51 protein-coding genes, 2 tRNA genes, 1 other RNA gene and 2 pseudogenes (1 of these 56 cut by a window edge) are annotated in these 46,427 nt (G+C 66.9%); 28 read left to right on the top strand and 28 right to left on the bottom strand.

The genetic code is table 11. The features are described from left to right. Positions 1–136: 136 nt before the first annotated feature. The 5 genes and pseudogenes from ssrA to ACFQQC_RS16395 all read right to left on the bottom strand — a co-directional run. Positions 137–498: a transfer-messenger RNA gene (ssrA, locus tag ACFQQC_RS16415) on the bottom strand. Positions 499–507: 9 nt separating this feature from the next. After that, positions 508–744, bottom strand: coding sequence for a hypothetical protein (locus tag ACFQQC_RS16410; protein WP_376863605.1), 237 nt, complete (start codon positions 742–744; stop codon positions 508–510). Between the two features lie 136 nt (positions 745–880). Next, positions 881–1,207 (bottom strand): hypothetical protein, encoded by a 327-nt coding sequence (locus tag ACFQQC_RS16405; RefSeq protein ID WP_376863604.1) that lies wholly within the window; start codon positions 1,205–1,207, stop codon positions 881–883. 52 nt (positions 1,208–1,259) lie between these two features. Beyond that, the gene (locus ACFQQC_RS16400) at positions 1,260–1,583 is read right to left on the bottom strand and encodes a hypothetical protein (protein WP_376863603.1); all 324 of its coding nucleotides are present in this window, start codon (positions 1,581–1,583) and stop codon (positions 1,260–1,262) included. Between the two features lie 77 nt (positions 1,584–1,660). Further along, positions 1,661–1,765 (bottom strand): annotated as a pseudogene (locus ACFQQC_RS16395) (hypothetical protein); the annotation flags it as partial. A 170-nt stretch (positions 1,766–1,935) separates the two neighbouring features. Between ACFQQC_RS16395 and ACFQQC_RS16390 the strand changes: the two are divergent. After that, positions 1,936–2,484, top strand: a complete 549-nt coding sequence (locus tag ACFQQC_RS16390) for a hypothetical protein (protein ID WP_376863602.1) — start codon at positions 1,936–1,938, stop codon at positions 2,482–2,484. Between the two features lie 4 nt (positions 2,485–2,488). Here ACFQQC_RS16390 and miaA read toward each other — a convergent pair whose 3' ends face one another. Then, positions 2,489–3,358 carry a tRNA (adenosine(37)-N6)-dimethylallyltransferase MiaA gene (miaA, locus tag ACFQQC_RS16385; RefSeq protein ID WP_376863601.1) on the bottom strand — a complete coding sequence of 290 codons (870 nt, stop codon included), beginning with the start codon at positions 3,356–3,358 and terminating at the stop codon, positions 2,489–2,491. Positions 3,359–3,432: 74 nt separating this feature from the next. On the opposite strand from miaA, the gene ACFQQC_RS16380 reads away from it, so the two are divergent. The 3 genes from ACFQQC_RS16380 (at position 3,433) to ACFQQC_RS16370 (ending at position 6,049) form a co-directional block, all read left to right on the top strand. Then, positions 3,433–4,503 (top strand): Mrp/NBP35 family ATP-binding protein, encoded by a 1,071-nt coding sequence (locus ACFQQC_RS16380; protein WP_376863600.1) that lies wholly within the window; start codon positions 3,433–3,435, stop codon positions 4,501–4,503. Between the two features lie 5 nt (positions 4,504–4,508). Then, a complete protein-coding gene (locus ACFQQC_RS16375; protein ID WP_376863598.1) occupies positions 4,509–4,874 on the top strand; it encodes a hypothetical protein in 366 nt (121 codons plus the stop codon). Between the two features lie 77 nt (positions 4,875–4,951). Next, positions 4,952–6,049 (top strand): NADH:flavin oxidoreductase, encoded by a 1,098-nt coding sequence (locus tag ACFQQC_RS16370; protein ID WP_376863596.1) that lies wholly within the window; start codon positions 4,952–4,954, stop codon positions 6,047–6,049. A gap of 7 nt (positions 6,050–6,056) precedes the next feature. On the opposite strand, the gene ACFQQC_RS16365 is transcribed toward ACFQQC_RS16370, so the two are convergent. After that, positions 6,057–6,473 (bottom strand): hypothetical protein, encoded by a 417-nt coding sequence (locus ACFQQC_RS16365; RefSeq protein ID WP_376863595.1) that lies wholly within the window; start codon positions 6,471–6,473, stop codon positions 6,057–6,059. A gap of 2 nt (positions 6,474–6,475) precedes the next feature. Beyond that, positions 6,476–7,003 (bottom strand): dihydrofolate reductase, encoded by a 528-nt coding sequence (locus ACFQQC_RS16360; protein ID WP_376863594.1) that lies wholly within the window; start codon positions 7,001–7,003, stop codon positions 6,476–6,478. 52 nt (positions 7,004–7,055) lie between these two features. On the opposite strand from ACFQQC_RS16360, the gene ACFQQC_RS16355 reads away from it, so the two are divergent. Next, positions 7,056–7,628: a hypothetical protein gene (locus ACFQQC_RS16355; RefSeq protein WP_376863593.1), complete on the top strand. Its 573-nt coding sequence runs from the start codon at positions 7,056–7,058 to the stop codon at positions 7,626–7,628. 9 nt (positions 7,629–7,637) lie between these two features. Here the strand turns inward: ACFQQC_RS16355 and ACFQQC_RS16350 are convergent, their stop codons facing one another. The 4 genes from ACFQQC_RS16350 to ACFQQC_RS16335 all read right to left on the bottom strand — a co-directional run bounded on the left by ACFQQC_RS16350 (position 7,638) and on the right by ACFQQC_RS16335 (position 10,058). Beyond that, the gene (locus tag ACFQQC_RS16350) at positions 7,638–8,123 is read right to left on the bottom strand and encodes a hypothetical protein (RefSeq protein WP_376863592.1); all 486 of its coding nucleotides are present in this window, start codon (positions 8,121–8,123) and stop codon (positions 7,638–7,640) included. Beyond that, the gene (locus tag ACFQQC_RS16345; protein ID WP_376863591.1) at positions 8,120–8,431 is read right to left on the bottom strand and encodes a phosphoribosyl-ATP pyrophosphohydrolase; all 312 of its coding nucleotides are present in this window, start codon (positions 8,429–8,431) and stop codon (positions 8,120–8,122) included. Before ACFQQC_RS16345 ends, ACFQQC_RS16350 begins: the two co-directional genes overlap by 4 nt. Next, positions 8,431–9,276, bottom strand: coding sequence for a thymidylate synthase (locus tag ACFQQC_RS16340; protein WP_376863590.1), 846 nt, complete (start codon positions 9,274–9,276; stop codon positions 8,431–8,433). The genes ACFQQC_RS16345 and ACFQQC_RS16340 overlap by 1 nt, the downstream gene beginning before the upstream one ends. Before the next feature lie 239 nt (positions 9,277–9,515). Beyond that, positions 9,516–10,058 carry a DUF924 family protein gene (locus ACFQQC_RS16335; RefSeq protein WP_376863589.1) on the bottom strand — a complete coding sequence of 181 codons (543 nt, stop codon included), beginning with the start codon at positions 10,056–10,058 and terminating at the stop codon, positions 9,516–9,518. Here ACFQQC_RS16335 and ilvC point away from each other — a divergent pair. After that, positions 10,057–11,073, top strand: a complete 1,017-nt coding sequence (ilvC, locus tag ACFQQC_RS16330) for a ketol-acid reductoisomerase (RefSeq protein ID WP_376863588.1) — start codon at positions 10,057–10,059, stop codon at positions 11,071–11,073. The two genes, ACFQQC_RS16335 and ilvC, sit on opposite strands and share 2 nt — an antisense overlap. A gap of 69 nt (positions 11,074–11,142) precedes the next feature. On the opposite strand, the gene ACFQQC_RS16325 is transcribed toward ilvC, so the two are convergent. Continuing rightward, positions 11,143–11,219, bottom strand: a tRNA-Pro gene (locus ACFQQC_RS16325). Positions 11,220–11,437: 218 nt separating this feature from the next. Here ACFQQC_RS16325 and ACFQQC_RS16320 point away from each other — a divergent pair. Next, positions 11,438–11,511, top strand: a tRNA-Gln gene (locus tag ACFQQC_RS16320). Between the two features lie 178 nt (positions 11,512–11,689). Here the strand turns inward: ACFQQC_RS16320 and ACFQQC_RS16315 are convergent. Together ACFQQC_RS16315 and ACFQQC_RS16310 are read right to left on the bottom strand one after the other, a co-directional pair. Further along, positions 11,690–12,448: pseudogene (locus tag ACFQQC_RS16315) on the bottom strand (tyrosine-type recombinase/integrase); the annotation flags it as partial. 223 nt (positions 12,449–12,671) lie between these two features. Then, positions 12,672–12,923: a hypothetical protein gene (locus ACFQQC_RS16310; protein WP_376863587.1), complete on the bottom strand. Its 252-nt coding sequence runs from the start codon at positions 12,921–12,923 to the stop codon at positions 12,672–12,674. A gap of 244 nt (positions 12,924–13,167) precedes the next feature. Here ACFQQC_RS16310 and ACFQQC_RS16305 point away from each other — a divergent pair, with 244 nt between their 5' ends. The 4 genes from ACFQQC_RS16305 (at position 13,168) to ACFQQC_RS16290 (ending at position 17,912) form a co-directional block, all read left to right on the top strand. After that, a complete protein-coding gene (locus ACFQQC_RS16305; RefSeq protein WP_376863586.1) occupies positions 13,168–13,569 on the top strand; it encodes a nuclear transport factor 2 family protein in 402 nt (133 codons plus the stop codon). A gap of 100 nt (positions 13,570–13,669) precedes the next feature. Continuing rightward, positions 13,670–14,572, top strand: coding sequence for an endonuclease/exonuclease/phosphatase family protein (locus tag ACFQQC_RS16300; protein ID WP_376863585.1), 903 nt, complete (start codon positions 13,670–13,672; stop codon positions 14,570–14,572). 564 nt (positions 14,573–15,136) lie between these two features. After that, positions 15,137–17,188, top strand: a complete 2,052-nt coding sequence (locus tag ACFQQC_RS16295) for a ParB/RepB/Spo0J family partition protein (protein WP_376863584.1) — start codon at positions 15,137–15,139, stop codon at positions 17,186–17,188. Positions 17,189–17,435: 247 nt separating this feature from the next. Then, a complete protein-coding gene (locus ACFQQC_RS16290; protein ID WP_376863583.1) occupies positions 17,436–17,912 on the top strand; it encodes a thermonuclease family protein in 477 nt (158 codons plus the stop codon). A 27-nt stretch (positions 17,913–17,939) separates the two neighbouring features. Here ACFQQC_RS16290 and ACFQQC_RS16285 read toward each other — a convergent pair whose 3' ends face one another. From ACFQQC_RS16285 to ACFQQC_RS16275, 3 genes are all read right to left on the bottom strand, one after another. Continuing rightward, positions 17,940–18,851 (bottom strand): HEPN domain-containing protein, encoded by a 912-nt coding sequence (locus ACFQQC_RS16285; RefSeq protein ID WP_376863582.1) that lies wholly within the window; start codon positions 18,849–18,851, stop codon positions 17,940–17,942. A gap of 224 nt (positions 18,852–19,075) precedes the next feature. Then, positions 19,076–19,471, bottom strand: coding sequence for a BLUF domain-containing protein (locus tag ACFQQC_RS16280; protein ID WP_376863581.1), 396 nt, complete (start codon positions 19,469–19,471; stop codon positions 19,076–19,078). A 13-nt stretch (positions 19,472–19,484) separates the two neighbouring features. Further along, the gene (locus ACFQQC_RS16275; protein WP_376863580.1) at positions 19,485–21,455 is read right to left on the bottom strand and encodes a PAS domain S-box protein; all 1,971 of its coding nucleotides are present in this window, start codon (positions 21,453–21,455) and stop codon (positions 19,485–19,487) included. Between the two features lie 238 nt (positions 21,456–21,693). Here ACFQQC_RS16275 and ACFQQC_RS16270 point away from each other — a divergent pair, with 238 nt between their 5' ends. Beyond that, the gene (locus ACFQQC_RS16270; RefSeq protein ID WP_376863579.1) at positions 21,694–22,653 is read left to right on the top strand and encodes a restriction endonuclease; all 960 of its coding nucleotides are present in this window, start codon (positions 21,694–21,696) and stop codon (positions 22,651–22,653) included. Positions 22,654–22,979: 326 nt separating this feature from the next. Here ACFQQC_RS16270 and ACFQQC_RS16265 read toward each other — a convergent pair whose 3' ends face one another. Both ACFQQC_RS16265 and ACFQQC_RS16260 read right to left on the bottom strand, forming a co-directional pair. Then, the gene (locus ACFQQC_RS16265; RefSeq protein WP_376863578.1) at positions 22,980–24,836 is read right to left on the bottom strand and encodes a hypothetical protein; all 1,857 of its coding nucleotides are present in this window, start codon (positions 24,834–24,836) and stop codon (positions 22,980–22,982) included. Positions 24,837–24,876: 40 nt separating this feature from the next. Further along, positions 24,877–25,359: a DUF6998 domain-containing protein gene (locus tag ACFQQC_RS16260; RefSeq protein ID WP_376863577.1), complete on the bottom strand. Its 483-nt coding sequence runs from the start codon at positions 25,357–25,359 to the stop codon at positions 24,877–24,879. A gap of 215 nt (positions 25,360–25,574) precedes the next feature. Here ACFQQC_RS16260 and ACFQQC_RS16255 point away from each other — a divergent pair, with 215 nt between their 5' ends. Both ACFQQC_RS16255 and ACFQQC_RS16250 read left to right on the top strand, forming a co-directional pair. Next, positions 25,575–25,943, top strand: coding sequence for a helix-turn-helix domain-containing protein (locus ACFQQC_RS16255; protein WP_376863576.1), 369 nt, complete (start codon positions 25,575–25,577; stop codon positions 25,941–25,943). Positions 25,944–26,095: 152 nt separating this feature from the next. After that, positions 26,096–26,359, top strand: a complete 264-nt coding sequence (locus ACFQQC_RS16250; RefSeq protein ID WP_376863574.1) for a PAS domain-containing protein — start codon at positions 26,096–26,098, stop codon at positions 26,357–26,359. 49 nt (positions 26,360–26,408) lie between these two features. On the opposite strand, the gene ACFQQC_RS16245 is transcribed toward ACFQQC_RS16250, so the two are convergent. Next, positions 26,409–27,596, bottom strand: coding sequence for an MvaI/BcnI family restriction endonuclease (locus tag ACFQQC_RS16245; RefSeq protein ID WP_376863573.1), 1,188 nt, complete (start codon positions 27,594–27,596; stop codon positions 26,409–26,411). Positions 27,597–27,620: 24 nt separating this feature from the next. Then, complete coding sequence (locus ACFQQC_RS16240; RefSeq protein ID WP_376863572.1) at positions 27,621–28,886, bottom strand: DNA cytosine methyltransferase; 1,266 nt, start codon at positions 28,884–28,886, stop codon at positions 27,621–27,623. Positions 28,887–29,194: 308 nt separating this feature from the next. Between ACFQQC_RS16240 and ACFQQC_RS16235 the strand changes: the two genes are divergently transcribed. From ACFQQC_RS16235 to ACFQQC_RS16205, 7 genes are all read left to right on the top strand, one after another. After that, complete coding sequence (locus ACFQQC_RS16235; protein ID WP_376863571.1) at positions 29,195–29,626, top strand: very short patch repair endonuclease; 432 nt, start codon at positions 29,195–29,197, stop codon at positions 29,624–29,626. A gap of 79 nt (positions 29,627–29,705) precedes the next feature. Then, entirely contained in the window at positions 29,706–30,878 is a 1,173-nt protein-coding gene (locus ACFQQC_RS16230) for a DUF262 domain-containing protein (protein ID WP_376863569.1), read from the top strand. Between the two features lie 61 nt (positions 30,879–30,939). Further along, on the top strand, positions 30,940–31,356 hold the full coding sequence (locus ACFQQC_RS16225; RefSeq protein WP_376863568.1) for a HEPN domain-containing protein: 417 nt from the start codon (positions 30,940–30,942) through the stop codon (positions 31,354–31,356). 48 nt (positions 31,357–31,404) lie between these two features. After that, complete coding sequence (locus ACFQQC_RS16220) at positions 31,405–31,932, top strand: hypothetical protein (RefSeq protein ID WP_376863567.1); 528 nt, start codon at positions 31,405–31,407, stop codon at positions 31,930–31,932. Positions 31,933–32,228: 296 nt separating this feature from the next. After that, a complete protein-coding gene (locus ACFQQC_RS16215; protein ID WP_376863566.1) occupies positions 32,229–32,522 on the top strand; it encodes a DUF736 domain-containing protein in 294 nt (97 codons plus the stop codon). 71 nt (positions 32,523–32,593) lie between these two features. Next, entirely contained in the window at positions 32,594–32,986 is a 393-nt protein-coding gene (locus tag ACFQQC_RS16210) for an ArdC-like ssDNA-binding domain-containing protein (protein WP_376863565.1), read from the top strand. A gap of 39 nt (positions 32,987–33,025) precedes the next feature. Continuing rightward, complete coding sequence (locus ACFQQC_RS16205) at positions 33,026–33,484, top strand: ArdC family protein (protein ID WP_376863767.1); 459 nt, start codon at positions 33,026–33,028, stop codon at positions 33,482–33,484. A gap of 39 nt (positions 33,485–33,523) precedes the next feature. Here the strand turns inward: ACFQQC_RS16205 and ACFQQC_RS16200 are convergent, their stop codons facing one another. Further along, entirely contained in the window at positions 33,524–34,363 is an 840-nt protein-coding gene (locus ACFQQC_RS16200) for a hypothetical protein (protein WP_376863564.1), read from the bottom strand. A gap of 240 nt (positions 34,364–34,603) precedes the next feature. Between ACFQQC_RS16200 and mobC the strand changes: the two genes are divergently transcribed. Then, on the top strand, positions 34,604–35,137 hold the full coding sequence (gene mobC, locus ACFQQC_RS16195; RefSeq protein ID WP_376863563.1) for a plasmid mobilization relaxosome protein MobC: 534 nt from the start codon (positions 34,604–34,606) through the stop codon (positions 35,135–35,137). After that, on the top strand, positions 35,134–36,132 hold the full coding sequence (locus ACFQQC_RS16190; RefSeq protein WP_376863561.1) for a relaxase/mobilization nuclease domain-containing protein: 999 nt from the start codon (positions 35,134–35,136) through the stop codon (positions 36,130–36,132). The genes mobC and ACFQQC_RS16190 overlap by 4 nt, the downstream gene beginning before the upstream one ends. An 86-nt stretch (positions 36,133–36,218) precedes the next feature. Here ACFQQC_RS16190 and ACFQQC_RS16185 read toward each other — a convergent pair whose 3' ends face one another. Together ACFQQC_RS16185 and ACFQQC_RS16180 are read right to left on the bottom strand one after the other, a co-directional pair. Then, positions 36,219–36,773 carry an LPD7 domain-containing protein gene (locus ACFQQC_RS16185; protein WP_376863560.1) on the bottom strand — a complete coding sequence of 185 codons (555 nt, stop codon included), beginning with the start codon at positions 36,771–36,773 and terminating at the stop codon, positions 36,219–36,221. Continuing rightward, on the bottom strand, positions 36,770–37,669 hold the full coding sequence (locus ACFQQC_RS16180; protein ID WP_376863559.1) for a type IV secretory system conjugative DNA transfer family protein: 900 nt from the start codon (positions 37,667–37,669) through the stop codon (positions 36,770–36,772). Before ACFQQC_RS16180 ends, ACFQQC_RS16185 begins: the two co-directional genes overlap by 4 nt. 485 nt (positions 37,670–38,154) lie before the next feature. Between ACFQQC_RS16180 and ACFQQC_RS16175 the strand changes: the two genes are divergently transcribed. Next, positions 38,155–38,394: a helix-turn-helix transcriptional regulator gene (locus ACFQQC_RS16175; RefSeq protein ID WP_376863558.1), complete on the top strand. Its 240-nt coding sequence runs from the start codon at positions 38,155–38,157 to the stop codon at positions 38,392–38,394. Positions 38,395–38,863: 469 nt separating this feature from the next. Then, positions 38,864–40,009, top strand: coding sequence for a Fic family protein (locus ACFQQC_RS16170; protein ID WP_376863557.1), 1,146 nt, complete (start codon positions 38,864–38,866; stop codon positions 40,007–40,009). 68 nt (positions 40,010–40,077) lie between these two features. Here ACFQQC_RS16170 and ACFQQC_RS16165 read toward each other — a convergent pair whose 3' ends face one another. Then, positions 40,078–40,386, bottom strand: coding sequence for a helix-turn-helix domain-containing protein (locus ACFQQC_RS16165; RefSeq protein WP_376863556.1), 309 nt, complete (start codon positions 40,384–40,386; stop codon positions 40,078–40,080). A gap of 175 nt (positions 40,387–40,561) precedes the next feature. Then, positions 40,562–41,998, bottom strand: a complete 1,437-nt coding sequence (locus ACFQQC_RS16160; RefSeq protein WP_376863555.1) for a recombinase family protein — start codon at positions 41,996–41,998, stop codon at positions 40,562–40,564. A 128-nt stretch (positions 41,999–42,126) separates the two neighbouring features. On the opposite strand from ACFQQC_RS16160, the gene ACFQQC_RS16155 reads away from it, so the two are divergent. Continuing rightward, on the top strand, positions 42,127–42,384 hold the full coding sequence (locus ACFQQC_RS16155; RefSeq protein WP_376863554.1) for a recombinase family protein: 258 nt from the start codon (positions 42,127–42,129) through the stop codon (positions 42,382–42,384). Between the two features lie 136 nt (positions 42,385–42,520). On the opposite strand, the gene ACFQQC_RS16150 is transcribed toward ACFQQC_RS16155, so the two are convergent. Beyond that, positions 42,521–43,834, bottom strand: a complete 1,314-nt coding sequence (locus tag ACFQQC_RS16150) for a recombinase family protein (protein ID WP_376863552.1) — start codon at positions 43,832–43,834, stop codon at positions 42,521–42,523. A 524-nt stretch (positions 43,835–44,358) separates the two neighbouring features. Between ACFQQC_RS16150 and ACFQQC_RS16145 the strand changes: the two genes are divergently transcribed. Continuing rightward, positions 44,359–45,735, top strand: a complete 1,377-nt coding sequence (locus tag ACFQQC_RS16145; protein WP_376863551.1) for a recombinase family protein — start codon at positions 44,359–44,361, stop codon at positions 45,733–45,735. A 455-nt stretch (positions 45,736–46,190) separates the two neighbouring features. Beyond that, on the top strand, positions 46,191–46,427 hold the 5' portion of the coding sequence (locus tag ACFQQC_RS16140) for a hypothetical protein (RefSeq protein WP_376863550.1). It continues 42 nt past the right edge of the window; the window shows 237 of its 279 coding nt (coding positions 1–237); it begins with the start codon at positions 46,191–46,193; the stop codon falls past the right edge of the window.

The following is a 46,427-nucleotide window of genomic DNA, read 5'->3' as shown; positions in this document are numbered from 1 at the left end:
CTGTTGCCAGGCGCCCGCCATTCTTTCCAGGAAGAAGGAGGGCGCTTCTCAAATGTTGGGAAAGTGGGAGGCTTCTGTTGCCAGGCGCCCGCCATTCTTTCCAGGAAGAAGGAGGGCGCTTCTCAAATGTCGGGAAAGTGGAGGGCTTCTGTTGCCAGGCGCCCTCCGGGCCCCGCCTGAGGATCTGAACCCCCAGGAGTTAGTTCGGAATTACTGGAACCGCATTACGCGGCGACAGCGTATTCCCCAGCGAAGTTATCGTTCGCAGTTAGAAAATGACCCGATACGGTGGGTCAGGACGAGCGAAAGCAATCCTCTTTACACGTCCGTCGATGCTAGTCGGCCCCGCACTATCCCGCTGATAACCGGGAGAGAATGGTGGAGCCGCCGGGAATCGCACCCGGGTCCGGTCCGCTTATTACAGGCGCGTTTATCGCCATAGTCCGGCCGAAACCGGACAGGTCGAATATAGGACGAAACGGATTGGAATTGAAGGGTGTTCGCGGATCAGCCGCGGCCGACAGGACCCGGACGGCGACGGTCGATCATTGGCCGATTGTGCGCCCGCCACTCTTCCGCCTGTGTCTTCAACGCCGCCCAGTCGGCGCGGGTGAGGCAGACGCGGTTGGTCAGCCGGCTGCCGGACCGGGGCAGGTTTTCGCAAACCACCTGGGCGTCCGCGGCCGACGCCGGCACGGCGGCGGGCTGGTTCAGGGCGAGCACGAGGGCGAGAGAAGCAAGCACGGCGAACCTCCAGCGCGGTTTGGACCGTCACTCTTGATCCATCCGGTCACTTCGTCAACTTCCGGCTGTTTCGACGGCCTTTTGCCCGGACAGGGGGCAAGGCCGTTCGGCGACATCCGCAGGTGAGGGCGGTCCGTCAGTTCCGGGGCGCCGGGCAATAGGCGGTGTTGTCCGTGTCGCACTCGGGCGTACCGCGCGAATCCACGACGTTGTCACGCCAACGGCGCGCGGCCTCGCGGTTGTAGTCGGCGACGCCGACGCGGGTGCAGACATTGCGCGACCGGTTGGACCCGGTTTCGCGTTCGCGCCGGCAGACGACCCGTTGGTCATCAGGGTTCGAGGCGAGCGCCCGTGTGCCCGTGGCGGTTGCGTCCGCGCTCTCGACGCGCGACCCGACCTGCGCGGGGGACCCGGCCTGGTCCTGGCCGGCGATCAACAGCGTGAAAAGCAGGGGTAGCAGCACGAGGGGCTCCGGTCGGTTCGGGGTTCACGCTGTCACCCCGCCGACGGGTTGATCATTGCGTTTGTATAGGGGTTGCGCGGCTGTCCACGACATTGTCGTACCAGCGGCGGGCGGCTTCGCGATTGTGATCATCGATCGCGACGCGAGTGCAGACATTGCGGGAGCGATTGGAGCCGATCTCCCGCTCTCGCCGGCAGACGATCTGCTGGTCCCGGCGGTTGCTGGCGAGTTCCGCCGGAGGCGCATCGGCCTGCGCCGCCTCGGGCGAGGGCTGCGCCTGGGCCGCCGTAGCGGGCGTTTCCACGGTGACCGGCGCCGGCGTCGGCGCCGGGTCCTGGCCGATCACGGCGAGACTGAACAGAAATGCGACCAGCATGATCCCCTCCACGAATTGAAACCGCATATCGACACCAAGTCGGGATGCAATCAAGGGTTCTTGTCGAACGCGGTCGTCTAATCGGGCGATGGATTGCGCGGAGGCTGAACCCTGCCCCATCCCGGCGTCTGGTTGCGGAACCAGGTCAGCTGGCGTTTGGCGTAGTTGCGGGTGGCCTGACGGGGGCGACATCGCCGGGCTTTCTCTCCGACCGCGCCTTTGGGGCCGCCTTCAGGTGGTTGCATGGGGGCTTGCTGGGCCGCTGGCGCGACCAACGCAGGCTGACGGCGACAAGATCCGTGCTATTTGCGGAGGCAAGGCGGTGCTCGGAAGCCGCATCGGGGGAAGTCTAATGATCCGTAGTCTTGTGCTGGCGCTTGTCGCTGCGCTGTCCATCGGCCTGTCCGGCGCGCCGGCCTCGGCCCAATCCGTCACCGACGCCCAGAAAGGGCAGATACAGGCCCGGATCGACGAACTGAGCGCCCTGATCAGTCAAGGCGATCTGGTGGGGGCCATCGATGTCGTGCCGCCGCGGTTGCAGGACGCCATTTCGACCCGCTTCGGCATCCCGCGCGACCAGATTAAGTCGGCGATGCGTCAGGCCATGGGCGCCATGCTGGATCAGGTCCAGATTGACCGTTACGGCATGGACCTAGCCGCCGCCCGGACGCTGACGACGCCGACCGGCGGTCGCACCTATTTGCTGATCCCGACCTTCACCGAGATGACCGTGCAGGGCGCCAAATATCGCTCCGACACCCAGACGCTGGCCATGGCAGACGACGGCCAGTGGTACTTGATCCGGGTCGAGGACGCGCCGCAACAGGCCATACTGCGCGACGTCTATCCCGAGTTCGTCGGTGTCGACTTCCCAGCGGGTGCCACCCGCCAACTGCCGTGAGGGGTCATGCCCGCACCCAGCCCGGCGTCTGGTTGCGGAACCAGGTCAGCTGGCGTTTGGCGTAGTTGCGAGTGGACTGGCGGGTGGCGTCGATGGCCTGATCCAGCGTCGTCTCGCCGGATAGATGGGCGGCGAACTCGCGCACGCCGACGGCCTTCATCGCGGGCAGGTCGGGGGACAGGTCGCGGGCCATGAGGGCGCGGACCTCCTCCAGCGCCCCCTGTTCGACCATCAGGCTGACCCGCAGGTCGCAGTTGGCGTAGAGGCGCTCGCGCTCCGGCTCGACCACCAGACCGGTCCATGATCCGTGGGCGAGCAGGGGCGTGGTGTCGGCGGTCCAGTCGCTGAGGGCGCGGCCGGTGTGCTCGGCCACGGCGCGGGCGCGGAGCAGGCGCTGGCGGTCGCCCTGTTCGATGCGTTGCGCCGCCGCCGGATCAAGCGCCGCGAGGCGGCGGCGGAACAGGTGTTCGCCCTCGTCATCAAAGGCGGCCGTGACCGCATCGCGAACCGTATCCGGCACATCCGGAATATCGGCCAAGCCCTTTGTAAGGGCTGTGAAATACAGGCCTGTGCCGCCGACCAGCAGGGCCGGCCGGCCGGCGTCGGTCAGTTCGGCGAGCTGGGGCATGACCGCGCGGCTCCAGCGGCCCACGGACCAGGCCTCGGCGGCGTCGGCGACGCCGTAGAGCCGGTGCTCGGCCTCCGCCTCGTCCGCTTCCGACGGGCGGGCGCTCAGCACGCGCAGGTCGGCGTAGAGCTGCTGGCTGTCGGCGTTCAGGATCACCGCGCCGGTGGACGCGGCCATCTCCATCGCCAGCCGGGACTTTCCCGAGGCGGTGGGGCCGGCGATCAGGGTGATGAGAGGGTGGGACAAATCGAGGCTCGCGGGGCGGGTCGTCCGGCGATAGAACGCAGGCCCCGCAGCCGCAACCCGCCGGACACCAAGCCTTGCCTGATCGCGCCACCGTCATCGCCGCTCTCGACGCCATCACCGACCCCCGGACGGGGCAGGGACTGGTCGCCGCCGGACTGGCGCAGGGGCTGACGGTCGCGGAAGACCGCGCGGGCTTCGTCATCGAGGTGCCTGCGGGCGAGACGGCGCGCTACGCCCCGATCCGCGACGCCGCCGAGGCCGCGCTGAAATCCCTTCCCGGAATGACCCGCGTCTCCGTCATCCTGACCGCCGAAACCGCGCCTGCCGCACCGCCGCGCCGGACGGCCAGCCTGTCGCCGCAGGCGGTGGACCAGACCCGGCCCAAGGCCCCCGTCGCCACCGACCGCCCGGCCCATGTGCGCAAGGTGCTGGCCGTGGCCTCGGGCAAGGGCGGGGTGGGCAAGTCCACGGTGGCGGTGAACCTTGCGGCGGCGCTGGCCGCGCGCGGCCTGTCGGTCGGGCTTCTGGACGCCGACGTCTATGGCCCGTCGCTGCCGACCATGCTCGGCGTCTCGGGCAAGCCGGACTATGTCGACGGCATGATCCAGCCCCACGTCGTGCAGGGGCTGAAGGCCATGTCGGTGGGCCTGCTGACCAAGGCGGAGGACGCCATGGTCTGGCGCGGGCCGATGGCCTCGCAGGCCCTGACCCAGATGCTGACCCAGACCCGGTGGGGCGCTGAGGATGCGCCGCTGGACGTGCTGGTCGTGGACCTGCCGCCGGGCACCGGCGACGTGCAACTGACCCTGATCCAGAAGACGCCGCTGGACGGGGCGGTGATCGTCTCGACCCCGCAGGAGGTGGCGCTGGCCGATGCCCGGCGCGGGCATGCGCTGTTCGCCAAGGTGGGGGTGCCGACCCTGGGCCTGATCGAGAACATGACCGGCCCCATCTTCGGCAAGGGCGGGGCGGAAGCCGAGGCCGGGCGGCTGGGTGTGGCCTATCTGGGTGACATCCCGCTGGACGCCGCCGTGCGCGAGGGCGGGGACGCCGGTCTGCCGGTGGTGCTGGCGGATCCGCAGGGCGAAGTCGCCGCCCGGTTCGCGGGCTTCGCGGCCGCCGTCGCCGACGCGCTGGGCCTGTAGCGCTCATGTCCGCCTCGGCCCTGATCGCGCTGCTGGCGGCGTTGGAGGTCGTTCAGGCGACAACGCCCGCGCCCGAAGCGGAGCCGCCCATCGATGGGGTGGCGGAGCACAGGGCGTGGCTGGCCGAGCAGGGGCTGCTGGCCAATCGGCCGCGTCTGGTTCCGGGCCAGACCGCCGCCTTTGCGCTGGCGACCGAGCGCCACTGCGGCGTCACGCCCGGCTCGCTGCTGACCGTCGATCCGGCGACCGGGGCGCTGTCCTTCGCCGGCGGCGACGGGGTTCAGGGTCTGGACCGCTTCCTGTGCGTGTTCGCCGTGCTCAACGTCGCGGTCGCGGAGGATCAGGCGCCGGATCGGGACGCCGCCGAATAAAATTGCGCGCACCGGGTTTTCAAACGCAACCCGAACGGCCACCTTTCCGGTTCCAGTCGTTCCCCTGAGAGCCGCCCATGTCCGTCGACGCCCTGTTCCGCCCCTTCACCATCAAGGGGCTGACGCTGCCCAACCGCATCGTCATGGCGCCGATGACCCGGTCCTTCTCGCCGAACGGAATCCCGTCGGAGGGCGTGCCGGGTTACTATCGTCGTCGCGCGGAAGGCGACGTCGGCCTGATCGTCACTGAGGGCACGGTGGTCGAGCGCCCGGCGGCCCGCAATGACGCCGCCGTGCCGGTCTTCCACGGCGAGGCCCTGCCGGAGTGGCGGAAGGTGGTGGACGAGGTCCACGCCGCCGGCGGCCTGATCGCGCCGCAGATCTGGCACGTCGGCTCGGCCCGCGGGCAGGGCGCCGAATGGGAGCCGCTGGGCAAGGTGGACAGCCCCTCTGGCCTGACCGGCCTGGGCCGTCCCAAGTACGAGGCCATGACCGACGAGGACATCGCCGACACCATCGCCGCCTTCGGCCGCTCGGCCCGCGCCGCGAAGGAGATCGGCTTCGACGCCGTCGAGATCCACGGCGCCCACTCCTATCTGATCGACCAGTTCTTCTGGAACGTGCTGAACGTCCGCACCGACCAGTGGGGCGGCGCGACCATCGGCGAGCGCAGCCGCTTCGGCGCCGAGGTGGTCAAGGCCGTGCGTGAGGGGATCGGCGAGGAGATGCCGCTGATCCTGCGCCTGTCCCAGTGGAAGAGCGGCGCCTATGACGCCAAGAACGCCCACGATCCCGAGGAGCTGGAACAGTGGCTGTCGCCGCTGGTCGAGGCGGGGGTGGACGTCTTCCACTGCTCGCAGCGCCGCTTCTGGGAGCCCGAGTTCGAGGGCTCGGACCTCAACTTCGCCGGCTGGACCAAGAAGGTGACCGGTCTGCCGACCATCACCGTCGGCTCGGTCGGGCTGGACGGGGAGTTTATCGCGGCCTTCGGCGGCGCGGGTTCGAAACCGGCCTCGCTGGACGGTCTGATCGAGCGGCTGGAGCGCGAGGAGTTCGATCTGGTCGCCGTCGGTCGCGCCCTGCTGGCCGACCCGCACTGGGTGCAGAAGATCCGTGACGGCCGTCATGATGAGCTGCAGGACTTCGAACGCTCGGCGATGATGTCGCTTAGCTAGACGAGGGTCAGGGCGTGATGATCAGGGGCTCGGGCAGGACTTCCTCGAGACCCCTCAGCACCAGCTGATCGTCCTTCAGCCAAAGCCGCGCGTTCCGCACCATCGGCAGGGCCGTCGCGTCGTAACCCGGAAAGGGGCCAGGTCGGGGCGTCCAGCCGGGGCCGACGCAGGGGACGACCAGACGCAGGGTCTGTCCAGGCTTATGGGCGTCGCCACGCTCGACCGCCGTCACCTCGCCCTCGACGGCGCAGACGCCTTGATCAGCGCCATCCGGGAGGGCGCCGACGGAGATCACCCGGATTACCACTACCTCCGTCGCCTCGGCGCGGGCGCGCTCATAGACGACCGGCGGTAGGTCGGCGAAGGCGGGACCGGCGACGGCGCAGGCCGCTATGGTCAGGATGATGTTTCGGAATTTCAGCATCTTCAGCGCCTTTCCAGTGTGCGGAAGGTGAAGGCGTGATCGTCCTTCTCCCCGGCTGAATGCACTTCTGACGTGATCTCCGTCCACTGGTCGGCGTCGAAGGCGGGGAAGTGCACGTCGCCGTCGGGCGCGGCGTCCACCTCGGTGATGTACAGGCGCTTCGCGCGCGGCAGGACGGCTTCGAACAGGGCTGCGCCGCCGATCACGCAGACTTCGTCCACCCCGTCTTCGGCGGCTTGTTCGCGGGCGATCTCGATCGCCTCATCCAGGCTGGTGCAGACCAGCGCCCCCTTGGCCTCGCCGTCCTCGCCATAGCCCTCGTCGCGGGTGACCACGACGTTCAGCCGGCCGGGCAGGGGGCGTAGCGGCAGGCTCTCCCAGGTCTTGCGGCCCATGATGCAGGGCTTGCCGATGGTGATGGCCTTGAACCGCTGCAGGTCGCTGCGCAGCCGCCAGGGCAGATCGCCGTCGCGGCCGATGACGCCGTTGGCGCCGCGCGCGACAACGAGAACGAGGGAGGGAACGGCCAAGCTGCTTATCCGCTTAGGGGGAAAGGTCACTCTCCATAACGCGAGGTCCCGCATGGGCAAGTACGTCCCCGCCATCGTCACCGGCCTGATCGTCACCGTCGTGGTCGGCTTCCTTCTGGGGCTGGCCGGGTTCAGAGGCTTCGCGGCCTGGTATGTCCCGCTCTTCGTGGGCCTGTTCACCGGCTACATCATGGCCAATCTGCAGGGCACGAAGGCCAGCCCGGCGGCCACTGAGGCCGAGAAGGCGGCGGCGCTGACGTTGCGCCCGTCCCCCGGCAAGGCGCTGATCCTCGTCCATCGGCAGGGATTCGTCGGCAAGGCGGCGGGGATGGAGATCGTGCTGGACGGCCGGGTGCTGGGCCAGCTGAAGTCGCCGCAGTTCACGGCGGTCGAGGTCGATCCGGGCGCCCATACGCTGGAGTTCGGCTTCGTCGGCCTGGCCGCCTCGCAGAACAAGCGGGAGATCATTCCGGTCACGGCGGTGGAGGGTCAGGTCGTCGCCTTCCGCGCCACCATCTCGATGGGCATGGGCAAGAACACCATCAAGATCGACCGCGACGATCAGGTCCACAGCCTGACCGACGACCTGCGCCGGATGAAGATGATCGCGCCGGCGATGGCGTGAGGCGGGAGATCAGCGGCGGACGGTCTGATAGGTGATCGACACCTCGCCGATCGCGCCGTCGGCGGGTTCGAACAGGTCGAACACGCCGAACCCGCCGTCAGCGGTCGAGCGCTCGAACGTTGTCCAGACGGAAGGGCCGCGCTCGTTGGCGAACGGTTCGCGCCAGCGTGTGCGGCGGGCCGGATCAGAGAGCGAGGCGAGCCCGGCCTCGACGGCGCGCGCCATGGCGTCTCCGTCGGGCGTCCAGCCTGAAGCGGTGATCTGGCACACCCCCCGATCAATCCGGTAATCGACGATCGCACCGTTCGCGGCGGTCTGGGATCGCGGAGGCGCCGCGATCTGGCGCTCGGGATTGGCCTCCAGAACCATCTGGATGGTGGCGCAGGCGTTGACCGCTCTTGTGACGGCGTCGGGAAGATCCGCCGGCGGGGTGTAGGAGATCGTCGGGCCCTGGACCGTCTGGATCGCCAATACCGCCAGCAGTTCTGCAATCACGGGGTCTTCTCCAGCCAATGCAGCCATTTCCGCTGCATCGCCTGCTCGATGTCCACCCCCGCGGCCTGACAATAGATGAGCAGCATGCCCAGCACGTCGGCCGCCTCGTCGCCCAGCTTGTCGTGATCGGCCGCGCCGCGCGCCCGGCCGGTGGTGCGCAGATGCTCGGCGACCAGTTCGCCCAGCTCCTCCTGCACCTTCAGCAGCGCCCAGTCGCCGGACGCCGCCTTGTCACGGTCGATGCCGTGCTCGCGCGCGTAGATGTCGGAGATGCGCAGGACGGACGCCTGCAGGCCTTTGAGGTCCATCAGACCGCGACCGGCGCCTTGATGTGCGGCCAGGGCTGGTAGCCGTCCAGCACGAAGTCCTCCAGCCGGTAGGCGAACAGGTCGTCCTTCGGCGTGATGGTCATGGTCGGCAGGGGCAGGGGCTCGCGGGTCAGCTGCAGCTGGGCCTGTTCGATGTGGTTCAGGTACAGGTGGGCGTCACCGAAGGTGTGGACGAACTCGCCGGGCTCCAGCCCGACCACCTGGGCCATCATGATGGTCAGCAGGGCATAGCTGGCGATGTTGAACGGCACGCCCAGGAAGACGTCGGCGCTGCGCTGGTACAGCTGGCAGCTCAGCTTGCCGTCGGCGACGAAGAACTGGAACAGGCAGTGGCAGGGCGGCAGGGCCATGTCGTCCACGTCGGCCGGGTTCCAGGCCGAGACGATGTGGCGGCGCCCGTTGGGGTTGGTCTTCAGGCCGTGGACCAGCTTCTCGATCTGGTCGATGACGCGGCCGTCCGGGGCGGCCCACGAGCGCCACTGCTTGCCGTAGACCGGGCCCAGCTCGCCCTCGGCGTTGGCCCATTCGTCCCAGATGCTGACGCCGTTTTCCTTCAGCCAGCCGATATTGGTCTCGCCGCGCAGGAACCACAGCAGTTCGACGATGATCGAACGCAGATGCAGCTTCTTGGTGGTCAGGACCGGGAAGCCTCTGGACAGGTCGAACCGCATCTGACGGCCGAATACGCCCAGCGTCCCGGTGCCGGTGCGGTCATCCCGACGCGCGCCGTTCTCGAGAATATCGCGCAGCAGGTTGAGGTACTGGTGCTCCGGGTGATCGGCCGGGGCGGCGGGTACATCGATCAGGTCAAAGGCGGCGCTCATGGGGGAGGAAGGTGGACGCTGATTCGCGAATCCCCAACGCGTCCGGTGGACACTTTGACGTGCGGGCTGTGGAAACGATGCGCGCTCCCCATCCCGCTATCGTCATCCCGACGAAAGTCGGGACCTAGCGGCGCCGCGACGGCAGCGAAACACCGGTGCTCCCGACAGCTTCGCGCTCTCGCGCGCCGCTGGGTCCCGGGGTTCGCTACGCGCCCCCGGGATGACGATAGCTCGAAGATTTAGCCCCCGAACCCGCCCCCATCCAGAAACGCCTGCTCCTCCGCCGTCGTCTCGCGCCCGAGGCTGGCGTTGCGGTGCGGGAAGCGGCCGAACCGGACAATGATGTCGCGGTGCAGGTGGCCCCATTTCCGCAAGTCCGCGTCGTCGCCGATCAGGTCGAGGTAGCGGTCCTGGTCCTCCAGCCGCTCCGAATGCTCGAAGGGCAGCAGGATGAAGTTCCGCAGCTCCGTCTCGAACGCCAGATGATGACCACGCGCCACAGCCTGTTCGGCGAAATGGCGGGCCAGCGGGTCGGTGGCGAACTGGTGCGCCGTGCCGCGGAAGCAGTTGCGCGGGAACTGGTCCAGCAGGATCAGCAGGGCCAGCGATCCCTCCGGCGTCTCCGCCCAGTGATCCAGCTCGCGTCGCGCCGCGCTCATGTGACCGTGGGTGAAGCGCTGGCGGAAGACGTCGTCGAAGGCGTCATCCTTGGCGAACCACTTGTCGGGACCGGCCTCTTTCCAGAAGCCGATGACGTCGGAAGGCTGTAGGTCTGTGCTCATGACCCAGACCCTACCCAATCCGCTGCCCGCCTACCACGACGCCGACTGCGACCTTTCGATCATTCGCGGCAAGCGCGTGGCCGTGATCGGTTACGGCAGTCAGGGGCGAACGCATGCGCTGAACCTGCGCGACTCGGGCGTGAGCGACATCGTCATCGGACTGAAGGCGACTTCGGCGACGCGGGCGAAGGCCGAAGCGGACGGCTTCACCGTTCTGACCGCCGGCGAGGCGTCGGCGGGGGCGGACGTGGTCGCCGTCATGGTTTCGGACGAGGCGCACCGCGATCTGTGGCGCGACGAGCTGGAGCCCAACATCCGACCGGGCGCGGCCCTGATCTTCGCCCATGGCCTGTCGGTGCGGTTCGAACTGGTGAAACCACGCGCCGATCTCGATGTGATTCTGGCCTCGCCCAAGGGCATCGGGCCGCGCATCCGCGACCTGTACGAGGCGGGGGAGGGGGTCTTCTGCCTGTTCGGTGTGCAGCAGGACTTCACCGGCGGCGCTCATGCGCTCGGCCTGTCCTATGCGGCGGCGCTGGGCTGCGGTCGCAAGGGTATTCTCGAGACCACGATGAAGGACGAGTGCGAAAGCGACTTGTTCGGCGAGCAGGTGGTCCTGTGCGGCGGCGTGGCCGAACTGGTCGACGGGGCCTTCATGAAGCTGGTCAAGGCTGGCTACCCGCCCGAGGTGGCGTGGTTCGAGTGCTTCTACGAGCTGAAGCTGGTCACCGATTTGATGTTCGAGAAGGGAATCGCCGGGGCGTTCGGGCGAATCTCCAACACGGCCGAGTACGGCGCCTATCTGACCGGGCCGCGCATCATCGGCGACGCCTCGAAGGCGGCGATGGATCAGGTGCTGGACGAGGTTCAGTCGGGCGCCTTCGTGCGCAAGCTGATGACCGACTACGACGCCGGCTCCCCGGAACTGCTGGCCCGGCGCAAGGCCCTGGGCGAACGCACGATTGAGGGTGTCGGCGCCCATCTGGCGGCGGTGGCGGCAAAAGCGGGAGGCTGAAACGAAAAGAGCCTCCCGAGGGAGGCTCTTTCGCTTGTTTCCAGGGTCTCGGGAAACCCTTGGAAAGAATGGTCGGAGTGAGAGGATTCGAACCTCCGACCCCTGCGTCCCGAACGCAGTGCTCTACCAGGCTGAGCCACACTCCGACTTGAGGAGGGGGCTTATAGCGACGGCTTTTTGCCCCCGCAAGCGCAGAAAACGCCTTCCGGTAAATAGTTTGCGACCCACTGATCGCCGACCGCCGCTCGCCCGGAACCCTGTCCCAAACGAAGATGAAAAAGCGCGTGAAAACCCTCTTGCGTCCCGCTTCGCCCCGGCGTATCTGACCGCCTCCTCGCCGCAGGGCGGGGCGCGCCGGACCTGCTGGGGAATGGTGTAATGGTAACACTCCGGTTTTTGGTACCGTCATTCTAGGTTCGAGTCCTAGTTCCCCAGCCACCGCCCTCACTGCATTTGAGCCCTTTTGACCCCGCCCCGGGGTGGTGGGTTTTACAGAGGGTTTTACAGTTGGCGTTCTGTTCCGGGTCTCCTGGAGCCTCGCAATCATGCCCATTCCGATCGCTTCGCCGGTGATGTAGCGGCGCGCGATCTCCTGCACCTTCTTGAGCTCCCAGCCGAGAATGGTGGCCACGTCTTCGAGCGGCAGGCCGGCCAGGACGTAGTTGGTCGCGGCCGTGCCGCGCAGGTCGTGGAAGCGGAGACCTTCAAGCCCGGCGGTCGCGTTGGACCCCCGGAGTTTACGCGCCTCCTCGTCGGCGTCGTCCTGGGCGCGCTGCACCCCGCTGTCGAGACCACGGCCCGGCGGCGTCCACGGCGTACCGTCCGACGTCGCAAGGATGGTCGGGCAGGCGCCGCGATCCAGCGAATCCAGAACCCTTCTCAGGTCCTCTGTCATGGGCAGCACCACAGTCTTGCGACCCCGGCTCTTTCCGGTCTGCCAGACGATGGCGTGTTCCTTCACCGCCGCCCACGGCAACCGGATCAGGTCGCTCTTGCGCAGGCCGGTCACGGCGGCCAGCCGAATGGCGGCGGCGACCTGCGGATCGGCGTGACGCAGGATGGCCTGGAGGTGATGGGGCTCCCAGATGATGTCCGCGCGGTTGACCCTGTAGATGCGCGGGAAGTTGGCGACCGGATTGATCCCGATGTCGCCGCGGTTCACGGCCCAGTTCAGCACGAGGGAGAGGGCGCCGAGCAGTTCGTCGGCGGTCTTGGGCGTGTTGGCGCGCTTGTCCCGCCAGGTGAGAAGGAAGGCGCGGGCCTTGGGAGAGGCGAGGGCGGTCAGCGTCAGGTCGCCCAACTCCTTGCGGACGATGTCCAGGTGCTTGCGCCGGTCCACCCTGGTGCGCGGCGCGAGCGTCCTGTCCTGGTTCATCAGGTCGAGGTAGCGCGTGACCAGGCCGTACAGGGTCGCTTCGTCGGCGACGCTCTTCTCCGTTTTGATGTGCGATCTGTAGGCCTCGACGGCTGCAGAGGCCTTGCGGGCGACCTCGCGGGCGAGCGATTTCGCGCTGGAGGCCTGGGCCGCCAGGATCTGGGGGCCCCCGCGCCAGGCGTACCAGTATTCAAAGACCCGGTTCGCCTTGGCGCGCTTGATCCTATGGACCCCGGGCAACATCCGGGTGATCGGCAATGAAGCGGGCGAGATCGGCATCGGCCTTGTTCACGTTCGGTTCCTGAGAAGAATCCAATCCCGCGAGCCGGTCAAGATGCGCATCAAGCGCCTTGCGGTCGTAGCGATGACGGGAGCCGAGCCGGACGTGACCGAACGGGAGCTTGCGCACGGTCGCCGCCGGAAGCGCCAGGTAGGCGGCCGCTTCCTGTTCCGTCAGAAGCCGTTGGTCGGTCACCCTGCCTCTCCTTTCCTGGTTCGGCGGTTTTCCCCGGACGCCATCGAATCTCACCGCGGCCGGCCATGAAACCCGCAGGCCTTCGGTCGCAGGGCTTCGGGGCGGGTTGTTTTTGTCGGCTCGTTGAGGTTGTTCTGTTCGGGCGGCGTCTCGACTTCAGATTGTCATCGTCGACGACGGGGGCTGCCTCTCCACCGGGCTCCCGGCCGTCGGCGACGCCGCCCACCGTCCATCAGCTCGAGCCATGCCAGCCCAGTCTCCCATTCCCGCATTTCTCCAGGCCTTCAGAACGCGCAGCCATGACCAGCTTGCGCCCTTCCTGCACGAGGAGGTCGTCTACCGCGTCGAGGGGTTCGCGCCGGTCGTGGGGCGCAGGGAAGTGCTCGCCTACTGGCGTCGCATGTTCGAGGTCCACGAAGACGTCCGGATGAGCCTGGACCGTCATGTCCGGGATGCGAACCTTGTCATGGTCTCGCAGCGGCAACTGTACCTGAGCGGGCGCCGTGAACCGCTCGTGCTCGACAGCATGGTGATCTACGAACTCCGGGAGGATCTGGTCCTGGCCTGGACGGACACCGTGCGCGCCGGCGACCTGGCGGAGGAGGACGCGGCCCTGTGGCGCAGGCTTCGGACCGCCCGCTGGTAGGGCTGGAGAGGATCGCACCCGGGCGCCCGGAACTTCGGAGCCCCGGTCACTGTCGCGTCGCCACTTGCCCGGGGCCAGGGCTGGGGTAGGACTGTCAGCCATGATCCGTCCTGTCGCCCTTCTCGCCGCCGCCGCCATCCTGTCGGGGTGCGCCGGCCTGTCCCCAGCGCCGTCCGCACGCGAGCCGCTGCGGATCGCCACGTGGAACATGGAGCATCTGGCCGAACGCGACGGTGAGGGGTGTCGGCCGCGCACCGAGGCCGACTACGCCCTGCTGCGTCGCCACGCCGAGGCGCTCGACGCCGATGTGATCGCCTTCCAGGAGGTCCAGAGCCGGGCGGCTGCAGAACGGGTCTTTGATGCTGCGGCCTGGGAGGTGGTCATGTCCTCGCGACCGCCGAGCGGGCGCAGCGGGGAATGCCGGGGGCGGCCCGGCCTGTTCATCCAGAACCAGGCCGTGGGCTTCGCCGTGCGGAAGGGGGTCGCCTTTACCCGCAACGCCGACCTGTCCGCCCTCGGGCTTGGCAATCCGGACCTGCGCTGGGGCGTCGACATCACCGTCAACGAGGGGCGGCCGCTGCGCCTGCTCGCCGTGCACCTGAAGTCCGGCTGCAACTCGGGGCGGGCGCCGACGGACCCGGATTGCCCGGTGCTGTTCGACCAGGCGCCCGTGCTGGAGGGCTGGACCGAGGCGCGGGCGCGCGAGGGCCAGGCCTTCGTCGTCCTCGGCGACTGGAACCGGCGCCTGGCGAGCCGGGGCGACGCCTTCCTGGCGGAGCTGAATGACGGCGAGCCGCGCGAGGCCGATCTCACCCTCGCATCGGGCGACCAGGGCGCAGCCTGCAAGGCGCGCTATCGCGAGTTCATCGATTTCATCGCGACCGGAGGAGCCGCCACCGCGCGGATCGAGCCGGGCTCATTCGCGGAGTATCGCTACGGCGGCGGCCCCGAGGACGAACATCCGTCGGACCACTGCCCGGTGTCCGTCCGGATCTCACGCTGACCGGCTTCGCGCGAATCGAAGCTGTGCCTTAAGCAGGGGCGCCGCACCCTGACCGACCTTGGGGCGTGGCCCGCGGCCCGGCGCCCGCAAATCCGTCGGGCCGCACCCTGATCCGTTCACGCCTTCGCCCCGGGTCGACCGCGCATCGTGGCTGTGTCAGCGTCAGGCCATGAAACCCGGCGGGCGAGACAGAACAGAGGGGCTGCTGGTCGCAGCCCTGATCGTCCTGACCGTCGTGCAGGCCGTCGTGCTGATCGCGCAGCTTGCGTGAACCCTGCGATCAATCAACGTCGCCCATGACAGGACGCCGCCGACAGGCGAGGGGCTAAGGGCTCCGCCCTCGCGCGGGCCAGGGTGAAGCGGCTTCGCCGCCGGATCGGCCGGTCTCCCCGACCTTCCGCGCCGGCGACGGGGGGCAGTTTTCCCACGAAGGCAGGCTTGTGCAGGTCGGGTGATCCCCCTCCGGCCGATCCGCCCTGGCCCTTGCTACCCCGGTCTCGCCGACGGGCAGGGTTTCAGGCGCGCCTTTCGCGTGCCTGCAACCCTTGCCCAAAGGAGGCAGACATGACTGCTCAATCCACCCAAGCCCCCGTCCCTGCGGCGGCTGACGCCGCCGCGAGCGGAGCGGATCAGGAGCCGGTGCACGGCGCGGAAATCTTCGTTCCGCTCAATCTGTTGAAGGCGTCTCCGAGGAACGCCCGGAAGGTGAAGCATTCGGAGGCGAGCCTTGAGGGGCTGGCGGCGTCCATCAGGGCCAAGGGGGTGTTGCAGCCGCCCGTGGTTGAAATCGAGCGCGGCGAGGACGGAGCCCCGACCGGAGCCTATCTGGTGACCATCGGCGAAGGGCGGCGGCTGGCCCTGCGGATGCTGGCCGGGCGCAAGGCGATCAAGCGCAACCATCCGGTTCGGGTGACGGTCGATACCGAGAACGACGCCCATGAAATCAGCCTTGATGAGAACGTCAACCGCGAGGCCATGCACCCCGCCGACCAGTTCGAGGCCTTCAGGCGGCTGGCGGACGAACGGGGCTATGGTCCCGAGGAAATCGGCGCCCGGTTCGGCGTCACCGCGACCGTCGTCCGTCAGCGGCTGCGGCTCGGCGCGGCGGCGCCGGAGCTGATGGCGGCGTATCGGGACGGCGCGCTGGCGCTCGACCAGCTGATGGCCTTCTGCGTCAGCGCTGATCAGGACCGGCAGCGGCAGGTGTTCGGGCAGCTGGGCGAATACCGCCCCGTCCACGCCATCCGCCGGGCCATGACCGAGGCCAAGGTCCGCGCCGATGACAGCCGCGCCCGCTTCGTCGGTATCGAGGCCTATGAGGCCGCGGGCGGGACGGTGCTGCGCGACCTGTTCACCGAGGATGGCGGCGGCTGGCTGGAAGACCCGGCGCTTCTGGACCGGCTGGTCGCGGAAAAGCTGGCCGGACTGGCCGGGGAGGTCGGCGAGCGCGAAGGCTGGAAATGGGCCGAGGTCGCGTCCGACCATGCGGACGTGTCCGCCCTGGGCCGGGTCTATCCCGTCGCGGTGGTGCGGTCGCATGAGGACGCGGAAAGTATCGCCGCGCTTTCGGAGGAGTATGACGCGCTCGTCTCCGGAACCGATGCGGCGGACGCCCTGTCGCCCGAGGCCGACGCCCGGCTGGAGGACATCGACAGGGCGCTGCAGGCCTTCGGTCCCGACTTTGACTACGCGCCGGACGCCAAGGCGCGGGCCGGGGTCATGGTTCTGCTCGGGCACGACGGCCTGGCCCGCTTCGAGCGCGGGCTGGTCCGGGCCGAGGATGTCGTGGAGACGCGGCGCCCCGATCCGGAGGCCCCGGAGGGCTGGACCGCCAGCGGCGAAGGGGAGGGCGAGACACCCCCGCCCGAGCCGAAGGCCGACGAGGGTCTCGCGCCCCTGTCGGAACGCCTGGTAATCGACCTGACCGCCCACCGCACCATGGGCCTGCGCGACGCCGTCCAGGCCGATGCGAACGTCGCCCTGGCGGTGGTGGTCCATGCGCTGGCCGCCCAGGTCTTCTATCCGGCTTGGGGAACGTGGACGCCGCTGCAGCTGCGTCTGGGCGTGACCGGCCTGGAGAAGCTGGCGCCGGGGGTCAGCGACGGTCCGGCGGGGCGACGCGTGGCCGACCGGCTGGAAGCGTGGGGCGCGCGGCTTCCCGAACAGGCCCGCGACCTGTGGGCCGTCCTGGCGCCCATGCCGCCGTCGGACCTGCTCGACCTGATGGCCTGCTGCACCGGCGTCGGCCTCCATGCCGTGCGCGATCCGCACGACCGCAAGCCTGGCGCCCTGGCGCTCGCGGAGACGCTGGCGACCGTGACCGGCCTGGACATGACCGGAACGTGGTCAGCGACGGCCGCCAGCTATTTCTCGCGGGTGGCCAAGGCGCGGGTGCTGGAAGCGGTGACCGAGGCGACCACGGCCGAGGAAGCCGGGCGGATCGCCGGGTTTAGGAAGGGCGACATGGCCGAGGCGGCGGAGCGGCTGGTCGAGGGCAGGGGCTGGCTGCCGGCGGTGCTGCGCACCGCCCAGGCCATCGATCCCGACGCTGCGGAGCCGGACAGGGACGGCGCCCCGCCGCCTCAGGAAGACGCCTATCCGTTCGCCGCCGAATAGACAGCGAACAGGCCGGAAAACTCGCCGCGCGCCCCTTGGGGCGCGCGGCCTCTTTGTTTCAGGCGAAGACATCGCAGGGGGCGTCATTGGCGACGGGGGCGTCCACAGCCACGGCAAAGACCGGGTGCGTTCGCCCTACGGCCAGGGTGACCATGAGTACGAACTGGCGCAGGCGCTCGCGCCGCCTGCGGCGTCGCTCGCGGAAAGATTGACGGTCGGGAGCGGCCTTGCGTTATGCAGGGCTTCGATGCGCGCCCTTCTTCCCGTCCTCGCCCTGCTCGCCGCCTGCACGCCGCAGGCGCCGACGATCGTGGGGCGCGCCTCGGTGATCGATGGCGACACCCTCGAAATCCACGGCCAGCGCATCCGGCTCTGGGGCGTGGACGCGCCGGAGGGCCGACAGTCGTGCGACGCCGCCGATGGCTCCGCCTACGCCTGTGGCCGCCTGTCGGCCAACCGGCTCGACCAGCATCTCCAGGACCGGGTCGTCTCCTGCTTCGAGGAGGACATCGACCGCTACGGGCGCATGGTCGCGCGGTGCGAGGTCGATGGCGTCGATGTTGGCGGCTGGCTGTTGCGGCAGGGGCTGGCGGCGCGCTACGCCCGCTACGCTGGCAGCGCCTATGTCGCCGAGGAACAGGCGGCGCGGCGCGGCCGGGTCGGGATCTGGGCGGGTCGGTTCACGACGCCCGAGGACTGGCGACGGCAGCGTCGGGGCGATTGACGGCGCGTGAGCCCGAGCGCGGGCCGTTCATAGGTCGACGGCACGCTTGAGTTCGGCGATCCGGGCTTCGCTCGCCTCGGTCACGACCTGCCGCAGCAGCTCGATCCGACCGGTCAGCCAGGCCAGTTCCTCGTCGGTGATCCGGTAGTGCCGTGAATAGCGGGCCTTCACGTAGGCGGCGCGCAGGAGCTCGAAGCAGCGCTTCTCGAACTTGGTCTCGTGCGGCCAGACCTCGCGAAGGCGCGGCTCCAGCGGCTCGGTCATGTTCCGCAGTCGAATGAGGTTGTGGCTCTTGGGGGAATAGAGCGTCAGGACGAGGAGGAGGCCCTGGTAGAGGGTCTCAGCGGTTTGATGCAGGTTGAAGGCTGCGAGCTTGCTCTGCCCTTCGGTTTCTAAAAACCGGGCGGCCATAGCGAAACCGTTCGCCGTTTCTTGCCAGTCTTCGAAGTACCCTGTGGCTTCCTCCAATGCCGTGGAAGGGGGAAGAGGGCGTGGCTCTGAGAAGTCGATACCCAGGGTGTCTTTCAGGACGACGCCGTCGCGGACGATGTCGATGAAGAAACCGCGACCGTGTTCCAGCTTCCAGTTCACGTCGTCGAGGCTGTGGACGATCAGGCTGACCGGGGTACGCATGGCGCCAGCCGACAGTTCGGCCAACAGGCGCTTCTCCACGTCTTCCCAGAACTCGAAGTCGGTGAGGTCCTCGTGGTCCACGACCACGATGATGTCGAAGTCCGAGAAATAGCGGCCGACGGGGTCGTGCACCCAGTCGCCGCGGGCGTAGCTGCCGAATAGGATGATCTTGAGGATGCGCCCGTTCTTCAGGCGGTCGGCGCGGCGAGTCTCCGTCGCCTGGGCGAATCCCGCCTCGATGATCTCGACGGCGGCGTCGAGTTCCCGCTGCTTGGCGGGCGGCAGGTTGCGGAGCGGGCGCTTCATGAGCTGAGTCTCCGGGATGCTGGGCTGGCGCGCAAGAGTCCAAAGGCCACAGTGCCGTAAAACCTAAGCGGGCGCGGTCAGGGCGAAGACCAAGCTGATCGAACCGTCGAAGGCGACGGACCGCTCTTGACTCTTAGGCGACATTCGGACCGTCGGCTTTCGGCACTGCAGAACCCCCTTGTGTCCAGATCAGGCGTAACGACGGTGGGTGCCGGGAGCGAGATTCACCTTGTCATCCCTTCGTGCGCGAGCGTGGACATCAATGCGATCAGGCCCAGTCCATCCTCGTTATCAAGGAGCGTCTCCACCTCGGGGGTGATTTTGGCGAGATCGACGCGGGCCATGGACCAACTCGGCAGCAGTCGTCGTTCAGAAAAGCCCCGAAGCAAGATTCGCAACCCCGTATGTCGTGGGTCCGCCAATAGGACGCCGACGAGCTCATCAATCGCGGACGCGGGCCCTTCAAGTAGTTGAATGTAGCTCTGCCCGCAGTAACCCAGCGACCCTGTGATATTCGAACGGGCGTTGTTCGGGACCGAGGACTGGAAAATCCTGTCCAGCGCGATCTCCGGCAGGATGCCTACGGCGTGGCTGCGGTACACGAGGCGGTCGATCATCATGAAGCCTTGCCTGTCATCCGAGGCGCTGGTGATCCGTTTCGGCCCGGAGAGCGCTTCGTGATCCGTTCAACGCCAGATCTTCAAGGAAACCGGCTAGCAGCGCCAGTGTGAACGGCTTGGACAGACGCGGCAGCGTGCCCACTGCGACGCCGGGCGAAGGGTGGAGGTCGGCATAGCCCGTCGCCAAAGCGACCGTCACCGTCGACCTAAGCTGTTTCACCCGTTCCGCCAGTTCACTGCCCGAGAGCCCCGGCATGACCTCATCGGTCAGCACGAGGTCGATCTCCGGGTGCCTCTCGAAAATCACCAGCGCCTCTTCGCCGGAGTTGGCCACAAGGACATGATGTCCAAGCTCGTCCAGCATCGCGACCGTGTTGGTCAAAACCAGCGGATCGTCGTCGACCGCCAGCACGACCAGCCTCTTTCCTGCGTGGGCGGCGGCGGGGGGCTCCGCCAACGTTGCTACGGATCCCTCGTCGCTGGAGACGGGTAACCACAGATCGATACGGGTCCCATGACCCACCTCGGTTTCGATTTCGATCCAGCCCCCGGACTGGCCTGCGAGTCCCTGGACCATCGAAAGGCCCAGACCGGTGCCCTTGCCGACACCCTTGGTGGTGAAAAACGGTTCCGTCACCCTAGCTGCGATCTCGGCCGGCATGCCGGTTCCATTGTCGCTCACGCTGAGCCGCACATAGTCCCCGATGCGGCGTTCCCCGCTAGCGCGGGGAACGGTCACCTGATCCGCTGTGATCGCGATCTCCCCACCGTTTGGAAGGGCGTCCCGAGCGTTGACGACAAGATTGAGCAGGGCCGTTTCAAGCTGGTAGGGGTCGGTCCGGGCCTTTGGCAGCACGTCGACAAACTGCACGCGGACCTCGATGTTCGGTCCAATGGACCGGCGGATGAAGTCGCCCATGCCCCGGACGAGTTGCGGCACGTCAACGGCCTCGAGCTTCAGTTCCTGTTTGCGCGCAAAGGCCAGCATGCGTTGCGTCAGGACGGCACCGCGTTCGGCGCCCTGGATGGCGTTTTCCAGCAAGGGCGTCATACGGGGGTCGTACGGGAGGCGCTTGCGCAGAAGATCCAGGCTTCCGGTGATGGCGGCCAGGAGGTTGTTGAAATCGTGAGCGACCCCTCCGGTGAGTTGCCCGATCGCTTCCATTTTCTGGGACTGATAAAGCGCCTCGCGGGCGGCCTCCAGCTCCCGCTGCGCCGCCGCCCGCTCGGTGATGTCGCGGGTGATTTTGGCGAAACCCACAATCTCGCCGTCGTCGCCGAGGATCGGATCGATGACGACGTGTGCCCAGAATCGCGAGCCGTCCTTGCGCAGACGCCAGCCTTCCTTCTCGAATCGTCCGGCTTCTGTCGCCACGCGCAGCGCGTTGGCGGGGGCGTCGGCATCCACCTCCTCGGGGACGTAGAACCTCGAGAAATGATCCCCGATGATTTCGTCCGGCTTGTAACCCTTGATCCGCTCCGCGCCGGCGTTCCAGCTGATCACCTTGCCGGAGGGGTCAAGCATGTAGATCGCATAATCGGTTACGCCGCTAACAAGGATCCGGAACTGCTCTTCGCTCTGTTTCAGGGCCTGCTCAGCCTTGCGGCGTTCCGTCAGGTCGCGGGTGATTTTGGCGAAACCGATCAACTCCTCATCGCGCCGGATCGGGTCGATGACGACGTGCGCCCAGAACTTGGTCCCGTCTTTTCGGACTCGCCATCCTTCGGACTCGAAGCGACCCGCCTCGGCTGCGCTCTGGAGGGCGAGCCCGGGCCGACCTGCCTCCCGGTCTTCGGGCGTATAGAACTGCGAAAAATGGGTCCCGAGGACTTCGTCGGCAATGTAGCCCTTGAACCGCTCCGCGCCCGGATTCCAACTGGTCACATGACCGTTGGGATCCAGCATGTAGATGGCGTAGTCAGTAATCGATTCGACCAACAGCCGGTACCGGCTGTCGTCAGAGCCGTCATTCGAATTGGTCAATGAGTTCGCCCTATGCCCCGCAGCTTAACGGAGGCGAGGGCAGATCGTTCCGTCGGTCCGGTCGGCCCGCCAACCTGCCCTTTTGATCGAAGGCAGACCTGGGGCGGCAGGCAGCGAAAGGCTTCTTTCGGGCCATGTGTGAATGTCCGCCTCTGGCGCATCCCGGCGGTTCCGAGCTGACGGGGATATCGTCCCCATTGCAACTGCGGCTAGTGTGATGGCGCGAAGTGCGTGCGCGATGACCGAGCCCGCTTCGGACGAGGACACGCACGCCATGCTCATCCCCACTTCGGAGATTCGGAACTGGAAGGACTTGCAAGACCGGGTCGCGAACCTGTTCCGGGACATGGGCTACGAGGTGTCGTCGCCGCTGACGGTCGAGCTCGTGCGGGGCAAGAAGGAGGTCGACGTCCACGTCGTCGACCCTCGCACCAGCGTGCCTCACGTCATCATCATCGAATGCAAGCACTGGAAGTCGAGGGTGCCGCAGGAAACCGTGCATTCGATGCAGACCGTCATGGAGGGATGCGGCGCGAACACCGGCATTATCGTGAGCTCGAAAGGCTTCCAGAAGGGCGCGCCGGAGGCGGCGGCCAAGTCCAACATCCAGCTCATGACCTGGGAGGCCCTGCAGAAGGCGTATGGGCACGAATGGTTCTTGCGACAGCGCGAAAAGCTCGCGCCACTGCAGAAGGCGCTGCTGCAGACGGACGGCCTCTACCTCGATCAGTGGGAAACGCCGAAGACGATCTTCAACTGGATGCAGTTCAATCGCATGGGCACGGCCAAGGCATTGTTCGATCTTTTGGCGGAGGGGCGTCAGGTCACTCTCGAGATCATGGGCGGTCCTAAGTCATATGATGAGCCTGGTCCCTTCTATGTCTCGCCCCCGGAAGGCAATCCCGATGCGGTCAGGGATAGCTTCGGGCGGCCCAGCCGCGAGCTGGGGGACGTGCGTGCCTGGTTCGCCTGGATCAACTCCTCAGCCCAGGCAGTGATTGACAGGACCGAAGACCTGCTGCGTTCGACCTCGGACGCGTTCGACGCCTTGCCAGGTGCTGACCAGGATGCGGCGTTCAAAAGCGCGCTCGCACAAATGCGCACGGAGATGCCCGTGAGACTGCTCGAGGAACATCTCGAGCCTGAGGAGTATCAACGCATGCTCGGCCTGCTGGAAAACCGGAAACAAGCCGGGTGATCCTTGTTCGTCTCGGGAGTCTGGGGGACGTCGCCGCGTTCAGCCCTTGGCGGCCGAGAATCTCCTCGCCGGCGATCGGCAAATCTCAGGAACCGACCCGGCACAGTTTGGAGAACGCAACGGCAGGTAGCGAGGAGCGCTCACCGCCAGTCCAACGAAGATGGTTTGACTAGGGTCGAGCTACCCATCATCAGTTGGCTCGACCGAGAAGACGCGACGTGCTGGGACGCCCAGCTAGGTTCTTGAGCGGGTACGCGTCGTATGTTGCCCGCATGCTGGAAGCCTCCGCCAACGGCTTGCCTGCCTGGCAAGCACGACCTGGCCGGTTAGCTCTTCTGGTCCTTCGGCTCGCCGACCCGAACCTCGACGTCGACGACGCCGCAGCGAACCAAGTCGTAGGGTACATCGGGCGAGCCGCCCTCCGCCCGTTTGACTAGCTCGGCGAAGGGGTCGCCCGTCCGCAGGGCGACGAATTGGTAGGTGAACCATTCGGCGAAGGACTCGGAGGCCATGTCCACGACGTTCGCCGCGATGACGCCGCCCGACGCTGCCTGGTGCTGGGCGAGATCGTTGACCAGGCGCGCGGGCAACGTGGCGAGCTTCCGCCCATGCTCCGGGGGAGCCTGGAATACGAAGAAGGCCGATTCTGTCTGGTCGAGCAGGCTACGCGTCTGCTTCGATTTTAGCTCGAACGACGCGTTCCAGCCCTTGGCGGGCACGTCGTTGTCCTTGAGATAGAGCCGCTTGGCCTGGACGAGGGCGGCGCGCTTGGCGAGGGTCTTCCCGTTGAGGACTGCGGTGATGACCAGGCAGAAGTCAGCGGCGAACGAGGCGGAAGCCCGGGCGCGACCTCGGCCCTTGATGCCCCTCTTTCCCTCCTCGCCTCGGTCGACCGGGCGATAGCCAACACGCACCGAGGCGCGATGCTCGTCGCCTCGCGCGGCCGCCAGCTCACCCATCCCGAGGTTGAGCTGCTCGAACCTATCGCCAAGGATGGCGAAGAAGCGCTCCCCGAGACGGTCCTCGCCCGCCTTGTGGCGCGTTGCGTACTCCTCGGAAAACCGCACCTCCAAGGCGGTGATCGTGTCTTCGATGGCCTGTTCAAGGCGGGCATCGCCGAGCCAGGTGCGCGAGGTCGTGGAACGGCCCTGTCTCGGCGGCGTCGAAGGCGGCGAGATGGCTTGCGCTTGTGGCGAGGCGGCGCCGTCGATCATCCGGCCCACGAGCCCGGCGCTGTACTGGACCTGTCGGTCCGGGTGGGCCTCGAGGGATCTCAGGACTTCCCGGTCTTCGAGCTGGGCGAGCTGGCCGGCGGCGTAGACGGCGATGTCCCTCGCCTGGTCCTTCCCTAGCCAAAGTAGGCCCTCAAGCGCGGCCGCGCGCACGGTGGCTTCCCCGTCGACCACCGATCGCAGGCGATCAAGGTACACGTCCCTGAAGTCGGGCGGCGACCTGGCCAGTTCTCCCTTGAGGTCCAGCAAGAGGCGTCCAAGCGCCCGGCCGGTGGCGTCGCCGCGCGCCGCCCGCCAGAGCGTGGCGTCGGCGCGCGCGAGCGCCCCGGAGCGATTTTGGTCCGCGGGGGCTAGGTCGGGCGCGGCGGGGTCGGCGAGCTCGGGGAAGCGCCACAGGATGGTGGCCATGGTCAGCCAGGTGGACCAGGTGCTCGAGGACGCGGACGCGAGCAACGCGGCGCTGGCCAGCCCGGGAAGATTGCGGCCAGTCATGCGAGGCAGCAGGCGCCGTAGCTGGCCCAGCCGCGGCGGCGGCAGGCTGGTGAGGTCGAGCGCGTGCTCGATGACCCAGGCCATGCCGTCCGGTTGGTCGCCGATGACCTCGTAGATCTCGTCGGACTGGGAGAGCTGGGGAAGCGCCTTGAATAGGTCGCCCGAGGCATGGCGGGAATCCAGCCCGAGCCAGACGAGATCTGAGCCTAGCTCGTCCCACCGCGTCGCGAGCACCGACCTTAGGGGGGACAGGAGAGCTTCGTGCTCGTCGCTTGGCGCGTTCCACGCGAGCTTGGCCAGTTCGGCGAGCTGCGGCGCCGTCAATTGCGCCGCTAGATCGGCATCGGCCAGCTCCGGCAACGCCTCGCGCAGCCTCTCGAGCGAAAGCCACTTGGGGTCGAGGGCTCGAATGTTGCGACGGCCCACCACGTGGGACACGGGGGCAAGCAGGTCGAGCAAGGACGCCAAGGGGCGATCGCGGGATACCGGTGCATTCATGTCAGGAACCTGTGTTCACTGAAGGTTTCGTCCTTGGCGGCACTCGATCGGCATCGTCTACGCCCTCGTTGAGTTGGCGGAGCCGCGAAACTGGAAAGCTCAAGAGCTTGCGGCCGATGTCCTTGCGGTGGCCGAATGCCCGGGAGACGACCGAGCCTGGGCCATTGAACACGACATCGTATCGACCGTCGCGATATAGCTTGAGGCCTAGGTACAACACTGGCTCGCGGCCGAACGTCAAGTGATCCTGGAAGGTGGCCTTGACCTGCACCAGGCGGGTCGGATCTCGAGCGAGGCATCCATCGTGGGTCTTGCCGGACTTGGCATCGAGCAGGATATCGAAGTCGCGAGCCGCGAGAAGCTCGCCGATGTCTCCCACCAGTCGACCGTCGATGGTGAACCTGCGTCCATCCCGGCAGCAGGCTTTTAGCTTTTCGATGCCCTCGAATATCGATGCGAGGGCCTCCCCGACGTCTGGATGCATGTGTCCTCCGGTCGGGAGGATAGCTTGGCTTTAGCCGGCGTCTAGTTCCAGCAAGGCGCGCCTTGGCGTTGGCGGCGGGAAGCTGGGGCCCTTGACCACCAACGGGGCGAGCCGCCTCGATTGGCTGCGTGCCGCGCGGCCGGGCGTTGATCGATGCGTGACGTTGCGTTTGCCGCTGGGCTGGGCCAATCGTGCATCCTGCAGCAGGAGGAAGAATGCGCTCGAGCCCGATACCGGCCGACGCCAACATTGGTGCACGCATCAAGCTGCATCGCCTTGGCAAGGAGATGACCCAGGTCGAGCTGGCGCGAGCCATCGGCGTCTCGGTCCAGCAACTGCAGAAGTACGAGGGCGGGCTAAACCGCATCGCAGCCCCGAGGCTGCTTTCGGTCGCGACCGCGTTGGGGACGACGACGGGCGACCTCTTGGGCGAGGCCGGGGGAGGGAGGGACGAGGCCAGCCCGCTGCTGGTCCCCGGCGCTGCCGAACTCCTTCGCGCCTATGCAGCCATACCCGATCCCGCCCAACGGCGGGGCCTCCTGGCGATGGCGCGCGCGCTCGTCCCCGGCGCCGACCCGTCATGACGAGCGGACCCAAGGGACCAGGCGCGCCAGCCGCGGGGCTTGATGCGAGCGTACTGGAGGCGGCGCTTGCCGCGGGCGGCTTCGGGCAGTGGAGCCTGAACCTCGCGACCGGGGCCCTTGTCGTCTCGCCAACGATGCAGCGGCTGGCGAACTTGCCCGATGGCGCTGGCTTCACCGAGCAGGACTTGATCGACGCCGTGCATCCCGAGGACCAGCTCGCCTTCACCTCGGCCCTGCTGGATGCGGTCGACGGGGGACGCCCATTCCAACTCCTCCACCGGCTAGGCACGGGCGACGCGGCGCAATGGGTGGATTCGCGGGGCACGAGGGTGGCCGGGGAGGACGGCGTGTCCTGCCGGGTCGCCGCCGTGACCGTGGCCGTGGAGGTCGACGCCGGCGGGGCGCCTTCGCGCTGATCCCAGGCGGTCCGCGATGGACGCGAGCAGGGGCGGGAGCGACCCGCGCCTAGGCGAAGCGATGGATGGTCGGCGGCGGGAACAAGGCCACCATGTCCCGCGGGAAGATCTTGAACAGGTAGCCGTGGTCGCGGGCCCGCTTGCCGAGCATGCTGAGCGTGTAGTCGAGCTCCACGCGGCCGGCGTCCAGCATCTCGCCGAGGTTCAGGACGAGGGGGGCCTGGGTGTGGTGGACCTCCCGGTAGTGGAAGGCCTCGGTCGCCCCCGCCTTGCGGGTCGCGGCCTTCACCCAGAAGGTCTCCCTGTGCTTGGCCGACAGCGCCGCCCGTAGCTCGCCGAGGTCCCAGTTGACCACCTCCTCGGCGGTCGGCCTGTCGCCGGCCTGGTGGAGGGCGTGCAGGCGGTCGTCGTCGCCATCGACCCGCAGGTAGTGCCCAAGGCTGTTCGGGGCGTTGGCGAGGCTGCAGTAGAGCTGCAGCCGCCCGTCCTTGGCGTAGCCGTGGCGCCGGAGGATTTCCGCGCCATTCTTGCACGCGGAGGCCTTCCAGTCCGGCGTCTTCGAGAAGAGGGTGATGCGGTTCCCGCGGATCGTCGGGCCCGACCGCGAGGCCTTCAGCTCGATCCCGTGGTAGTCCGGCGCCCTGCGCGCGTTGGCCTGGATGCCGAGCAAGGTCTCCAGCGTGAAGCCGACGTTGGTGGGACCCGGGCGCATCCCGTCGACGAAGCCGCGCGCGCTGATCGCCTCGATCAGGCCCAGCAGGTCGGCGGCGTGGGGGTTGACGACCTTGCCCGCGGCGATCGCGCCGGCGAGGGCGGGGGACAGCTCGTAGTCCTCGGAGACCAGGGCGCGGTCCGACAGGTTGGCGACCACCAGCCGGTCGCCCACCGCGACCACCGCGACCACGTTGCCCGGGGCCGCGTGCTCGCCGAGCCGGCCCACCCAGATGCGGGGGTCCCCGCCCTTGGTCTCGGGGCGGTACAGGCTCGCGTAGCTCTCGACCGGGCCCGCCGGCGTGAAGATCGTCGCGGGGAGCTTGCGCTTGGCGTCCTGCCCCTTCGCCTGCGCGTCGTAGTCGTGGAGGCCCTTGGCCGAGAGGTAGTCGCGGACGAGGGCGTGGGCGTCGAGGATGCTCTTCTTGAGGCCCGTCTCGGTGGGCACGAGGTAGGTCGCCTCCACGCCGTGGCGCGCGAGGGCCTTCACGAGCTCCGGGATGGATCGGTCGGCGATCTTCAGCATGGCGTCTCTCCCGCGGCCTCGCCGCTAGCGTTCGAGCAGGCCCTTGAAGTGGGCCCCGACGGCCGAGGCCAGGGTCACCGGGACGGCATTGCCGATCTGGGTGTACTTGGGCACCTCCCGCTCGTGCAGCCCGATCCGCGGGTTGCCCGCGCGGCGCAGGCCGCCCGTCGTCCGCTTGCCCTTGAACTGGTACCAGTCCGGGAAGGTCTGCAGCCGCGCCCACTCGCGCACGGTCGGCACGCGGGGCTGGGAGTAGTGCACGTAGTCGTCCGGGAGCGAGGTCGCCGTGATGGTCGGCCCCTTGGGGCCCCATTCCCGCGGGAGGACCCGCTGGGCGAACTTCTTGGTCCGCATGTGGTCCAGGAGCTCGCCGCCGGTGTCGATCATGTGCTGGAACTTCGCCACCACGTGCGGCGAGTGCTTGCTGTACTCGTGGTCCGTCAGCGGGGCGCCCTTGGGCAGCACCTTGCCCGTCCGCGGGTCCAGGCGCAGGGCCTCCTGCCAGCGGTTCGACGGGGCATGGGGGTAGGCGGTCGTCGCGCCGCCCGGCTCGTAGGCCGGGTCGACGAGGTCCGACCAGATCGCCTCGATGCCGGGCGCCTCGCCGGCCGGGGCGGGGAGGTATCCCACCTGCACGGCGTCGCCGTCGTCGCCCGTGGCGAAGGGCTGGTCGTCGCGCACCCCGACCAGCAGCACCCGCGGGCGGTTCTGGGGCACGCCGTAGTCGCGGGCATGCACGAGCTTCCAGCGGACGCTGTAGCCGGGGATGCCGTGGAAGGTCTCCAGCACGTCGGCCCAGATCTCGCCCTTCGAGCCCCCGGGGGTCCAGCGCCCCCGGATCAGGCCCTCGACGTTCTCGAACAGGAACATGCGCGGCCGCAGGCGATGGATGACGTGCGCCATGTCCTGGTAGAGGTGGTTGGACGGCAGTTGCTCGCGCGCGACGCTGTAGGACCGGCGGTGGCCGATCCCGGAGAAGCCCTGGCAGGGAGGCCCGCCCGCGACGAGGTCGAGCTCGCCCCGGGCGACGTCCACCCCGTAGTCCCGGAGCAAGCCGCTGGCCAGGTCGTCGAGCCGGTCGGGGGAGAGCACCAGCTCCTTGATGTCGTTGACGTGATACTTGTCCGCCAGCAGCGGATGGGTGGCGGCGCGGTTCGACAGGTAGGTGTCCATCGCCTGCGGGCTGAGCTCGTTGACGAACATCGGCATGAAGCCGGCATCCTCGAGGCCGAGGGACAACCCCCCGCAACCGGCGAAGAGGTCGATGAACTTGGGCGCTTGGTTTGACATCGGGGTCCTTGGTCGAATCACCCCGGATGGTCGGCCAGCAACCGGGGGCGGTCCAGGCCTTAAGACCATCGCCGGTCAGGCGAGTCTAGCGCCACTCGACGAAGTCCGCGTGGCGCGCGGCGGCGCGCTTCACCGTTCTCCCCAGAGCGAGGCTTATTCCCCTGGTCTAACCGACTAATCGAAGGTGGCATGACCGTGTACCCCGCTCCGCACGCAATAACTTTGCTCAGGACTCCCGCTTCGCCAGAGCTCTGCGGCGAAGTCCGAGCCCTTGAAGTCCGGCTTCGGCGTACCCACCATTTCCGCGAATGGTAGATACCCTGACGCCCCGTGAGCGGTCGGTCCGAATGTCGCGCATCAAATCGCGCGACACCAAGCCGGAACTGGCCTTGCGAAAGGCCTTGCACGCGCTTGGGTTGCGATACCGGCTCGTGACAAAGCTGCCTGGAAAGCCGGATTTGGTCCTGCCTCGTCACGAGGCCGTCGTGTTCGTGCATGGCTGCTTTTGGCACCGGCACCCAGGCTGCAAGGTCGCAACCACGCCAAAGAGTAACACCTCGTTCTGGAACGAAAAGTTCGAGCGCAATGTCGCGCGGGACAAAAAGGTTTTGGGAGAACTCCGTGCACTGGGCTGGCGGGTCTTCGTTGCATGGGAGTGCGAGCTTTCCGGGAAGGGGAAAGCAGCAACGGTAGCCGAACGGATCAAACGCCAGCTCCAGCAGCCCGCAGAGGGGGGTTGACCGACGCCTCACCTCTGGCATGAAGCACATCCATTAGTGGTGAGGCGCGATGCTCTGGTCGCGCTTGGGGAGCATGGCGATGACCGATAACAGCCCAGACTTGGAGACCGTAACCTTGGACGGGGCGGCCGCTGGCTTTGACGGAGACGAGCCCGTCGATCAGGCCGGCGACGTCGAGGTGGAGGAGGAGGGCGAGCGGGAAGCCCCAGAGCCCGTTCGTTTCAATGTTTCTAGCTATGGTTGGGACAGCGATGTGGAGGGACTCGTAAAGCGGCTTGATCGCAACGATGTCTACACACCTGGCTTCCAGCGAGGCTTCGTCTGGAGCAATCCCGAGAAGTCGAGGTTCATCGAATCCCTCATCCTTGGCCTGCCGGTCCCGACGATATTCCTGGCGCAAGACGGGGATTCCAAGCGGCTGAACATCGTGGATGGCCAACAGCGGCTGAGGACCCTGCAGCAGTACCTCGGCGGTGGATTCGCGCTCAGCGGAAAGGACATCCAGCCCGACCTTGCCGGTCGCTACTACTCAAGCGAGGTCGCCCGATCATCGAGGAGCAAGGTCCTCGTGGACGCCGATGCGCGTCAACTCGCGGATTCGATAATCCACGCCGTGGTGATCAAGCCGGATCCCGGGGACAACGATGCCACGCGAGGTCATGAGTACAACCGAGCAATCATCCAGATTTTCCAGCGCTTGAACACAAGCGGAAGGCCTCTCCAACACCAAGAAATTCGAGCAAGTATCTTCCACGGCCCGTTCGACGACATGTTGCGCGAAATGAACGGCGGGGAGAACTGGCGCGCGCTTTTCGGGCCAGTTCACTCTCGCATGAAGGATATGGAAGCGATCCTCCGGTTCGTCGCCCTGCTGGAGGAGGGCGATGATTACCGTGGTCCCATGCCTCGATTCCTTGATGACTTCATGGAAACCAATCGCGAGGTAGGAGCGGAGCGATCCGCTGAGCTGACGGCCTTGTTTCAGGCTGCCATCGCGCTCTGTCGAGAGGCCCGAGGCGACAACGCCTTCAAGCGCGCGGGTACCTTTCTTTTATCGCACTTCGACGCGGTCATGGCTGGCGTCAGCCGCGCCATCCGCAGTGGGGCTGCATTGGATGCAGCTATCGTCGAGGAGCGTTGGTCTGTGCTCGACAGCGACGCGGAGTTCCAATGGGCGACCTCCGAATTCGTGAACGACACCCTGAGGGTCAAGAAGCGCCTCGAACGCGCGACCGCGATCTTCGCGGGCTAACATGGCTAGGACACCTAATCGCGTCCGCTATCGAGGCCGGATTGATGCCCTCCTTGTGTCCGTGCGCCGCGAAGAAGACCTAGAAAGGCAGGCACACTGGGCAAAGTACATCAGCGTCCTGACCTCGGGTTACCTTGAGCAATCGCTCAAGGAGGTCCTGCTCGACCATTCGAGCCGCACTGCATCGCCTCGGGTTGCTCGCTACGTCGAGCAATCGTGGTCCAACTCCAGAAACATGAACACCGAGGCGATTTGCACGCTGCTGGGACGTTTCGATGGAAACTGGCGCGCTTCATTCGAGGCTTGGCTGATCGAAGACGAAAAGCGGAAAGGCTGTATCAACGCCGTCGTGGACTCCCGTAACAAGATTGCCCATGGCGAGGAGTCAAACACCACTGGGGTGACCATGCACACAGTCTCCGAACGCTTCCAGTGTGCCTGCGGATTGGTTGACTTGGTCGAAGAGCTTGCGGGGTGACGTTGGCTTGTGTCTCAAGGCAGGCGCCAAGCTTCCATTAGAGGCATCATGCAATATCAAGTCTTCGGTCCACTTTACGCGCCGGTCAGGCAGGGCGAGGTGACCGGCGCGTCGCTCAGGGACTTCTGGGATCGCGTCGAGGCCATGCACGCGGGCTTGCCGCGGGCGGTCGGCATCTATGTGTTCTCGACCTCGCATGGTGACAGCTACACGCCTTGGTACGTGGGCAAGACCAACGCCAAGGCGGGATTTCGTGGCGAGATATTCCAAGGGCACAAGCTAGACCATTACCTCAGCGCGGCGGAACGCAAGCGCGGCGTCCCCAGGATGCACCTGATCGCCAAGGTGGAGCCGAACCGCGGGAACTTCTGCAGGCCGTCCGCGCGGAGCGGCCGGGAAATCGACGAGTTGGAGACCGTCATGATCGCCATGGCGCTTCGCTCGAACCCGGACGTGCGGAACTCCAAGAAGACCTGGTTCAACAAGACCTGCCAGGTCCCCGGGATCATGGGCGACCCGCCCATCGGCCGCCCCTCCGAGGCGATCACCAGCCTCAGGAATGCGTTCCGGCTCTAGCAGCCGGGGAGCGGCGACGGCCCCGCTTGGCCGTCAAGCCCGTCCCTGCCGCTGGCCAGCCAGCGCGGCCTCTCGATGAGGCGGTCCTGACCGGACCCGTTCGGCTGGCGCAACCGCTCGCGCGACTTTCTTCCCCGGCCTGGCGGCCTTCCTCGCGAAACAAGAAAGCCTCTCTTCGCGGTCCTCCGCTTCGCTGCGGGGGCTCGCTTCGCTCTCCCTGCGCGCCGTCCGGGCCCGGTCTCCCGGTCGCCATCGAGGCCGCGGCAGGCGTGGCCCGAAGCAAAGGAGAGACTGACATGGCGACCATCGGCACCTTCACCGCCCAGGGCGACGGCTACACCGGTTCGATCAAGACCCTCACCCTGAACGTCAGGGCGGCGGTCCTGCGGCCCAACGAGAAGAGCGACGACAAGGCCCCCGACTTCCGGATCTTCGCCGGCCAGACCGAGTTCGGCGCCGCCTGGAAGAAGACGAGCCAGCAGAACCGCGAATACCTCTCGGTCAAGCTCGACGATCCCAGCTTCCCGGCGCCGATCTACGCCTCGCTCGTCGAGGCCGAGGACGGGCACAGCCTGATCTGGTCCCGCTGAACCTAGCCGCGGCGGCGCGGCGACCGCGCCGCCGCCTATTCTCCCCCACAATCAATTTCGAGGAGGCCGCCATGACGCGCCCCGCCGATCCCGCACGCCCGGACATCCACGCCCGGATCACCCAGCAGATCATCCACCAGCTAGAAGCCGGGGTCCGCCCCTGGACCCAGCCCTGGAAGACCTCCGCTTGTGTCAGTGGCCCGCTCCGCCATGACGGGGCACCCTACAACGGCATCAATGTCGTCCTGCTCTGGAGCGAAGCGGCCAGCCGAGGCTTCAGCCGGCCCACCTGGATGACCTTCCGCCAGGCGCTGGCCCTCGGCGCCCACGTCCGCAAGGGCGAACGCGGCGCGACGGTCGTCTACGCCAACCAGATTGTCCGTGAGAACACTGACGACACGGGAGCCGAGGTCCAGCAGCGCATTCCCTTCCTCAAGGCCTACACTGTCTTCAACGTCGATTAGGTCCACGGCCTTCCGGAGGGCTGCGGCGAACCGGGGAAGATCGAGATCAACCCGGATGGGCGGATCGCCCGCATCGACGCCTTCTTCAGGCACTGCGGAGCCGAGATCCGGCACGGTGGCGGCAGCGCCTACTACGCCCCGGGGCCGGATCATGTTCAGATGCCGGCATTCGAATGCTTCGAGACGGCGGACGACTACTACAGCACCCTCGGCCACGAGATGACGCACTGGACGCGTCACCCGACGCGGCTGGATCGCGACCTAGGCCGCCAGCGCTTCGGCGACGCCGGCTATGCCCGGGAGGAACTCGTCGCCGAGATGGGCGCGGCCTTCCTCTGCGCGGACCTCGGCCTGGCCCTGCATCCGCGGGAGGACCATGCCGCCTACATCGCGTCGTGGCTGGAGGTCCTGGCGCAGGACACGCGCTTCGTCGTCTCGGCGGCGGCGCATGCGCAGAAGGCCGTCAACTTCCTCAAGGGGCTGCAACCGGCGGGATAAGGGCCAAGTCCCCGCGCCCCGGCCCGGGCGCGGGGGCGCTCAGGAGGGCTTCGCCGCCCCTGCCGTCGCTAGCGCGACGGAAATCTTCTGCCCGAGGACATTGAGCAGGACCAATCCAAGGAAGATGGAGGCGACTGCCGCGTAGTAGAGGACCAACTGCCTGCGGATGGCCTGGTGGTAGAGCCGGGCGAGCGCGGGGAATGACTCGTGCCCCTTCGCCTGTCCCACCATGGCGTCGACGAGGATGTCGCGTTCCTGCTCCTCCAGCCCCGCTTGCTCGATCTCGGCCCTGCGCGCCGCGAACATCTTGAGCGCCCGCCGGTGCGCCAGTCGATCCCGGTATGCGAGGAAGGGCAGCGCGAGCAGCGGCATCAGGATCGCGCAGGCCAGCAGCACCGCCGCCGCCAGGAGCCCGTCCAGCACGAGGCCCGTGGTCTTGGTGGACCGGGCGACATGCTTGACGACGGCCTCGGCCTCGGGCCGCATCGGCGCCGGGAGGCGCTCGTGGGCGCGGTCGGTGAAATGCTCCAGTGCATCGCCGCCGACCGTGAACTCCAGCGTCGTGTCGCGAAGGACCGCCCACAGCGATCGCGCGCCGATGTGCAGCTGTTCCCCGGCCCGGCTCAGGGCCCAGAGGATCGAGGTGCTCATCAGGGACGTCAGCGTAAGGTAGTCATGCGTCCAGCGCGGCAGGTCGAGCGAGAACGCGCCGAAGAGCCCGCCCCACAAGCCGTCGACGAGGCTCCGGTACGCCCGGACAAGGTCGACGATGAAGCCCCACCAGGCAATGACGTCCTCGCTGAGGCTCGCGAGGGAGAGGACCGTCGTGAAGGTGGAGAACACCAACCACGCCCGCAGGAGGAAGGACTGGGCCGTCATGCGCCAAGCTCCATCGGTTGCCTGGAGGGATGGTTTACCATTTTCGCGGGAACGGCAACGCTTGTGTGGCCTCGGCGACTCGAACGGCTCCCTGCGCAAGGAAAGGGCCGCGGGGGGCGGGAACACCACGGACGTTTGGCAGCGGCGGGACGGCCCCCCCGTAGGGCTACGGGGAGAAGCGGCCTGGGGTCTAGGGCAGGATAGGCGTTGCGCCGTCAACGTCAGACAAGGGCCCCCGCCATGGACCGCTTCACCGTCCGTCTTCCGCCCGACCTCGCCGCCCGGTTCGACGCCGCGGCGGCCCGGGAGGGCGGCCGGTCGCGCCTGCTTCGCCGGCTGGTCGAGGGCGCGGCGGACCCTGTCGGCTCCGGGGCCGGGCCCGGCGCAGGGGAGGCGGGTCATGGGCTGAAGTCGGCGCGGCTGACCCTCAGCCTTGCCGAGGCGGACCTGCCGGCGCTGGAGCGCGCCGCGGCGGCGGCCGGCCTGTCCCGGACCCGGTGGTGCGCGGCCCTGGTTCGCCGGGCCCTGCACGACCGACCGCAGTGGGGGCCGGCCGAGGCGGTGGCCCTGGTCGACATCCAGCGCGACCTTCGGCGGATCGGCGTCAACGTCAACCAGATGGCCGTTGCGCTGAACACGGGCGTGGCGGCGGGGGCGACGCCTGCCCTGCAGGTCGCGCGGATCGAGGCCCTGGCGGACGAGATCCGGGCCCATCTGTCCGGGGTGCGCGCCGCCGTGGCGGGCAACCTGTCCTACTGGGGGATCCGGTCGTGAGGGGGGCGGACGACGTCGTCGGCTTCGAGGACGCCCTGCGTCCGCCCGTCGATGTGCGGCGGGCGCGGATCGTCCCGGGCGTGCTGCGTGCCGGCCGGGGCGGCGGGACCGATGCCGCGCACGCGCGGTTGGCGAGGATCGCGCGCGGTGCGCCTGAGGTGATGGTCAAGATCACGGGTCGGACGCATGACGGCGGCCACCTGTTGAGTCATCTGCAGTACATCGGCCGCAACGGAGCGCTGTCGCTGGAAGGTCCCGACCGCGAGCGGGTCGGGGACCGTGAGGCGGTCCGGGCGCTGGCCGAGGCGTGGACCTCGGAGGCGGCGCTGCGGCCGGGCCGGAGGCGGGACACGCCCCTGTCCCACGCCGTGGTCCTCAGCATGCCGCGGGGGACGGCCGCCGACCGGCTTGAGGATGCGGCGAGGGCTTTCGCCGGCAGGGTGTTCGGGGACCGGTTCGACTACGTCCTGGTGCTGCACGACGAGGGGAAGCATCCGCATGTCCACCTGACGGTGTGCAGCACCGGTCGCGACGGACGCCGGCTGGACCCGCGCAAGGCCGACCTGCAGCAGTGGCGGGAGGCGTTCGCCGCCGAACTCAGGGCCCGCGGCCTGGAGGCGGAGGCGACCCCGCGGCGGGTCCGGGGCGTGGTGCGCAGGCCGGAACGGACAGCGGTGCGCAAGATGCGGGAGCGGGCGGTGGCCGGGCAGGGGCCGGCGCCCCGAGTGCTGGAAGGCGCGGTGCGCGATGCGCTGTCCGCCGACCCCGCGAGCGCGCCCTGGCGGATCGCGCTGGTAAAGCGGCAGCGCCGCATCCGGCGTTTGTTGCTGGCGGAGGCGGTTCGCCTGTCCCGATCAGACAGGGGGGCGGAGCGAGCGCTGGGCGGCCTTCTCGAGCGGTTCGTCCTTGAGCGACCGCCGGTGGAGACTCGGGCCGACGCCATCCGTCGCCTGGCCAAGGAGCGCGAGCGGAGCCCGCCCGGACGCAGTCGGTGATCGTTCCATGCCGGCTCGACTGAAAACATCGGAATTGCGTTGTTTCGGGCGGAACATCGGAATTCCGATGTTGGGCGGCCCAGCGCTCAGCGGTCGCGGTCGCGGCGGCGCTCATGATCCCGCGCCCGACCGCGTGCGGCGGCCATCAGCCGCTCCCGGACGGCCGCGTCGGGGACGAGGGCCTTCAGGACCGCTCCGGCCTGGCGCAGGCGGGTTTCGAGGTCGGCCGCCAGGCTCGGCGGGGGCTGGGGCGGCGGCTCGCCGCCGGCCTGCCGGTCCCGCTGGCGGGGGCGATAGCCGGTGACCTCCAGCCCCTCGCGGCGGGCCTGGATCCAGACCTCGCGACGGAAGGCCTCGGAGCCGTCGACCTTCAGTCGGGTCCAGCCCCGGTGGCGGGCGATGGACAGGAGGTCGGCCACCGCGTCCGGATAGTCGGTCGCGGCCCAGAGCCGCTGTCCGCCGTCGCGGATCGACGGATGTTCGGCGCGGTGATCGCGGAAGAACCGCTCCGGTCGCCCCTGGCGGTCGCGCTCGACGAGATAGCGGTCAAGCAGCCGCTCGGGAACGTCGCCCCTGGCGACGGAGCGCGGTTTCGCGTCCGCTTCCGGGGCCAGGCGGTTCGGGCGGCGGGCGGCGCTCACGGCGCGCGCTCCAGGGTGCGGTCGACGATCCGGCCGAGCCAGCCGGCGAACGCGGCCTCGGGCGCCCCGGCGGCGGGGGGCGCCAGCCCCTCGCGGGTGAAGGCCTCGATCAGCGCCCGGGTGTCGCGTTCAGACGGGGCAGGGCCGGCGTCGGAGGCGGCGGGCGGGACCGGGGAAGGGGGTTGGGGCTCCGCGGGGGGCGGTAGGACGGGGATCGTCGGCGGCGGCAGGAGCCGGCGGCGGAACACCGTCTCCCGGTAGTAGAGGATCCGGCGGCCGCGGATCGGCGGGACGCCGGCCTTCAGGATGATCAGGCTGCGCGCGTCCAGCCGGGTCAGTTCCTGCGGCAGCAGGAGGGGGCGGCGCTGGTCGGAGGTGGAGACGCTGCGCCGCCCGGACGACAGGCCCGCCGGGCGGCTGCGGCTGAGCCCGGGGGTGGTGTAGGCGCCGAGCCGTTCACTGAGGTCGCGGGCAACCTTCAGCTCCTTGGGGGCGAAGGCGACCTCGACCCCGCAGTTGGTGAGGATGTCCTCGGCCAGGTCCTGGCCGTAGAGCGCGGGCATCGAGCGGATGATCTGCTTCAGCAGGACGGCGTCGGGCTGCTGGACCTGGTCCTGGCCCCGCGAGGCTTCGTCATGCGCCGCGCTGCGGCGGCGGTCGCCGCGGGCCTTGTCGCGAAGCAGGTTCATCGCCACCCGCAGGAGGAAGGCCTTGGGGTGCCGGATCGCGGCGGTGTCCGTCGGCGCGATGCGCAGATAGGTCTCCTGCACGAGATCGTCCGCCTCGACCGGCCCGACGCGCCGCCGGAGCCGCCGCGCGAGCCAGTCGGCATGGCGCCGGTAGAGGCCGTTCAGCCCCTCCATGCCCTGCCGGTCCAGTTCGCCTGCTTCGCTCATCCGCCTCTCCAGACTTCGTCCGGAGGCGGGAATCCCGCACGCACGGGCGAGCGCGCGCCGGAGGCGCGTCGACCGTGGTCAAAGAGCGGCCACACGTTTCCGTACGGCGCTTATGTCTGACTTCGCACAGGGGATTCCACGCCCCTGCCGGCGGCGAGCGCCGGCGGCCCAGCATGAATCAAACGGAATCCCGGTGCAAGATGGAGGGGTCGGGCGTTGGAATCCCCGGCGTTCGGGGCCCGCTGCTTCAGCGCCGGACGCCGCCTCCGTCTGGGACGGACCCCGGCTCCCGCCCGGCGCCTATATCGCGGCGCCCGACCGCACGGTCGTAGCGATGGCCCCGGGGCCGCTCAAGGGCGGGATGCCGCTTTTCCGGGCCTCGGGTCCGCAGGAATCCTGCGGGCGGCCCGCAAGCTTTCAGCGTGTCGGGCGGTCGCGGACAACGCCTAGCCTCAGGACATCCCGCAACCTGGAGGATCTTTTCAGTGACCTCACCCGGCATCGCCATTCCCGCAGACGAACCCCGGCTCAGCGCCCGCGAGCACGAGTGCCTGGTCTGGGCGAGCCGGGGAAAGAGTTCGTCCGATATCGGCGCAATTCTCGGGCTCTCCCCGCGCACGGTGGACAGCTATCTTGAAAAGGCCTGCGCCAAGCTTCGCGTCCGGACCCGGGTCGAGGCGGTCGCCGCCGCCGTGCGGGACGGCCTGATCGACATCGACGCCTGACGGGGAGGGGGCGGGCCTGGAACTTCTGTACGGAAGCCCGGTGTTTCACCGGCGACCGACGCCGACGCGCGAGGCGTCCCCCGGCACTGGATCGCAGGCTATCGTTCCGGAACCCGCCGAGGAGGATCCTACCGCCGGTCGATCGTTTCGCCTAGGCGCGGCGGAAACGTTCGTCTCCGCAGCTGGATTGCGGAAATCCGACTGCGGACCGTGGAAGGGCGCATGGAACCAGGGGGGGCAGGGGAGTTGAACGCCTGATCCTGAAATACCGCCTCATCAGCGACGCGGGTGCGGATCGATGTCTCGCGCGGGTCCTGACCGACCGTGTGTACAGTTACATATAACAAGACGTCCTAATTGGGCCTCTTATTAAACTTTTCTGCAAAAAAGTATTATATGATACCCGGATGCGAGGATGTCCTAAACAATGAGGCGCTCTGACCTCTCGGAGCCGGTCCGGGAGCGACTGGTGAAACTTCCGGCGCCTCATCAGGCGCATTACGGGGTCGTGCCGGCGCCGCCGCCGGAAGGCGGGGTAATGATCGGGGAGGTGGCCCGGCGTCACCAACTGGCGGTCGAGGCGATGGCCCGGGTCGAGGAATACGCCCGCACCCTTCATGATCCCTATGTTGTCAGTCGCATTCTGGCCCGCCAAGAGGCCGTGAGCAGTTCGGCGATCGAAGGCACGAACAGCACTCTGGACGAGTTGCTCGCAGAAGAAGAAACACGCGACGAGGAGGCTCGCACTGCAGTCAGGCAGGTGCGGCGATACGCTCTGGCGTTGGAAAGCTATATCGGTCGGGCGGCATTGCGAGGGCCCGACATCTTCACGATCGGACTGATCAGCAATCTCCACCGCCGCCTCATGCGGGGTGATCCCGACTATCGGGATCGCCCGGGTGATCTCAGGCAGTCCACCGTGTGGATCGGTGGCGGTGATATCGCCTACTCGACCTTCACGCCGCCGCCGGCTGACAGGGTTGAGGTCTGTCTTGAGGATTCGGTGCGCTACATGCGTGCGGAAGGGCTGCACGTACAGCAGCAGAGCCTCATCACGAGAATGGCAATCGCCCATTCGCATTTTGAGGCTGTCCACCCCTTCCGCGACGGGAACGGTCGTGTCGGACGCCTCCTGCTGCCTATGATGATGGCCGCGGACGGGCGGGTACCGTTGTTCATTGCTCCCTACATCGAGGCGCACCGTACGGCGTACTATCAGGCGCTCAAGGCCTCACAGCAGCGTCTCGACTGGTCCGCGATGGTCGGCTTCCTCTCGGATGCGATTGTCGGATCAACCGATGAGTTAATGAGAACGCGCGCCGCCTTTTCATCCCTGGTCGAGGTCTGGCAGGCGCGTCGGCGCTTCCGGACCGACTCCTCGGCATTGCGGGCGCTCGCGCTGCTTCCGCAGTTCCCGGTGATAACGATCCCGCGGCTGGCGACGGTTCTTGGAGTGACTTTCCCGGCCGCTTCCAGGGCGGTCGATCAGTTGCAGGCCGTCGGCATCCTCCGCGAGGGCACGGGATATATCCGCAATCGCATCTTCGTCGCCCCGGAGGCCTTGATCGTTCTCAATCGCCCGTTCGGGGAGGAGCCGGCTCTGCCGACACGCTGACGGCTACACAGTCGTTAGCCTGTCGGCATCATAGGCAGGTCTGGAGCTCAGACTCGCGCAGATGAATCTCAGGCTCGCCATCCTCGCCGGCGAGGAGGGGGCGATGGGGCTTTCAGAACGTCGCTGATCGAGGAGAAGCGGGGTGGCTCAGGCTCGATGGCCTGGATCGCTGCGTCAGCTGCGCCGACCGTGATCAACAGCTTCATCAGGGTCTCCGTCGAGGCTCGGCCGGTCCGCTCGAACTTGCGCAAGGTGCCCAAAGGAACGCCGGAGCGGGCGGAGAGGCCCGCTTGCGTCAAACCGAGAGCCAAGCGTCGGGAGCGCACATTGGCGGCGAGCTTTTCCAAGCCGCGCGCCGGCGTAATGAGTGAGATCATAATGACGATTATGCACGGTCACGGGCAATAAGTGACACGATCATCGCACTAATGTCTGGCTTACGTATCGCGCCGGCAGCCATTGCAGCTGCCGGCGCCAGGGTGACGAAGACTGTGGGGCTTGAACCGGACGGCCCGCATGCCGGTAGGGAAGGGATGCGAACATCGTTTGCGGCTAGTCTTCCAACGTCTCCCGAAGTGCCCGCTCACGCACACGATCGGCGTCCATCTGGGTCAAGCCCTCTGAAGGACTGAGATCAAACGCACGCTCCTGATTGGCGGTGGGCTTGTAGCCCGCCAGGGCATACATCCGACGCCCGCCTCCGAAGCGATAACTCGCAGCGGAATAGGCTCCGCGGCCGAGTTCCTCGTCGATAACTACCTTCGTTAGCGAGCCGCGCTTCAGCAGCAGCGACTTGAGTATCGGAAGCAAATCTTCGGCGGCTTTGCCGCATACGGCATTATGAGGGCTTACCCGACTCCGAGAGTGACGGAAGCGTTCGGCCGCGATCTCCTGACGTCGGCGAACAGCAATCCCAGCTTGGTTACAGGCGCTGAGCAGGCTACCGAACCGACGGCAGTAGAGTTGGGACGAGGGAAGGTCAGGGCAGTCATCAACCAGTCGGCAGGTGACCTTTCCCTCGGACCGATGAAGCTGTTTCAGACCCTCAATCATTTCTGCGTCGGTGAATTTGCGCGCTGCTCGGAGCCGCCGCGTCTGGGCTGCGTCGAACAGGTCACGGGAGACGATCGGCGCGAAGGCGCCTTCAGCCCGCACCCAGTCGCCGCGCGGTTGGCGCTGATTGACGCCTCCAAGCCGACGCACCGTCTTGTTGATGATGTTGGTTCCCACGTATTTCTCGTTGGAAAGGATGTCGTAGAGGGTATGGGTCGACCATAGGCCCTGTGGTCCCCGCACTCCCTCGCCGTTGAGAAGGCGAGTTATCGCCCTCACCGACATGCGTTTGGTCACGTAGAGGTCGAACATTCGCCTGACAGTGCGGACTTCCTCTTCGGGGCCAGGCACCAAGATTGTACGGCCGCATTGCGGACCCTTCCGATCCCCGGTCGGCAGCTCCCGACCCAGGGCCCCATTGGGGAGGATTTGCACGCGCCTGAAGCCATAGCCCGGGCGGCCGCCCTGCCAGAAGCCTTGGGCTGCAAGGGCGAGCTGCGCTTTCGCGACCTTGGCGGAAAGCTCCCGGCTGTATTCCGCAGCCATGATCCGCTTGATGTTCTTCAAAAGTTGGGAGGATAGCCCGCCGTCGTTGGAGAAAGTTTCCGCGCAGTACTCTATCCGAACGCCAGCATCGTTGCAGACAAACTCATAATGTGCCGCTTCGTCGGGGTTCTGGAACCGGCCCAGACGGCTGACGTCGTAGACCAGAAGGACGCTGAAGCCGGCTGACCCGGAAAGGATGTCGCCCAAAAGCTCCTGAAGGGCTGGGCGTCCTTGAGCGGTCAATCCGCTCAATCCCCTGTCCGCGTAACTCCTGACGATCTCGTAGCCGTTCGCCGCCGCGTAAGTCGCGATCGCGGCTGTTTGAAGGGGGATTGAGAAATCCTGTCTCTCAGTCGACATCCTCAGATATTGCGCGGCATGGATAGTCATTGTCCCCTCCATCGGGATGAGGCCCCCACTCGGCCCAACTCGCATCGGGTGAGGTGCGCGGCAAGCGGCGGCGAGTTCGGTCGAGCGCCGAGTGTTCTTGAGTTTTTGACTCACAGTCGGAGGGTGCGATGGCAGCTTCCCGCAATATGGTGGCTGCCCAGTACTTGCGAATGTCCACCGAAGGGCAGCAGTATTCCTTGGGCAACCAGGCGGACGCGATCGCCGGCTACGCTGCTGCCGAAGAGCTCGATAGGGTGGCCACCTACGAGGATGGTGGCAACGCGGCGTCACCCCTGGAAAGCGCGATGGTCTGCAGGCTCTCTTGCGTGACGCTGAGCGGATCGGCGCAGTTTGGTGTGGTGCTCGGCCTTGACGTGGTTCGATAGGGCGGAGCCAAGACCGGTAAAGCCGCACACTCCGAGTTCATCTGTCGCTCGATCGGCGTTGACGCCCGCTACTGCGCCGAAGCGTTCGAGCCAGGTCCTTCGTGCCTCGATCCTGTAGCAGCTCAAACGGGTGGGGTCAGCGTCCCTTAGGCGTGTATCCCGCCAACTCCCACGCCGTAAGCAGACTGCCGAACCGATTCTGGAGCACCTTTACTGACGGCGTTCGGAGATCGTTGTGCACCAGTGCAGTCGTGAGGCGGCCCTCTCGTCGAAGCAGTTCCTTCAGCCTGTCGATCATATCCGCATCGGTCATCGGTGAACCGTCATCGTTGCGCAGAATCGACGGCGAAGCGGAGTAGCCGATCAGCTTGTAGGCCGCACTCAGTGAGCCGAACCGGTTGTAGTAGGATCGGTAGCCGAGGCAGAGGGGATGCTCTCTAATAACCGTATTGGAAAGGTAGCCGCGGTCAGCCAGCACCTCGCGTAGGTCGTCCAGCATCCGCTGATTACTTCGGCGGCCCGAGGCGGGCTCGGCCAGGCGGCGGGCTGCGGCTTTGAAGGTGGTGATCGGGATGATGGGCGGACATACCCTGACCCGTTTCCACTCGGTTGAGGGAAGGAGCCGGCCGGGGTGCTTGAACAGCCCAGGGCGCTTGTTGAAGACGAACTGACCGATGGCGATCTCGTTAGTCAGCGCCGCCTTCACCCTCGCGTAGGTCCAGCCCGAGCCATCTCGATAGGCGACGCGGCAGCGGTTCAGTCTGTCGGCGATCTCGGTGATCCCGCGGCCGCCTTGGACGAACTCCCGGAATATCCGTCGCAGCGTCTTCAGGTCTCGCTCTGGCCCAGGCGTCCACCGGACGTCCTGATCCAGCCGAGGCTTGCGCTCTCCGGCCTTCAGGATGGCTCCCGGCCGTCCATCGGCGTTGAAGATCTGGCGCTGCGCCCCAAACGGCGCACTCCCGCCTGGGGCGAACCCCTTCAGTGTCTGGCGTCGCTTCGCGGTCTGAAGGCGTTCCGATAGCTCGCGGCTGTACTCACCAGCCATGACCCGCTTCAGGTGCTTCATGATTGTCGCAGGGCCAGAGCCGTCGTTGGCGAAGGCCTCCGCGCAGTACCGGACCTCCGTGCCGGCTTCACGGCACAAGAATTCATAGTGGGCGGCTTCGTCAGGATCCTGATATCGGCCCCATCGGCTCACATCGAGGACGAGGATTATGTCGAAGGGACGCTCCGGCGAGAGGACGTCTTGAAGCATGGCCTTCAGGCCCGCGCGCCGCGCCGTTGTGACACCTGATACGCCGGCGTCCTCATAGGTCCGCACGACCTCAAGGCCTTCCGCTTCGGCGTAGGCGGCGATGACCGCCGCCTGATTGCCTAGCGAGTACCTCTGGTGATCGGTGGACATCCGCAAGTATTGGGCTGCTCTCCGGCTTCGATGACATGCCATAGCGTTCACCTCCGAAGAGGGATAACGCAGTGAACGGCTTGATCGGACGAGATTTGATGTCCGAGGGACGGTTGGGAAGGCCAGCGAGATCAGTTCAGTACTACTGCTGAAGAGATCCACAGGTGCCGCAAAGCGTTATTCTGGTTCGCCTGTTGGCCTCTCTACGCCGCCCAAGCGACCGCCGCTAGATAGTTCTCTCCAAATCTCAAGGCGGCGCCGCCCACGATTCTACGAAGTCGCGCTGGCGTTCACTGAGTGCCAGTTCTGGCGCATCGCAGACATGCTGGTCTGAGTACCCGGGATCGAGCCGCGGGCCGCAAGAGTTTCGACGGGCCCTTCTTCAGGTTCGCGGCGTTGCCGTCGTGATCGTGGAGCAGAAGGAAGCTGAACCTGCGACCGTCGGAAGGCCGCTGCTGGCACTTTGCTGACCTAGACCAGCCGGGGCACCGGTCGTCCGCTACGGGTGTGGAAAGCAGACATTCGGTCGAGGTCAGGGCATAGTGTCGTTATCGGAGGAGGACGAGATGCCGTCTGTTATCCCGGGAGCCGTTTACGCAGCGCAATACATTCGCATGTCGACTGAGCGGCAGGAGTACTCGCTCGATTTCCAAAAGACCGCCAATGCCGCCTACGCTGCGTCCCGGGGAGTGGTCTTAGTCAAAACCTATGAGGATGCGGGCGTCAGCGGCCTCTCCTTGCTCAAGCGAGACGGTTTGAAGGCACTGCTCGCTGACGTCCTTTCCGGAAAAGCGGGCTTCACTCAAGTCCTCGTGTACGATGTCAGTCGATGGGGGCGCTTTCAGAACCCTGACCAGGCTGCCTACTACGAGTTCATGTGCGCCCAGGCGGGCGTATCAGTCATCTATTGCGCGGAGAGTTTCGAGAACGACGGAAGTCCGACGTCGGGCCTCCTCAAACACATCAAGCGGACTATGGCCGCAGAGTATAGCCGCGACCTTTCGGAAAGGGTCACGCGGGCGCAAAGGGGCCTTCTGGCCGAGGGATACTGGATGGGAGGCCGCGTGCCACTCGGGTTGAAGCGGGTCTTCGCTCGAGCCGACGGCGCTGCGATCGACGCTCCAGAGAAATCCTTCGTCCGAAAGCAGCATGGGGTCCGGACCAAGCTCGTTTTAGGCCCCCTTCCAGAAGTCGAACTCGTAAGGCGAATATTCGACCTCTACCTACGTCGAGATGCGACTTACGTAGGTGTTGCGAGGATGCTTGCGGCTGACCCCAGCATCGACCCACTCTTGGGCAACTGGACAGTTGAGCGGGTTCGGTACGTCATCTCAAATGAAGTCTACATCGGCAGGCTCATGGGCGCCCGTCGGAAATGCCCCGTTGGGGTCAAATCCGGGGGAAGAGTGCCTCGCGAACAGTGGCTCGTCGTTGAAGACGTCGTTCCTCCGATCGTGTCGAAAGCCGTCTTTCAAGCGGCCCAACGCAAGCGATTGCTCGCGAAAATGCACGTGACGCGAGCCCAGGCCCTCGCCGATGTCAGTCGACTGGCTGACGAGCACGGATCGATCAGCCAAAAGATTATCAAGCGGCATGGGAAATGGTCGATCCGAGTTTATTACCGGCTGCTCGGCTCCATGGCGCAAATCCGTGACCTAATCGGCGTGCCGCTGCCCTCGAAATACGCGAACTTCTACCAGTTCAAAGGCGACGTTTGCAGACATGGAGGCTCGGTTCCATCCTTCTCCATGGCTGAACTGCGAGATCATCTGCAGCAGGCTTTGAAGAAACATGGTCGGCTTTCGCGGGCGATCCTCGACAGCTGCGGTCCGCCATGTGCCTTCACCTTCGTGAAGCGCTATGGCTCGCTCGCTGCCGCCTATCGCGACGTGGGGTATATCCCTGATGTGGATCAAGCGATGCGACTGAGGCCCGGGTTCTAGACCACCGACCCAATATGAGCGTCACTGCAGGGAAACGACGCGAGCGACTGGCAACGAGAGCCATCTCGGCCAAACGGGCGAGAACCGGACGTTTCGGCCGGAGCAACGACACGGCTGAATGTCGTGTCTCCGGCTATCAGCGAATGACCGGTTCTGGGGCTTCGCCGACATGCTTGTGTGAAAACCTGGGATCGAATCGCGGGCCGCAAGAGTTAGATAGGTCCTTCATCGGGTTCGCGGCGTCTCCGTCGTGATGGCGGAGCGTAGGAGAGATCAACCTGTGACCGCCAGAAGTCCGCTCCTGACTCAATGCAGCGGTTGGGAAGGTCTGCTTTAGACCGCCCAATGCCTCAAGCCTTGTCGACCGCAACTGAAGACAAGCAGGTGCATTTGAGTCCCGGAGAGCCTAATGCCCTTTGAGTGTACGGTACCGTGCAGTTCTTATCGGAAGATAGATGCCGGCCCACCCTGACACTCCCTCCACGTCCGAACTGATCACCCGTATCGATGATCTGGAACATGGTCTGGCGCTGGCGCTGTTGTTTGAGCGCCATCCTGCCGCACTCGACCGGCTCGAGGACATAACGGTCGGCATCAACACTCCGGGCCAGCCGCTGCGAACACGCAAGGAGATGCTGCGCATCGCCCGAAAGGTGCGCACCTACCAGAGGGTTCTCGGGGAACAGCGGAAC

This window comes from Brevundimonas sp. GCM10030266, from assembly GCF_042666595.1.
In the GTDB taxonomy this organism is placed as follows: domain Bacteria; phylum Pseudomonadota; class Alphaproteobacteria; order Caulobacterales; family Caulobacteraceae; genus Brevundimonas.
The sequence above is the reverse complement of the archived record's forward strand: the minus strand, read 5'-3'. Positions and strand labels throughout refer to the sequence as shown.

Bases quoted from the DNA above. Each gene is read 5' to 3' on its own strand.
- ACFQQC_RS16400 (WP_376863603.1), bottom strand. From the start codon at position 1,583: ATGCTGGTCGCATTTCTGTTCAGTCTCGCCGTGATCGGCCAGGACCCG.
- ACFQQC_RS16390 (WP_376863602.1), top strand. From the start codon at position 1,936: ATGATCCGTAGTCTTGTGCTGGCGCTTGTCGCTGCGCTGTCCATCGGC.
- ACFQQC_RS16375 (WP_376863598.1), top strand. From the start codon at position 4,509: ATGTCCGCCTCGGCCCTGATCGCGCTGCTGGCGGCGTTGGAGGTCGTT.
- ACFQQC_RS16370 (WP_376863596.1), top strand. From the start codon at position 4,952: ATGTCCGTCGACGCCCTGTTCCGCCCCTTCACCATCAAGGGGCTGACG.
- ACFQQC_RS16365 (WP_376863595.1), bottom strand. From the start codon at position 6,473: ATGCTGAAATTCCGAAACATCATCCTGACCATAGCGGCCTGCGCCGTC.
- ACFQQC_RS16355 (WP_376863593.1), top strand. From the start codon at position 7,056: ATGGGCAAGTACGTCCCCGCCATCGTCACCGGCCTGATCGTCACCGTC.
- ACFQQC_RS16345 (WP_376863591.1), bottom strand. From the start codon at position 8,431: ATGGACCTCAAAGGCCTGCAGGCGTCCGTCCTGCGCATCTCCGACATC.
- ACFQQC_RS16340 (WP_376863590.1), bottom strand. From the start codon at position 9,276: ATGAGCGCCGCCTTTGACCTGATCGATGTACCCGCCGCCCCGGCCGAT.
- ilvC (WP_376863588.1), top strand. From the start codon at position 10,057: ATGACCCAGACCCTACCCAATCCGCTGCCCGCCTACCACGACGCCGAC.
- ACFQQC_RS16335 (WP_376863589.1), bottom strand. From the start codon at position 10,058: ATGAGCACAGACCTACAGCCTTCCGACGTCATCGGCTTCTGGAAAGAG.
- ACFQQC_RS16305 (WP_376863586.1), top strand. From the start codon at position 13,168: ATGCCAGCCCAGTCTCCCATTCCCGCATTTCTCCAGGCCTTCAGAACG.
- ACFQQC_RS16300 (WP_376863585.1), top strand. From the start codon at position 13,670: ATGATCCGTCCTGTCGCCCTTCTCGCCGCCGCCGCCATCCTGTCGGGG.
- ACFQQC_RS16295 (WP_376863584.1), top strand. From the start codon at position 15,137: ATGACTGCTCAATCCACCCAAGCCCCCGTCCCTGCGGCGGCTGACGCC.
- ACFQQC_RS16290 (WP_376863583.1), top strand. From the start codon at position 17,436: ATGCGCGCCCTTCTTCCCGTCCTCGCCCTGCTCGCCGCCTGCACGCCG.
- ACFQQC_RS16285 (WP_376863582.1), bottom strand. From the start codon at position 18,851: ATGAAGCGCCCGCTCCGCAACCTGCCGCCCGCCAAGCAGCGGGAACTC.
- ACFQQC_RS16280 (WP_376863581.1), bottom strand. From the start codon at position 19,471: ATGATGATCGACCGCCTCGTGTACCGCAGCCACGCCGTAGGCATCCTG.
- ACFQQC_RS16270 (WP_376863579.1), top strand. From the start codon at position 21,694: ATGACCGAGCCCGCTTCGGACGAGGACACGCACGCCATGCTCATCCCC.
- ACFQQC_RS16260 (WP_376863577.1), bottom strand. From the start codon at position 25,359: ATGCATCCAGACGTCGGGGAGGCCCTCGCATCGATATTCGAGGGCATC.
- ACFQQC_RS16255 (WP_376863576.1), top strand. From the start codon at position 25,575: ATGCGCTCGAGCCCGATACCGGCCGACGCCAACATTGGTGCACGCATC.
- ACFQQC_RS16245 (WP_376863573.1), bottom strand. From the start codon at position 27,596: ATGCTGAAGATCGCCGACCGATCCATCCCGGAGCTCGTGAAGGCCCTC.
- ACFQQC_RS16240 (WP_376863572.1), bottom strand. From the start codon at position 28,886: ATGTCAAACCAAGCGCCCAAGTTCATCGACCTCTTCGCCGGTTGCGGG.
- ACFQQC_RS16235 (WP_376863571.1), top strand. From the start codon at position 29,195: ATGGTAGATACCCTGACGCCCCGTGAGCGGTCGGTCCGAATGTCGCGC.
- ACFQQC_RS16230 (WP_376863569.1), top strand. From the start codon at position 29,706: ATGACCGATAACAGCCCAGACTTGGAGACCGTAACCTTGGACGGGGCG.
- ACFQQC_RS16220 (WP_376863567.1), top strand. From the start codon at position 31,405: ATGCAATATCAAGTCTTCGGTCCACTTTACGCGCCGGTCAGGCAGGGC.
- ACFQQC_RS16215 (WP_376863566.1), top strand. From the start codon at position 32,229: ATGGCGACCATCGGCACCTTCACCGCCCAGGGCGACGGCTACACCGGT.
- ACFQQC_RS16210 (WP_376863565.1), top strand. From the start codon at position 32,594: ATGACGCGCCCCGCCGATCCCGCACGCCCGGACATCCACGCCCGGATC.
- ACFQQC_RS16200 (WP_376863564.1), bottom strand. From the start codon at position 34,363: ATGACGGCCCAGTCCTTCCTCCTGCGGGCGTGGTTGGTGTTCTCCACC.
- mobC (WP_376863563.1), top strand. From the start codon at position 34,604: ATGGACCGCTTCACCGTCCGTCTTCCGCCCGACCTCGCCGCCCGGTTC.
- ACFQQC_RS16180 (WP_376863559.1), bottom strand. From the start codon at position 37,669: ATGAGCGAAGCAGGCGAACTGGACCGGCAGGGCATGGAGGGGCTGAAC.
- ACFQQC_RS16165 (WP_376863556.1), bottom strand. From the start codon at position 40,386: ATGATCTCACTCATTACGCCGGCGCGCGGCTTGGAAAAGCTCGCCGCC.
- ACFQQC_RS16160 (WP_376863555.1), bottom strand. From the start codon at position 41,998: ATGACTATCCATGCCGCGCAATATCTGAGGATGTCGACTGAGAGACAG.
- ACFQQC_RS16155 (WP_376863554.1), top strand. From the start codon at position 42,127: ATGGCAGCTTCCCGCAATATGGTGGCTGCCCAGTACTTGCGAATGTCC.
- ACFQQC_RS16150 (WP_376863552.1), bottom strand. From the start codon at position 43,834: ATGGCATGTCATCGAAGCCGGAGAGCAGCCCAATACTTGCGGATGTCC.
- ACFQQC_RS16145 (WP_376863551.1), top strand. From the start codon at position 44,359: ATGCCGTCTGTTATCCCGGGAGCCGTTTACGCAGCGCAATACATTCGC.